Genomic DNA, 51,990 nt, shown 5'->3' on the forward strand with positions numbered 1-51,990 from the left:
CGCCGTCCAGCCCGGCGCCGGCCGGCCCAGCCAGGCGGCCAGCAGCAGGCGGTTGGCCGCCAGCCCCAGCGCATGCTCGCGTGCCTCCAGCCCAGGCACATAAGCCAGCGCGCTCTCGTCCAGGCTGTCGTCGCCCAGGCGCGAGCCGATCACATGGGCCCACAGTCCCCACCACTCATGGGCGCTGGGCTTGCGTGTGCCCGATTCGGCAATGCAGAACTTGCGCGCCGTCTCCCAGGCCTGCGGCTGGTCCTGGGCCAGCAGGCTCAGCACATAAAGCCGGCCGTGATCGCTCCCCAGCACGCCGCGGCGTACCCCCGTGGCCTGGCGCAGCGGCTTCAAAGCCGCCTCGTAAGCCTGCGCCGCGCCAGCCCAGTCGCCCTTCAGCGCCAGCCGGGCCGCATCGAAGATCGGCAGGCTCGCTCCTTGCAAACCGGCCAGCAGCGCATCCACCCGGTCGAGCTGCAGCGCATGCAGCGCGGCCTCGGCCAGCCGGCTGCGCAGCAGCGGCGAGAGCTCGGCGGGGGCCAGCTCGAAACGCTGCAGCAGCCACTCGTGCAGGCGCTGTGTCTCGGCGACTCCGGGCGGCGCGATCTCGATCAATTGACTCAGCAGCGCCTGGCGCAGCGGCGGCGCCATCGCCAGCACCGCCTCGGGCAGCCAGGGTTGCAGCAGGGCCTCGAACAGCAGGCCCTCGGAGCGTAGTTCCAGCAGCGCGCCATCCAATAGGCGCTCGAACTCGGCCAACGGCAGACCGCCAAAAGCCAGCAAACGCAGCAGGATGACCATGTCATCGGCACCGCGAAAGCTGATCCAGCCCAGCGGCCGGTCCACCTCGCCATGACCGCCGCCCAGCACCCAGGCGAACAGACGCCAGTAGCGCTTGGCTTCGGGGCGCAGCAAGAGCGCCTGCAGCCGCTCGGCGTGCGCCGCCAGGTCTAGCGCATAGCCCCGGCCGGTGCCCGGCTGGTTGACCTGGCCGGCACGCAGCAGGGCCTGCAGGTGCTGGGTGACATCCACCGGATGGAAGGGTTTGCCGTTGGCCTTGAGCTGCTTGGCAGCCTGCAGGAACAGACAAAGACCGGCCGCGCCGCGCGAGCCACCGATCAGCAGCAGGGCATCAAAGACATGCTGGCGGTCGGCGGTATCGATGGGGTCGGGTTTGGCCCCGCCATCGCGCTCGCTGAGGCTGCGCTTGAGCTCGCGCGCCTGGTCCAGCATCTGCTCCTTGGTCAGCGCGGGCGCGCCGCCAAGCGTGGTGAAGACAAGGGATCCTGAGCCCGGGTTCTTGGATTTGGCCATGCAGCATTTTCGTCGCAATGCCGCTTAGAACCGCCACAGTAGCTGGGCGCTGAACATATCGCCACGGCGGCCATAGGTCTGGCCCCACAGATAGCTGAGCTGCAGGTCGGCCTCGCCCAGACCCAGGCGCAAGCTGGGGCCGGCACGGTGCGACTGGCGCTCGGACCAGCGGTTCCAGCGACCCAGCTCACCAAAGCCCTGCACGCCCAGGCGCAATCCAGGCCGCAGCCGGTACAACCACTGCCCCTGGTACTTGAGCTGGGTGCCGCGATCAGAAGCCCAGTCATGCTCGAAGATCAGGTTGAAATTCATCTGGCTGCGCCCCCATTCGGTCTGCAGCACCGGGCCCAGCTCCAGAACATTGCCCTCGCCGCGCTCGTGGATCAACTGGGCGTGAACGCCCAGATCGACGGCGTACTGTCCCTGGGTCAGTAGCAGCAGGTTCTGCCAGTTCAGGGAGCTGAGTTTCTGCGTACCCCAGGTGTCGCCGATATAGCTGGCGAACAGCCCGGTGGTCCAGCGATTGTTGACGCCGTAGCGCAGGCCCAGCTCGGGCCACAGCCTGGCCTTCTCGCCGGGCTTCTTGACAGTCCAGTAGCGCAGGTCCACGGCGCGCAGGCCCGGCTCGCCATAGGGCGTGACGAGGTAGTAGCCAGGGTCGGCCAGCGCCGGGGCCGAAGCCAGGCAAAGCCAGCAAAGCGTTTTCAAAGGCGGGTCCGGGGTGGGCCGTCAGGGCGGGCGACCCGAGCATAGCGGCTACGCCTCCATCAGGCCATCACGCCATACCGGGATTGCCTGCCGCGCCGACCAGGGTCGGGTTGTTGAGCCGGCGTGCAGCAATATGGGCCGGGCCGCTACCCTTGGCCTGGCTCTTGAACCATTGCTCGACCAGATCCCAGACCGGCTTGGTCCCGGCCTTGGCCGCCTCTTCGCCAACCGGCGCCCAGCCGGCGACCTTGTAGGTCTTGTCGGCCTCTATCGCCTTGCCGCCCAGCCGCATCTCGCTGATGCGCGCGCCCATGCCGGCCTCGGGCGTGCAGCTGTAGCTCAGGCCGCCGACCCGCACCATATCGCCGCCCTGCTGGTAGTAGGGGTCGGGGTTGAAGAGGTTGTCGGCCACGTCCTCCAGCACCGTCTTGATCATCGCGCCGCTCATCTCGGTCAGCGTGGTGTGCGGATAGGTGATGGCGGTCTGGTCCATCAGGAACTCGCGCGTGATGGTCTGGCCCGGCAGCAGGCTGGTGCCCCAGCGGAAGCCCGGCGAGAAGGCGATCTCGGCCCCCTGCACCTCCATCAGTGCATCGCACAGCAGCTGGTCCCAGCTGCCGTTGAAATTGCCGCGCCTGTACAGCAGGCCGTCGGTGATGGCCAAGGGTTCGGCCAGGCGGGCCTCGAAGGGCGCGCGCACCTTCTTGATGAGCGCCGCCATCTCGGCATCGGCCGGCAGCAGATTCGCGAACACCGGCAGCAGCTGGTACTTGAGCTCGGCGGCGCGGCCATCCTTGACACGGATGTCCAGCACGCCGAGGAACTTGCCATTGCTGCCGGCATTGGTCACCAGGGTCTGGCCGCCGCGGTTCTTCACCGCCACCGGCACCGGCACGCCGTCATGGGTGTGGCCGCCGAGGATGGCGTCCAGGCCCGAAACGCGCGAGGCCAGCTTCAGGTCCACATCCATGCCGTTGTGGCTCAAGAGCACGACGACCTGCGCGCCCTTGGCGCGCACCGTGTCGACGAGCTTCTGCAGCTCCTCGTCGCGGATGCCGAAGCTCCAGTCCGCCACCAGATAGCGCGGGTTGGCGATCGGTGTGTAGGGGAAGGCCTGGCCGATGATGGCCACCGGCACGCCGTTGATTTCCTTCAGCGTGTAGGGCGCGAACACATCGTCGCCGAAGTCCTGGGTCTTGACGTTCTGGGCAACGAAATCGATCTTGCCCTTGAAGTCCTTCTCGACGATCTCCTGCACCCGCTGCTGGCCATAGGTGAACTCCCAGTGGCCGGTCATCACGTCGACGCCCAGCAGCTTGCAGGCATCGACCATGTCCTGCGCGTTGGTCCATAGCGAGGTCGCCGAGCCTTGCCAGGTGTCGCCGCCGTCCAGCAGCAGGGCGCCGGGCCGGCCGGCGCGCAGGCGCTTGACCAGCGTGGACAGATGGGCGAAGCCACCGACCTTGCCGTAGCGGCGCGCGGCACGCTCGAAGTCCAGGTAGGTGAAAGCATGGGCCTCGCGCGTGCCGGGCCGCAGGCCGGCGGCCTTCAGCAAGTGTTCGCCGACCAGATGCGGCAGCCGCCCCTTCAAAGCCCCGAAGCCGAGGTTGACGCTGGGCTCGCGAAAATGGATGGGCAGCAGCTGGGCATGGCAGTCGGTCATGTGCAGCAGCGAGACCGCACCGGGACCCTTGAAGGGCGCCGGCGCATCGTAGGGCGTGGCCGCCTGGGCCTGGCGCACGAAGCCGAAGCCGGCCACCGAGGCTGCACCCAGGACATTGAGCAGATCGCGTTTGCTGAGATTCATGGCGGCTCCATCAGGGGCGTGACAGCGCCTTCCCAAGCGGCGCTCGGGGATCCGGCTCTGCCGGGCCCACGAGCGCGCCCCCTCGCGGGGGCGGCCGCAGGCCGGCGGGGGTGGGCTCTTGATTCACGGGGGACTTGGGGTCCAGCAGCAGGGCCATGATGTCGCGCATCTGGCCCTCGTTCAGCACGCCGGCATGGCCGAAGCGCGGCATGCCCGAGCAGGCGCTGTAGGCCTTGGCGTTCCACAGCTTGCCCCAGGTGTATTGCACGATGGCCGCCGTCTCCGGTGCCGCCGGGTTGCTGACGCCGCGCAGCTTGCCGTACTGGTAGAGGCTGGGGCCTATGGTGCCGAAGCTGATCTCGGCCTTGCTGATCTGGTGGCAGTTGTAGCAATTGCCGCCGCTTGGTGCGCCGGCCGCATCGGTCCAGGTCATGCCCCGGCCGTTTTGCGCCAGCTTCTCGCCCTCGCGCCAGTCGCCCAGATACTGGCCATTGGCCGGCCACTTGATCGAGGCCAGCGCCTCGGCCTCGATGCGCTTGGTGGTTGCCTCGTCGGGCTGCTTGTCACTGGAGCAGGCTTTCTGTGCCAGGTCTTGCTCGATGCGGTCCAGCTTGGCGATGCCCTGCTCGCGGAAGGAGCTCTTCACCATCGCCAGCGCCTCCGCGTCCAGCTCGGCGGCGCTGGGCAGGCTGGCACAGCCGACCAGCACCAGGCCCGCAGCGGCCAGGCCGCCCCAGAGAATTGCATTCTTCTTGTTCATGATGCGCGGCTCCTTCAACGCTTGATCGACGGGGCGATCGAGACCGCGCCCTTGCTGTTGATGCCCATATAGCTGGCCAGCGCCACCGTCACGTCCGAGCCATAGCCGGGGAAGGGGAAGCGCTGCTGGCGGAAGCAGTCGTTCAGGCGCCGCTGCATGCCCCACAGCTCGCCGCTGGAGACGCGATAGGCCGGCCAGGCCGCGAAGCCGATGCCGTCGCCGGGGTTTTTGGTCAGGTCGGGCAGGTCCTGCAGGCGGATGCGCTTGCCGGTCTCGCTATGGCAGGAGGCGCAGGCAAAGTCATAGGGGCCGCCGCGGAAGAAGAACAGGCGCTTGCCGACCTCGTACATCTTCTGCTCCTGCGCATGGGCCACCGGCAGATTGAACTTGAGGCCGCGCGACTCGGCGGCGATCCAGGCCACCAGGCCTTCGAGGTTCTTCTGCTCGTCTCGGCCGAAGCCGGTGGCGGCGATCTTCTTCGCGTCCAGGCCCTGCAGCGACTCCATGCAGCTCAGCAGCCGCGATTCCAGATCCTGCACCCGGCCGGTGTCGGCGAAATAGCGCGGCAGCTCGACAAAGGCGCCCTTGACGACGCCCGGGCCCTTGCCCAGATCGCAGCGCTCCATAGAGGCATTCTTGGGGCCACGCTTTTGCTTCCAGAGCTCCTCGCCCCTGGCCTCGAACAACTCGGCCGGGTTGCCGTCGGCCCGCATCGCGCGGTACTGCGCGATCGCGTCGGCCGACGAGGGCTGGGCCTGGGCACAGGCGGCAGCGAGCATGCAGCCCAGGGCCCATGCCGACTTACGCATCGTCATCATGCTTGTCTCCTTTTGTTGTTCGGACCCGGCGCAGCCTATCAGGCCACCGTCGCTTCGTCGCTGCGCTTGTCGCCCTTGTTGTCGACCCAGTTCACGGTGATCTTGTCACCGGCCTTGGCACCCTTGACGGTGAACTGCAGGAACGGGTTCTTCGACACTGCCGGGCCCCATTGCGCGGTCAGCACGGTCTTGCCGTTCAGCGCGGCCGTCACCTCGTTGATGTACCAGGCCGGGATGGTCTTGCCGGCGGCGTCCTTGCGCTGGCCGGTTTCCATCTCGTGACTCATCAGCACACGCACCACGGCGTTGCCACCTTGCGCCTGGGCGCGAATTCGCATCGGATCTGCCATCTTGGTCTCCTATTCTGATCAGCCGCCGCAGCCGCCAAGTGTTACTTTCACTTCCTTCTGGGCGAACAGCACCTTGTTGTCGCCGGTGATCGCCACGGCGAACACATTGGAGGTCTGGCCCATCTTGACGCGCGTGCTCATGCTGGCCTCGACCGCATCGCTGACGTCGAAGGAGGCGGCCAGGATGTTGGGATTCTTCTCGACCAGCAGCAGCAGGCGCTTGACGCCGGCCGCCGAGCTGGCGACGCCCAGCGGCACGACGGCGCCGTTCTCGGCGATATCGGGGCCGGTCAGCGTGACCTCCTTGCTCTCGGTCGGCTTGCCCAGGCCCAGGGCCTTGAGCATCTCGTCCATGGACTTGGCGTCAAAGGCGGCGCGGTTGAAGGCGGCCTGCGCCTGCGCACTCAGCGGCAGGGCGGCGGCCAGCAGGCCGGCCACCAGGGCGCTGTGTTTCATCATCTCTCGGCGGGTTTGCATGGAGTCTCCTTATCGGGGGGTGAGCGGTATTGTCAGGTGTCGGCGGGGGACTTGCAGGGCAGGCTTGTGCGAGCTACGGCCTGGCACCGGCCGCCAGCCAGGCGGCGATGGTGGCCAGATCGGCCTCCGGCAGGGTCTGCGGCGGCATCGGCACCGCACCCCAGATGCCGGCGCTGCCGCTCTTGAGCTTGGCCGCGTAGTACTCGCGCGCATCGCTGCGGTCCTTGTACTTGGCCACCACCTCGCGGAACGAGGGCCCGACCACCTTGCTGTCGATCTGATGGCAGGCCATGCAGGCATGCTGCTGCAGCAAGGCGCTGACCGGCTTGGCGGCGGCGGCCTGTACCGGCGGTGCCTTGGGCTGGGTGTCGATACCGCGCTGCGGTCCGACCAGGCGCTGCTGCTGGGCCAGATTGCCATGGGCGTCGCGGGCGAAATCGGGCAGATAGGACGCGACCTTGGCCTCGGGCGCACAGTTCTTCACACAGGCCGAGCCCTGCACATCGGGCTTGGCACCGGCCGCGAATTCGGCGCCGGGCCACAAGGCATGGCGGGTCGATTTGCCGTTGCGGTTGGGCAGGCGCTGTTGCACCTCGGCGATGTTCTTGTCCGAGAGTTCGCCGTCTGCGGGCAGCACATCGGCCAGCGACAACATATAGGCCGTCACCGCATAGACCTCGTCGGGTTTGAGGGACTTGGGCGCGGTCCAGGGCATCGCGCGGTTGATGTAGTCCCACAGGCTGGAGAGCTGGGAGACCTTCATCATCGTCGTGCGGCCCGGGAAGCTGTTGTCGCGCAGGCTGGCGACACGGCCGGTCTTGATGTCCTCCTTGGTGGTGCCGCCGATCAGCGGGCTGAACACCTCATTGGACTCACCGAAGACGCCGTGGCAGCCGGCGCACTTGGCCTCCCAAAGCTCCTGGCCCTGGGCCACGGTGCCGCGCCCGGGCGGCAGGCCCTTGAAGTCGGGCCGCACATCGATGTCCCAGGCCTTGATCTCGGGCTGGGTGGCGCTGCGGCCTATGCCCTCAAACTTGGGCGCCTGGGCCGAGGCAAGACCTGTCACCAGCGCCAGCGCGACGCTCAACGCTTTAAGAGAGCTGGACATTCTTGACCTCGCCGCTCTCCTGCACCAGCCAGGTCTGGATCGCATTGTTGTGATAAATCGAGCGCCGGCCGCGCACCGCGCGCAGCTGGGCGTAGTTGGGCTGCACATGACCGGTGTCATCGGTGGCCCGGCTCATCACCAGGGTCGCCTGGCCGGCCCAGACCCAGTCGAGATTGAAGCGGGTCAGGCAGCGGTCCAGCACCGGGGTCTCCAGCCGGGCCGCTCGCCAGTTGCGGCCGCCATCGACCGAGACATCGACCTTGGCAATCTTGCCGCGGCCCGACCAGGCCAGGCCGCTGATGTTGTAGAAGCCCTTGTCAAGCAAGACCTGCCCCCCGCTGGGCGTCGTGATCACGCTCTTGACCTCCTGGATCGAGGTGTACTGGCGGTGCAGGCCGTCGGGCATCAGGTCGATGTAGTGGATGTTCTCGTCCTTGCTGGCCCAGGGCTGGTCGCCGACCTCGATGCGGCGCAGGTATTTGACCCAGCTGACGCCCTGCACCCCGGGCACCACCAGGCGCAGCGGATAGCCGTTCTCGGGCCGCAGCATCTCGCCGTTCTGGCCATAGGCCAGCAGCACCTGGCCGCTCCTGACCAGCTCCATCGGGATGGTGCGTGTCATTGCCGAGCCATCGGCGCCCTCGGCCAGCACGAAGCGGGCGCGCCTCAGGTCGACGCCGCACATCTCCAGCACATCGATCAGGCGCACGCCGGTGAACTCGCTGCAGCTGAGCATGCCGTGGCTGTACTGCACGGTGGGCACGGCCACATTGCCCCACTCCATGCCGGTATTGGCGCCGCACTCGATGAAATGAAAGCGCGAGACGCTGGGCAGGCGCATCAGCTCGTCCATCGTGAACACCATCGCCCGCTTGAGCATCTTCTCGTCCGAACCATTGACCATCAGCCGGTGCGTGCTGGGGTCGATGTCCCACCAGCCCTGGTGATGGCGCTCGAAATGCAGGCCGCTGGGCGTGACGATGCCAAACAGGCCCTGCAGCGGCGCGAAGGACACCGAGGCCTGGCGGGTCTGCGTCAGTCCCGGGCTTTGGCGACGCTGCAGATTGCTCTCGTACTTGGACGGCTTGCCATAGCCCTCCAGCGCCACCGGCTGGCCCAGGCTCAGCGCATGCGGCGGCAGGTTCAGGATCTGGGGGTCGCCGCCCTCGGCTGGCACCGGGTTGGCCTGGGCACGCAGCGCACCGGTGGCCAGCGCCGCACTGGCCGCCGCGAAGGCGCCGCGCAGGAAACGGCGTCGCTCGGCGGGTGCCTGCTGCTGCATCAGGGCCAGGTCTTGCCGGCTCAGGAAGCCCTCGGGTGCCCGCCGCAACCGGCCGGTCTTCTCGTTCATCGTCTTGTCTCCTTCAGGCCCGGGCCATCAGCAGCCGCTCGGCGGGCTCGACCGCCTGCGGGTCATCCATCTCGATCGCAATCTGCGTGCAGACCGCGCGGCTCAGCGCGACGGCGCGCTCGTTGCTGACCCGGTCGAACATCTGCACCCCATCGCGGCGCCGCGCCCGGATGCCGGCGCGGTAGAGGTGGCCGAGATGCTGCGACATATTCGGCTGCGTGGTCTCGATCTCGAGCAGCAAATCCGACACACTTTTCTCGCCTCGGCACAGCGCGCTGATGATCTTCAGCCGCAAGGGCGTGGCCATCAGCCCAAAGAGCTCGGCGGCGATCTCGTACACCCGGTCGGCTTCGGCCGGAGGCGGTGCGGCGTGGCTTGTTTGCATGTCAATGCCAAATATCAATATATAAGCAAGCACTAATTTATACCGCTTGAGCCGGCGCAAGCCTGGGATATACCCTGGGCGCTATAGCCACCGCACAGGGCTTGCCCCCATGCACAATTTGACTCACCGCCATTGCCTTGCAGTCCGGCATCGTGAAACTCCCGTTCAGCGCCGCCAAGCAACTCGCCCCCGCCAGCAGCGGGTCGGTGAAGACACGCACGCTGGCCGTGCTGGTCCTGGTCGGCCTGCTGGGCGTGGCCCTGGCGGCCTGGCTGCGCGCCGGCCACGAGGCCAGGCTGGCCACCGAGCATGTGCTGGGCATGGCGCTGCAGGACCTGCTGCTGGTGCTGGCCCTGGGTCTGGCCAGCGTGCTGATGCTGGAGCGCCTGCTGCTGCGGCCGCTACGTCGCCTGGCCGAGCGCGCCCACAGCTTCGATCCCAGCCTGCCGCCGAGCTCGCTGTCCTGGCCCGACACGCAGGGCGGTCCGCGCGAGCTGCAGCAGATCAACAAGGCCTTCGAGCGGGTGCACCAGAGCCTGGGGGCCCAGCTGCAGCAGGAACAGTCGGAGGCCGCGCGTCTGCGCAGCGAGGTCGAGCAGCACGGCCAAGTGCTGGCGCAGACGCAACAGGCGCTGGACGCCGCCCGGCGCGAGTTGGCGGCGCTGAGCCGCTGCGATACGCTGACCGGCCTGGCCAACCGCCGCGAGTTCGATGATGCCTTGCGCCGCGAGTTCAAGCGCGCCCAGCGCCAGCACAGCCGGCTGGCCCTGGCGGTGATGGACCTGGACAGCTTCCGGGCCTACAACGAGCAGCAGGGCCGGGCCGCCGGCGATGCGGCGCTGCAGGCTTTTGCCAGGCTGCTGGGCGAGCGCTTCAAGCGCGACACCGATGTGGTCGCGCGCTTGGGTGGCGAGGAGTTCGTCGCGCTGCTGCCCGGTTTCGATATGGAGATGGCCCAGGGCCTGATGGAGCAGCTGCGCGAGGACTGGCGTGCGCTGGCGCTCGCCCATCCGGCCAGCCTGACGGCCGACAAGATTCTGACTGTCAGCATCGGCCTGGCGGCCTACAGCGCCAGCCACCCCTATCTGAGCCCGCAGGCGCTGTTGCAGGCGGCCGACGAGGCACTCTATATTGCCAAGCACGCCGGTCGTGACCGGCTCAGCCTCGCGGCTTGACGGCCCACCCCCGACGGCGCTACGCGCCACCCCCTCCAGGGGGCAGAGCCCGATGGACGGGCAAAGCCGGATCCATGGGCTCAGCTCGGTCGAACCAAGCTCCCGCCGCGTGACGACGGGTTCAGCGTCCTCTGGACTGCGCTTCGTTGAGCTGCTCGCTGACGCGGCGCGCGGCGCGCAGCACCAGGGTCTCGTCGAGCTGGGCCTGGGGCGCGATCGCGTGGGCGACCTCTTCCAGATCCGCCGGCTTGTTCATCAGCACCCAGGCGATTGCCGAGATCGCGCAGATGCTGCGGCGCTGAGCCGCCTCGGGGATCAGCAGGCCGTCCTGGATCTGCACATGGTGGCGCACGCTGGTGGCCGCCGCCGGCGCCAGACCCCAGCTCTCGCACAAGGCCGCACCCAGCGCGTCATGGCTGACGCCGAAGGCCGTGTGCTCCAACTGCACCAGCTCGGCATCGGTCTGCGCGGCGCGCAGCATGGCCGGGTAATGGGCCGAGGCATGGCGGTAGAGCACCGCCTTGCCGCATTCCTCGAACAGCCCGGCCGAATGCGAGGCCCAGGGATCCACACCCAGCATCTGGCCCATGCGACCCATCAAGAGGCCGCGCTGCGAGGCACGGGTCCAGACCGGCTCCAGCTCGGCGGCCGGCGGAAACGCGGCCCGCAGCCCCATCTCGAAGGTGATGGCCGCGACCTCGCGCATGCCCAGATAAGTCAGCGCCTGGTGCACGGTCTGCACCCGGCCCTGCAGGCCATAGAGCGAGGAATTGACCGCCTTCAGCACGGCGGCGGCCAGCGCCATATCGGTCTCGACCAGGCCCGAAATCGCCGGCAGGTCCACATCTTCCGCCGCCATCAGCAGCGACAGCTTGACCAACACCTCGGGCTGGGTGGGGATCTCGATGTCCAGGGTACGAAGTTGTGGATCGACAGGCATTTTTTCGCTTCACCAGAAGTATTTCCGCATCTTAGCGGCACAGCGCCGTTACGGACACCATGCCTTGATCGCGGGGGACCGGCCCATCGCCTGGCGATGGGCCGGTCGGCCTCAGACCGAACCGTAGTGCAGCACCACCGTGCGCACCTGGTCAAGTCCGATGCCGGCATCGCGCTTGAGCGCGCTGAGGGCATAGGCACTCAGGACCTCGTGCCCCAGAGCCGCCACCGCCGCTGGCACCTCCACCCGCAGACCACCGGCTGCGTCGAAGCTCAGGCGCAGCACGCCGGTTTGCCGGGCCGACAGCAGCAGCATCGCCTCGCCGCTGTAACGAAGGCCGGCCGCCTGCTCCGGCAGCGGCGTCGGCGCCTGCGAGCCCGGCAGCACCGCCAGGCTGTCGCCCAGGTCGGTCAGCAGATAGCGGCCCAGCGACTCGGGCTGAGCCGCAGCGCGCTGCGAGAACACCGGCACATCGGCACGCAGCGGCTGCTCCAGCGCCGGAGCGTCGACGGCGATGCTGTACTGGCCCGCACCGTACAAGGCCTGTTCGGTGTTGAAGCCGGCGTTGGTGCCGCCGCTCACCAGCTCGCCCACGACACCAGCATCAGCGCCGCTCGGGCCGGCAGCGGCCGTCACAGCGCTTGACGCGGCCTGGGTACCGTTGCCGTGCTGCGGCTTGACCAGCACCGAAGTCCTGGCATCGCTGGCCGGCGGTGCGTCGATGCTGGCCTGCGTACGGAGTCCGCTGCTGTCGATGCGGTAGTTGGCAGCGTCGGCACCGCTGAGCTGCACGGCGCTGATCGACACCGGCTTGTCGCGACCCGCGGACGGGTCGGCAAAGCGCCCCTGTGCGGCCACCAGCAGCTGATCGCCGGGCAGCACGCCAGCAACACGGATCTCGCGCACCTCGGCCTCGCTATTACCGTCATAGACCTTGCCGGCGACGGCGATGTGCTCGGCAGTGAGCAGGCGCTGCGTGATGTCGCCCTTGGCGGTGCGGCTGCCGGCGTCCAGCTGGTAGTTGCCTGCATCGGCGCCGTTCAGGGCCAGCTTCACGGCCACGTCCTTGGCCAGACCGGCGTTCTTGTCGGCAAACTCGCCGCTCAAGCTCATCGTCACCTGGTCACCCGCCACCAGGCCCTGCAGCGCGCCGCCGCTGACCGTGGCACTCTTGCTGCCGTCATAGACCTTGGCGGCCACACTGACCGCATCGGCACTGATGACCTTGCGGCTGATGTCGCCCTTGGCGATCTGGCTGCCGGTGTCGAGCTGGTAGTTGCCGGCGTCGGCGCCGTTCAGGGCCAGCTTCACGGCCACGTCCTTGCCCACCCCGGCGTTCTTGTCGGCAAACTCGCCGCTCAAGCTCGTCGTCACCTGGTCACCCGCCACCAGGCCCTGCAGTGCGCCGCCGATGACCGTAGCGCTTGTGTTGCCGTCGTAGACCTTGCCCGCCACGCTGACCGCATCGGCGCTGATGACCTTGCGGCTGATGTCGCCCTTGGCGATCTGGCTGCCAGTATCGAGCTGGTAGTTGCCGGCATCGGCGCCGTTCAGCGCCAGTTTCACGGCCACGTCCTTGCCCACCCCGGCGTTCTTGTCGGCAAACTCGCCGCTCAAGCTCGTTGCCACTTGGTCACCCTCCACCAGGCCTTGCAGCGCGCCGCCACCGAGCGTGGCGGCGGTCGTGCCGTCATAGACCTTGCCGGCCACCGTCACCGCCTCGGCGCTGATCTGCTTGCGGCTGATGTCGCCCTTGGCGGCCTGGCTGCTGCGGTCGAGCTGGTAGTTGCCGGCATCGGCGCCCTTGAGCGCCAAGGTCACGGCCACATCCTTGGCCGAGCCGACGTTCTTGTCGGCGAACTGGCCGCTCAGATCCGTCGCCACCGTGTCACCCGCGACCAGGCCCTCGAGCGCACCGCCGCCGACGCTGGCGACGGTGTTGCCGTCATAGACCTTGCCGGCCACGCTGACCGCGCCGGCGCTGATGCTCTTGCGGCTGATGTCGCCCTTGGCGATCTGGCTGCCGGCGGCGAGCTGGTAGTTGCCCGCATCGGCACCGCTCAGGGCCAGCGTCACGGCCACGTCCTTGCCCGAGCCGGCGTTCTTGTCGACGAACTCGCCGCTGAGCGTGCCGCTGACGGTATCGCCGGCCAGCAGGCCCTGCAGGGTTCCGCCGCTGATCGTCGCGCTGCGGCTGCCGTCATAGACCTTGCCGGCCACGGTCACGGCCCCCGCCGTGATCTGCCGGGGTGTGATGTCGGCCTTCAGGCTCAGCGTCTGGGTATCGAGCTGATAGTTGCCGGCATCGGTCCCGGTCAGCGCCAGGCTGGCCAGAACGGTCTTGCCGACGCCGACATTCTTGTCGGCGAAGGAGCCGCTGAAGTTGGCGCCGACAGCATCGCTGCCGACCAGGCCCGTCAGCGCGGCGCTGCCATTGACGGTGGCCGTGCGGTTGCCGTCATACACCTTGGACGCCGCCGTCACGCCACCGCCGCTGACCGAAATGGTCTTGCGGCTGATGTCGCCGGCCCAGGACTCGGCGACCATCTCGTAGCCATAGACCTGCACGGCGCCATTGCGCGCGGTGATCGTGGCGGTCTTCACATGGACCGCCTTGTTGCCCACGTTCTTGTCGGCGAACTCGGCCACGCCGTCCTTGACGCTGACGATGTCGCCATCAATGCCGGCGCTGACGCTCATCTGCTCGTCGCGCAGCGTCAGCGAGGTATTGCCGTCATAGACCTTGCTGATCGCGCCCGACAGGCCCACCACCACCTGGGCGGTCTTGCTGTAGAGCAGGCCATTGCCCGTGCCCAGCACAGCGTCGCCGGCCCTGGCCTTGTACTGCTTGAAGTCGGGACTCAGGCCGCCGACCGTGTCCAGCCCAGGGTCGGCCGAATAGACCTCCCAGCTGCCGCCGCCGGCGCTCAGCGCGGCGCTGCCGGCGCGGTTGTGGAAATTGCCCCCGGCGGCCAGCAGCAGCGGCCTGGCCGCATTGCCGGCATTGCCGGCACGAACCGCCTGGTCCAGCACCAGATCGGCGCCGGCACCGCGGAGGCGGATGTCCACGGTCTTGGAAGCCGTCACGCCCGCCAGACCGTCCGCCGTGCCGACGGTCAGCGCCCGCCCGTTCGTCAGCTTCAGATCGGCCACCTCGGCAGCCAGCTCGCCCAGCTGATGGCTGCTCGTGTTCAGCGCGGCGTCGCCGTTGCTGCGCAGCGCCAGCTTGGCTGCCGTCAGCACGCCGCTCGCGCTGATGGCCTGGCCGCCGCCGGTACTCAGCGCCAGCGTGCTGCCGGTGGCCGTCACGGCGCCCTTCAGGGCCAGCGCGCTGTTCTGGGCATGCAGACGGACATGGCCCTGGTTGGCGATGGCATGGTCGGTGCGCAGCTCGCGGCCGCGAATCTCCAGCTCACCGACGGCCAGGCTCAGGTCCCCCATCGCTTCCAGCGTGTTGCGGTCACTGCCGATCACCAGCTTCTTGACGCCATTGAAGCGGGCCAGCGAACTCTGGCTCAGGCCGCCGCCACCGAAGAAGATCAGCGAGTTGGCATCCGGCGTGTCGTAGCTGATGGTCGCGGCAGCCTGCCCCGACAGCTGAGTGCTGGCGTCGGCGGCGTTCAGCTGAGCGCCGCGCAGGTTCAGCGTCGCGGCGCTGTTGTTGAACTTGATCGGCGCGTTGACGCCGAGGGTCTGCTGGGCCCTCAGGTTCACCGTTGGCGCGCTGCCGGCCATGATCTCCAAACCGGCCAGGCCGTCCACCGTGCCCAGGCCGAAGCTGCCGATGCGGTTCGGCGCAATCGTGGTGTCGCCGCCGACCTTGAGCGCCAGCTTGTTGAAGTCAAAGCTGGCGTTGCTGATCTCGGCGCCGCCGCCGGCCGTGATGGCCAGATTGGCAGCCGCCACGCCGCCGTTGATGCCCTCGACCCGCGCGCTGCTCATCAGATGCACCGAGCTGGCGGTGGTGCTGATGTCGCCGTCGAAGACCAGATTGCCGCCATCGACACGGCCTATCGCCAAGGTCGCGGCATTGATCTGACCGGTCGCGGCGCTGTCCAGGCCCGTGCCCAGGTGCAGCTCGTTGGCTGCCTTCATCTGGCGTATCGTCACCTTGCCGGTGCCACCGTTGGCCGTCACGGCCTTGCTGATATGGACCGTATCGCCGGTCAGCGTGAGACCGCCGCCGGTATTGGTCAGGGTGCCGGCCGTGATGTCCACGGTCTTGTTGACCATCTCGAAATGGCCGCTGGCATTGAAGCTGAAGTCGCCGGCCACGCTGATGGTGCCGGTGCCGTCCTCACGGCCTATGATCAGGTTCTTGACGCCGGGCAGCTTCGCCAGGGTGGCGGCCGAGGCAAAGCCGCCGGCATCGCCCAGCACCATATTGGTGGCCTTGTCATGGGGCTCCAGACGCAGCGAAGCGGTGCTGAGGTTGTTCAGCGTGGCGCCGCCCCAGTCGATGCCGCTGGCACGCAGGGTCAGGGTGCCGGTACCGGTGTCCAGGCTCACGCCCACATTGCCGAAGCGGATGATGCCGTCGGTGTAGATGCTGGCGCCGCCCTTCATCGTGAAGGCGGTGTTGACATCCAGGTCGCCGCTGGCATGGATCTCACCCGCCAGGGTCTTGGGGCCGTTCGGACCTCTGCCACCCGGGTAGGTGCCGGTCTCGCGATCAAAGAAGACACGTCCGCTGTCAACATCGATCCGCCCGTTCATCGTGATGCCGCCGTGGCCGGACGCCAGATAGACATTGCCACCCGCAGAGCTGATCGGTGCATTCAGAGTGAAGGCGCCGCCCGTGCCAGAATCGGCATCGGCCCACAGCCGCACATAACCGCCCTGGGTGGAGACGCTGCCGCCGATGGTGATGCCATTCGCGCCGAAAACCGTGATGGTGCCGGCATCGACGCTGCCCGGGGTCGCGCTGCCCAGGTCGTAGTTCCGCAATGCGCCAGCAGGGTTGCTGCCGGCACCGCTCGCGACCAGGTGGGGCACATTGATCACCGAGGCACTGCCGCCATTGATGCTGTCGGCCCCGCCAGAATTCCAGTTCGACGCGATCAGCAGGATGCCGGCATTGCCGTTCACGCGCAGGGTGTCGTTCTTCTGCTCGAAGCGGATGACGCCGATCTTGTCCCCCGGGTCCGCGCTCATCCGCCCACCGCGCCCGGCGACGGCCGTGAAGCTGACACCGTCGGCCAGGTCCAGCACGCCGTCCGTGCTGCCGGTGGCACGAAGATCCTTGAAGGTGATGTTGTTGGTCGCCTCCAGCACGATATTGGCCGTCTGCGCCTCCAGGTCCTTCTCGTAGACCACGGAGCCCCCGATGGCGCCGGAACCGCTGCCACCACCACGGATCTCCAGCGAGGCCGGGTCCAGCAGCAGATCACCGGTGCGACCCTTGGCGGCCCGGGCATCGGTACGGCCGCTGTAGTTCAAGGTCTGCTTGCCCGACACCTCGGCGCGGCCGCCGTCACCGCCCTGGCTGCCACCCTTCACCTCGATCGTGCCGGCGAAGCGGGTCGCGTCGTCCGACCAGAACACCACCTCGCCGCCCTGGCCCTGCCGGCCCGCATTGGCGCGCGCCGTCACGCCCGCCTCGGCCGTCACCGTCGTGGCATTGCGCTGGCTGGCGTCCTTGCCCTGCCAGCCGCCGCCCACATGGATCTGCCCGCCACCGGCCGCGCCGCTAGCGTCCAGCGTCGCGCCACCGTCCAGCCGGATGTGCTCGCCGGTTACCTGGATACGTCCGCCCTGGCCACCGCTGGCGTCCAGCCGGCCGCCGACATGAACCTCGCCCTGCGCGCCGCCGTCCAGCACGATACGCCCGCCCTGCTGGCTCAGGCCCTGGGCCTCGATCACTCCCTCGTTGTTCACCACGCTGGCACGCACCGCACCGGCCGCCGCCGCGCTGAGCTGCACCAGGCCGGCACTGAGCCTGCCGCTATTGGCCACATGGGCGTCCAGCGCGGCGCGCTCCACCGTCAGGCTGAGCAGACCGTCGCCGGCAAAGTCCAGGCTGACCGCGGCGCCCGCGCCCAGCAGCGCGCTGCCGCCCGGGGCCTGGATGCTGCCGCTGTTCTCCACCTGGGGCGCGATCAGCGCCACCACGCCGCCCTCGGCCGCACGCAGCCCGCCCTCGTTGCGCACCGCGCCCGCCACCGTACCGGCCTCGAAGCGGCTGCGGCCGGCCAGGAAGTCGGCATCGCTGATCGCCAGCGAGCTGGCCACCAGGCCACCCACATCGACGCTGGCGCCGCGCCCGAACACCACCCCGTTGGGATTGACCAGCCAGACCTGGCCATTGGCCTGCAGCTTGCCGAAGATGGCGCTGGCGGCCCCGCCGGTGACGCGGTTCAGCGCCACGCTGTCGCTGCCGGGCTGGACAAACTTCACCTCGGCCTGGCTGCCGATGTCGAAGCTGCTCCAGTTCATCACCAGCTTGTGGCTGGCTTGGTCGATCTTCAGCTGGCTGCCGTTCTGGCTCAGCTGGGCCTGGCCGGCGACCACGCTGCCGCCGCTGGGCAGGGCCGCCGGGCTCTGGGCGGCCACGCCGCCACAGGCCAGCAGGCCGGCCAGCAGCAGCGCGCCCGAGGCGCGCTTGCCGCGGCCGGCGGTGGTCTCGGCCACGGCCACATAGGCCTGGGTCCGCTCGTTCCAGATCAGTCGATAGGTGTGATTCAGCGATGAGTTCATGGGAATTCCTGGTGTTGTGGGGGTTGCGCTCAGTAGTTCAGGCTGGCCTGCAGCCACAGGCGCGAGCGCGCGCTGCGGCCATCGGCGTCCAGGCCATTGGCCTGGCGGCCGGCATTGCCGCCCACGGCACGGGCCCAGGCGGCGCGCATCTGCCAGCGCTCGGCATAGAGATTCAGGCCCAGACCGACACCGCCGAGCTGGTAGCCATTGGGTTTGCCCGCCGCCAGGGCTCCGGCCCAGGGCGAGGCATGCAGGCTGACGCGGCCGCCGTCGACAAAGGCCAGGGCCTGGCCGCGCAGCCGCTCGCCGGCACGGAACTCGCGCCGCAGCTCGACGCTGCCCAGCCAGCCGGCGTCGCCGCTGCCCTCGCCGACCGCATAGGCCCGCACACCGCCGGGGCCGCCCAGGCCGAACTTCTCCGAGGAGTCCAGATTGCCGCCGGCCAGCTGCGCGCTCAGCGAGCCATAGACCGCCCAGTCGCCGGCCGCATCCAGCGCCTGCGTGCGGGCCAGCCGCAGCGAGGCCTTGCTGTAGCCGCCCTGGGTGCGGGCCGTCAGGCCGTCGACGGTCTGGTCCAGCGCATTGCCGGCCAGATTGAGCTTGCCGGCGCTGCCGCCCAGCGACCACTCGGTCGAGCCGCCGGCGCCCAGCTCGTCCCAGCGGTTGCCGAACAGCGCGAACTGCAGGCGCTGCAGGCGCCGCTCGCGCAGATTGCCGCTGGCACTGTCGTCGCTGAGCTGCTTGGCCTCGATGTCGAGCTGGGCCCAGACATTGCCGGCCCGGCTGCGCTGCAGCGGGTAGCTCAGCCCGGCGCCGACGCTGCGCGCCTGGCCATGCAGGTCCAGCGCCTTCAGCTCGGCGCCGATCTTGTAGGCCAGCAGCGAGGCGCCCAGGCTCAGGCGCAGGCCCTGGGGCGTCAGCGGCAGCAGATAGCTGGCGCTGGCCGCCTTGTTGCCGGTGCTGGCGCTCAGCGACAGGCCCAGACTGTCGCCGCGCTGCAGCGGGTTGGCCAGGCTCAGCAGCGCGCTGGCGCGGGCCGCGCCGGTGTAGCGGTTGCTGAAGTTGTCGAGGCTGACATTGCCGCGCAGCGCCGCGGTCGGCTCGGCCTTGATCAGCAGCCGGCTGCTGCCGGGCTCGCTGCCGCGCTCCAGGCTGGAGCGGGCGCTGACGCCGGCCAGATCGTTGATCAGCAGCAGGGCGCGCTCCAGGTCCTCACCGCGCACCGGGCCGGCCGGCAGGGCCGCCTGGGCGATGGCATGGAGCTGGGCATCGGCCACCGGGCTGCGATTGCCCAGCTGCACCCGCTGCGGCCCGGACTCCAGACGCCCGGCCAGCACCGCGATCTCCAGCTCGCCCTCGCTGAGGTCCTGGCGCGGCAGATAGGCCCGGGCCAACATGAAGCCCTTGGCCTGCAGCCGGCTCGTCACCCGGCCGGCCAGCGCCTGCAGCTCGGCATGGCTGAGGCGCTGGCCCAGCGCGCCGGCCACCCAGGCCTGCAGTTCGGCCGCATCGGCCAGACCCTCGGCGCCGCTGAAGCGCACCCGGCTGATCAAGGCCTTGAAGCCGGCGTTCCGGTCCAGCGCCGTGGCCGGCGCCTCCGCGGGACGCTGCAGGGTCGGACGGCCCGGGCCGCTGTTCAGGCGCTGCTGTTCATTGAGCAGCTGGCCGGCATCGGGCGCCGCCGCCAGGGCCATCGGGATCAGGGCCATGCCGGCCAGAACGAACTTCTTTTTCTTGGACGCCATCAAAGCCTCCGCTGTTACACATGGCGGCTTTATCGGGCGGCGGCAAGAGGGCGGGGTTTGCCAAAAACACCGCCTTCTTTGCTGAAACAGATAAGCGGGGCGGGCGGCGGGTTTATCGGCGCTTCGGCCGTGCGATAGGCGACACAGCCACTCACTCGGGGGGCTGAGGCCGGTCACGCCGGCTCAACGACAATCGTGAACTATGTCTCAATTTGTATCTGATGCTGCCAGCGCCGAGCCGCCCCTGATCCTGCTGATCGACGACGTGCCCGAGGAGCTGCGCTGGCTGACCCAGCTGCTGCGTGCGGACTACCGGCTGGCGCTGGCGCCCAGCGCCCAGGCCGGCCTGCAGCGCGCCCAGGCGCTGCGGCCCGATCTGATACTGCTGGACATCACGCTGCCCGATATGGACGGGCTGGCCCTGTGCCGCCTGCTGAAGGCCGACCCGCTGACCGCCGCCATCCCGGTGCTGTTCCTGAGCGCGCACAGCGCCCCGGACTTCCGCACCCAGTGCCTGAGGCTGGGCGCCGTCGACTACATCTGCAAGCCCTTCCACCCGGAGGAGGTGCTGGCGCGGGTCTGCGTCCATCTGCAGCTCGCCGCGCAGATCCGCCAGGGTCGCGGTGATGCCGCCGACACCAGCGCGCCGCGCCATCCCGAACAGCCGCTGCTGCAGACCGCCATCCGCTATATCCGCGACCACCTGGCCGAGCTGCAGAGCGTCAGCCTGGTGGCCCAGCAGGTGGGCATGAGCGAGAAACGGCTGCTGGCCCTGTTCCGCAACCACCTGGGGCAGACCGTCTCGGGCTTCATCAGCGACGAGCGGGTGCGCGTCGGCCAGCGCCTGCTGGCCGACACCTTGATGAGCGTGCAGGACATCGCCTTCAGCGTCGGCTACAGCAACCCGGGCAATTTCGCCACCGCCTTCCGTGAACGGCACGGCTGCAGCCCGCAGAACTACCGGGAATCGCTGCGCAAACCCAGCCTGATCGCCTGATGCGCGGAAAGTTCCAGGCTTGGCGCTGCGGCGCGGCCTTGCTGTGGCTGCTGCTGTGCGGCCCAGCCCTGAGCGCCCCGCAGCCCTGGCTGGCGCTGGCCGAGGCCGGCGCGGGGCCGCAGGCCCTGAACTCGGCGCTGCGCCTGCATGTCGACCGTGACGCCAGCCAGGGGCCGGCGGCCATCCAAGCCCTGCCCGAATCGGCCTGGATGGCGGTCGATGAGCGCCGCCTGACCCCCGGCTACAGCTCAGCGGCCTACTGGCTGCGGCTGCAGCTGCACAACCCCGGCAGCGAGCCCCAGCTGCGCTGGCTGCTGCTGCGCCCGGCTAGGCTGGAAAGCGTCAGCCTGTACCAGGCCGGTCCCGCATCGGACGGCCTGCTGCCGCGCCGGGCCGGCACCGACCAGCCCTTTGCCGCGCGCGAGCTGCCGCTGCGTGAAAGCGCCTTCGTGCTGGCGCTGGCGCCGGGCGAGCGCCAGACCCTGTGGCTGCGCGTGGCCAGCCGCAGCGCCATCGCGCTGGACCTGAGCCTGTGGCCGCGCGAGGCCTTGCTGCACCATGAGCAGACCCGGCTGTGGCTGGACGGCATGGTGATCGGCTTCGCGCTGCTGCTGATGGTGGCCACCCTGCTGATGGGCCTGGCCCAGCGCGAGCGGGCTTACGCCTATGTGGCGCTCTATCTGGGCGCCTTCGTGTTCTACGAGAGCGGCATGCGCGGCACCGCCTTCATGCTGTTCTGGCCGCAGGCCACCGACTGGGCCGTGCGGGCGCTGGGCAGCTTCGGGGTGCTGGCCCATCTGTTCGAGCTGGCCGCGCTGACCCGGCTGCTCGACACGGCCCGGTTCCAGCCGCGCTGGCATCGCGGCATGCAGGCGCTGGCCCTGCTGGACCTGCTGGCCCTGGGCCTGTGCTTCTGGGGCGACTACCGCCTGGGCACCACCCTGGCCAGCCTGCTCAATGGCGGCCTCGGCCTGCTGATGGCGGTGGCCTGCGTGCGTGCGGTGCGGCAGCGCCGCCCGCTGGCCTGGGCCTGGGGGGCGGCGGTGGCCCTGCACCTGATCGGGCTGCTGCCACGGGTGTTCAGCCTGCTGGGCTGGCAGCCCCATTCCAGCCTGGTCGACTACGCGCCGCCCTTTGTCGGCCTGCTGGGCTGCCTGGTGGTGCTGCTGGCCATGCTGCAGCGCGTGCGGCGCCAGCGCCTGCAGCATGAGGTGGCGCTGGAGAGCGCCGTGCAGCTGCGCACCCGCGAGCTGCTGGCCGCCAGCGCCCGCGCCCAGGCCAGCGATGCCGCCAAGGGCCGGCTGCTGGGCTATCTGGGCCATGATCTGCGCGCGCCGCTGGCCTCGGTGGTGCAGCTGGCCCGGCGGCTGCAACCCGACGCCGGCTTCGAGCAGGACCGGCGTGCCATCGAGCATGGCAGCCAGCTGCTGCTGGAGATGATCGACGAGCTGCAGCGCTTTGCCCGCGCGCCGACGGCCAGCGCCGCCCCCGAGGTGCTGGCGGCGCCCTGCTATCTGCACGGCCTGCTGCTGGAGCTGCACCAGCAGGCCCAGGGCCTGGCACGCAGCAATGGCAACCGGCTGCGCCTGCGGCTGGCGCCGGAACTGCCCAGCGTGCTCGAGCTAGACGCCAAGCGGCTGCGCCAGGCCCTGTTCAATCTGCTCTCCAATGCGGCCAAGTTCACCCGCGATGGCCAGATCACGCTGGGCGCCGACTATCGCGAGGGCCGGCTGTGCCTGACGGTCGCGGACACCGGGCCCGGCATCGCCGCTGCCGACCAGGCCCTGCTGTTTGAGCCCTTTGTACGTCCGGCCTCCAGCAACGGCATTCCCGGCCTGGGTCTAGGCCTGAGCATCGCGCGCCAGACGGTGCTCGCGATGGGCGGCAGCCTCGAGCTGCACAGCCGGCCCGGCGAGGGCTGCCGTTTCGAGCTCAGCATGCCCGCGCCGAGCGCCGAGGAGGCCCAGGTCGACTGGCCGGCACTGCGTGGCCTGAGCGCCGCGCCGCTGCTGGACCAGGGCCTGGCCCTGGTGCTCGACGCCTGCGACAGCGCCCGGCAGGCCCTCAGCGAGCGCCTGAGCCTGAGCGGCTATGACTGCCTGCAGGCCGCGTCACTGGCCGAGGCCATGGCGCTCGACACCTTTGGCGTCGAACCCGCGCTATTGATCGTCGAGCCGGCCAGCCTGCCCCGGGGCGATCTGCAAAGCCTGGCGGCGCTGCGCCGGCGCCATCCCGGCATGCGGCTGATCTGCTGCAGCGCACGGCCGGCGCCGGACGCCCTGCTCTACAAGCCGGCGCCCGAACACGCCTGGTGGGCCGCGATGCAAAGCCTCAGCGCAGGAAGGCATCCCAGCCCGTCTTCAATATCAGCGCACTGACGACGACGACAAACATCCCGCGCACAAAGCCCGCGCCATGCTTCAAGGCCATGCGCGTGCCCAGGAGGCTGCCCAGCACATTGGTGACGGCCATCACCGCTGCGATATGCCACCAGACATGGCCTTTCATCGCGAACAGCAGCAGGGCCGAGGCATTGGTGGCTGTGTTCAGCAGCTTGGCACTGGCCGAGGCGTGCAAGAAGTCGAAGCCCAGGAAGCGCACGAACAGGAAGACGAAGAAGCTGCCGGTGCCAGGGCCGAAGAAGCCGTCGTAGAAACCGATCACCAGCCCGATGGCGCTGGCCAGCCAGGCCTCGGTGGCGCCGCTGTGGCGCGGTGCGTGTTCGCGCCCCAGATCCTTCTTGGCCAGCGTGTAGATCAGCACCGCCAGCAAAATCAACGGCAGCGCCTTGCGCAAACCGCTGGGGTCGACCAGGGTGACGGACCAGGCGCCGGCAAAACTGCCCAGCAACGCGGCACCGGCGGCCGGCAGCAAGGCATGCCAGGGCAGGGTGACACGGCGCGCGAACTGCGCCGTGGCCCAGGCCGTGCCCCAGATCGCGCCGCCCTTGTTGGTGCCGAACAGCGTGGCCGGCGCGGCGCTCGGAAAGACGCTGAACAGCGCCGGCACCAGCACCAGCCCGCCGCCGCCCACCACGGCATCGACAAAACCGGCCAGCAGGGAGGCCAGGGCGACGGTGACAAGCTCAAGCATGCGACGTGATTCCGGACGGCAACAATAAAACGGGCACCATCAAGGTGCCCGCGAATGGTGACAGTGTCACTGAAATCGTTCGAATTGCTTTGAATTGCTTGCTTTGTTTGTCTCCTCAGCCCCGCCTAGCAGCCGCTGTTCGCACAACGACTGCATCGAGTGAGATGGAATGTAGGGATTCAAAGCCATGCACGCACTTGGGGTTTTCACTTGTGACAAAGCTCTTTTTTGGTGCGTGAGCAGGCGCTCACTGTTCCGATCAATGCCTTCAAGCATGAAGATGTCATTTTTCTGACACGCACCCATCGCGACGATCCCGGCGGGGATCGCGCAAATTTGCGGCGCTCGGCGTGGTGTGGATGCCGACAAGCGCGGTCGCCGGAATGGGTTTTTTCCGGGCTTGGCCGGCGGCGGCGCATGGAAAGATCGCTGCATGCGTTTTTCACCGATCATGGCCCTGACCCTGCTGCTGGCCGGCTGCGGCGGTGGCAGCTCCGGCGGCGATACCGCCCCCCCTGTGGCCGCACCGCCCGTGCCGACGCTGAGCCTGCCCAGCACCGCGCTGAGCGCGGCCGAGCTGGCGGTGCTGGTCGCCGAGGGCGATACCTTGTCCGAGGCCATCGCCAGCCACTACCAGACGGCACGCGGCCTGGCGGCGAGCCAGCTGATACGGCTGCGGCTGCCGAGCCGCTCCGATGTCATCTCGGCGGCCGACTTCGCGCTGCTGAAGGCCGAGATCGACGCCAGGCTGCCCGGCAGCGCGCAAGCGAGCTTGCTGACCTGGACCGCCCCTTCGCGGGTGGCCGGCCCCAGCTGCTCGATGAGCATCACCAGCGCTTTGGCCCTGGGCTTCGATGAGCGCTACTGCTCGAACCGCTGCGGCGCCACCGCCGCCTCGCCGCTGTATGACTCGGAGTCGCGCCGGCCCTGGAGCGATCACCGCATCCGGCCGGCCATGATGCTGGGCGCCCGCACGCTGGAGGCCGCCCAGGCCCTGATCGCTCGCGGCCTGGCCGCCGACGCCAGCCAGCCCGGCGGCGACGGCTATCTGCTGCGCAGCAGCGACGCGGCCCGCAGCGTGCGCTACCCCGACTATCTGGCGCTGCCCGCCGCCTGGGCCGGCCGCTTGCGGCTGGAGTATCTCGACAATGCGGCCGACAGCGGCAGCGACAGCCTCGACGGCCGCAGCAATGTGCTGTTCTACTTCACCGGCCTGAGCCGGGTGCCGGGTCTTGCCGGCAACGGCTTCCGCCCTGGCGCGGTGGCCGACCATCTGACCTCCTTCGGCGGCCATCTGCCCGACGGCAGGGGTCAGATGCCGGTCACCGCCTGGCTCGATGCGGGTGCGACGGCCAGCTACGGCACGGTCGAGGAGCCCTGCAACTTCACGCAAAAGTTCTCGCGCGCCTCGGTGCTGATCGACCATTACTACCGTGGCGCCAGCCTGATCGAGGCCTACTGGAAGTCGGTGCAATGGCCGGGCCAGGGCCTGTTCGTCGGCGAGCCGCTGGCCCGCCCCTTTGCCGACGCGCCTTCGTTCACGATAGACGGCGGCCAGTACCTGATCAGCACCCGCGCGCTGCGCCCGGGCAGCGCCTACGCGCTGGAATACCAGGACAGCGCCGGCGCCTGGATCGCGCTGGCCGGCCTGACGCCGGAACGCGCCCAGATGCAGACCCTGCGCGCGCCGTTGCCGCCGGGCGGCACCACCCGGCTGCGCTGGGTCGGCCCCTGCCCCACCGACAGCGCGCAGCGCTGCACGCTGGCGAGCAGCGGCTGAGCCGGCGCACGGCGACTCAGTCCAGGCTGATGCCGGCCTTCTTGACCAGCTTGGCGTAGCGCTCCTGCTCGCTGCGGAAGAAGCTGGCGGCCGCTTCCGGCGTCGTCGGGTTGATCACATTGCCCTGCCTGGCCATCGCCTCGCGGACCTCGGGCGCGGCCAAGGCCGCCGTGAACGCCGCGTGGAAGCGCTTGACCTGGGCCGGCGGCAGCCGGGCCGGGCCGACCACCGCGAACCAGCCCTCGATCGCATAGTTCGGCAGGCCCTGCTCGGCCACGGTGGCAATCTCGGGCGCGGCCGGCACCCGCGCGGCGCTGCCGATGCCGATGGCGCGCAAGGCCCCGCTCTTCAGATGACCCTGGATCGAGGGCAGTGACAGCACGCCCAGGTCGACCTGGCCGCCGATCAGGTCGGCCACCATGGGGCCGACGCCCTTGTAGGGAATATGGCGCATCACGACGCCGGCCTCGTCGACAAACATCTCGGCGCCCAGATGCAGGATGGTGCCGTTGCCGGAGGAGGCATAGTTGTAGACATCGGGCTTGGCCTTCAGCAAGGCCACCAGTTCCTTGACGTTGGTGGCCGGCAGCTTGGATGGATTGACGACCAGCACAAAAGGCGTCGCGCCCACCACCATGATGGGCGTGATGTCGTTCAGCGCATCGAAGGGCATCTTCTTGTAGACGCTGGGGCTGACCACATGGTTGTTCGAGACCACGCCCAGGGTCAGGCCATCGGGCACGGCCTTGACCAGGGCGGCGGTGCCGGTGATGCCGCCGGCCCCCGGCAGGTTCTCGATCACCACCGCCTGGCCGCCCAGCGCCTTGGACAGCGCCGGCGTGACGGCGCGGATGATGGTGTCCACGCCCGAGCCGGCACCGACCGGCAGGATCAGGCGCAGCGGTTTGTCGGTGGCGCCGTCGGCATGGGCGCCGCCGACAGCGAGGAGGGCAGCGAGCGCCACCAGGGCGCGGCGGTTGAGCAAGCTCATGGTTTTTGTCTCCGGTTGTTGTTGTGTCGGGCGAGCGTCAGGTGATCGGTGCTTTCAGGCGGGCAAGAATCTCGTCGGTATGCTGGCCGATGCCGGGCAGCGGCATGCGCACCCCCGGCCGGCGCCCGCCCATCAGCAGCGGCAGCAGCACGACATCGGTGGAACCGCCATCCTCCGTCTGCATCGGCGCCAGCCCGCCGCTGGCGCGCAGATGCGGGTCGTCCAGCAGCTGCTCGGGCCGCATGATGGGGGCATAGGGCAGGCCCACGGCCTCCAGCGCGGCGCTGAGCTCGCCGATCTCGCGCGTCTTCAGGCTCTCGCCGAGTTGTTCCAGCAGCTGCGGGCGCACAGCGACGCGCTGGGCATTGGTCTGCAGTGCCGGATCGGCGGCCAGGTCGGGGCGCTCCAGCAGACGGCACAGGGTCAGGTATTGCTTGTCGCTGACCGCGCCGATGAAGAGCTGCTCGCCGTCCTTCAGGCCGAAGACGTCGTAGACGCTCCAGGCCGAGACCCGCGAGGGCATGGGCGGCGGCGGCTCGCCGGTCATCGAGAACTGCTGCATATGCTGGGCCGACAGGAACACACAGTTCTCGAACAGCGCGCTCTGCACCTCCTGGCCGCGGCCGGTGGCCTCGCGCTCGCGCAGCGCGGCCAGCACGCCGATCGCGCCGAACATGCCGCCCATGATGTCGTTGACCGAGGTGCCGGCCCGCAGCGGCCTTCCCTTCGGGCCGGTCATATAGGACAGACCGCCCATCATCTGCACCACCTCGTCGAGCGCGGTGCGGTGCTCGTAGGGCCCGGGCAGAAAGCCCTTGTGCGAGACATAGATCAGGCCCGGCTGGGTGGTGGACAGGCTTGCGTAGTCCAGGCCCAGGCCGCTCATCAGCCCGGGGCGGAAGTTTTCCAGCACCACATCGCTGGCGGCGATCAGTTCCTTCGCGGCGGCGCGGCCGGCCTCGCTCTGGATGTCCAGCACGACACTTTTCTTGTTGCGGTTGAAGCTGCGAAAGAAGCCGATGCCCAGGCCCGGCAGGCGCCGCGTCTTGTCGCCGCCGGGCGGCTCGATCTTGATGACCTCGGCGCCGAGATCGGCCAGGATCATGCCGCAGGTCGGGCCCATCACCATATGGGTGAACTCGAGCACGCGGATGCCGGCCAGCGGCAGCGGTCGTTGATCTTCTTCGGTCATGCGCTTCTCACATCCATGGTCTTGGGCAGGCCGGCGCGCCAGACGCTGCCGTGCAGCGGCTCGCCCTCCAGCCAGCCGGCGACGCGCCGGCGCAGGGCCAGCAAGGCGTTCAGGTCGACACCGGTCTCGCAGCCCATGCTGGCCAGCATGAAGGCCAGGTCCTCGGTCGCGGCATTGCCGCTGGCGCCGGGCGCATGGGGGCAGCCGCCGATGCCGGCCAGCGAGGCGTCGAAACGGGTCACGCCGGCCTGCAGCGCCGCACAGACATTGGCCAGCGCGAGGCCGCGGGTGTCGTGGAAATGGCCGCAGCAAAAGCGCTCGCCGGCGATCTTGCGCGCGGCCTCGCAGAGCTCGCGCACCGCGCGCGGATCGGCAAAGCCCACCGTGTCGGCCAGGCTGACACGGTCAGCGCCGGCGTCCAGCAAGGCCTGCATCAGGCGCAGCACCTCGGCCGGCTCGACCCGGCCCTGCAGGGTGCAGCCAAAGGCCGTGCCGACGCCGCCTTCGATCAGCGTCCGGCTGCCGGCCGCGTCGCGGGCGGCGCGGATGCGGGCCAGCTCGGCAACCACCTCGTCAGGGCTCTTGCGCAGATTGGCCTGGCTGTGCAGCGCGCTGGCCGACAAGGGCAGGATCATCAGGTCGGCGCCGCCGGCGATCGCCGCCTCCGCGCCGCGCAGATTGGGCACCAGCACCGAGGCGAACAGGCCGGGCAGCTCGCGCTTGGCATAGTCGAGCAGCGCGCCGGTATCGGCCAGCTGCGGCAGCAGCCGCGCCGGCACGAAGGAACCGAGCTCGATCTCGCGCACGCCGGCCGCGTATTCGGCGCGCAGCCACTCGATCTTCTGTGCGGTGGGCAGCACGCGCTGGATGCTTTGCAGGCCGTCGCGCAGGCCGACCTCGCGGATCTGCACCGTCTGGGTTGTCATCGGTTTTGTCTCCTTGATGCCCGGACTCTAGAGATTCCCAGCAGCTTCACAAGTGGTATGTTGTCAGCCCTGAAGTGCCGAATCGGAATTCCAGACATGCGCGACCTCGACCTGAAAACCCTGCGCCTGCTGGTGGCCGTCTGTGAACACCAGAACATCAAGCAGGCCGCGCTGCAGGAACACATCGAGCCCTCGGCGATCAGCAAGCGCATTGCCGCGCTGGAGGCCGATCTGGGCACGCCGCTGCTGCTGCGGGGTCGGCGCGGCGTGCTGCCGACGCCGGCCGGCCAGGCCCTGCTGGAACATGCGCGCAGCATGCTGTTCACGATGGAGCAGGTCGAGCAGGACATGGCCGCCTTCAGCGCCGGCACGCAAGGCCATGTGCGCCTGGTCGCCAGCGCCTCGGCGATTGCCGAGCGCCTGCTGGACGATGTCGCCGCCTTCATGCGGGCGCCCCAGAACCGGCTGATCAAGGTCGATATCGAGGAGCGCTTCTCGCGCGACCTGGTGCGCATCGTGCGCGACGGCAGCGCGGCACTGGGCGTCTGCTGGGACAGCATCGCCTTCGAAGGCCTGGCCACCCGGCCATACCGACGCGACGAGCTGGCGCTGGCCGTGCATGCGGAGCACCCGCTGGCGCGCCACAAGAAGCTGGCCTTCGCCGACACGCTGGCGCACGAGCATGTGGGCCTGCAGCCGGCCACCGCGGTGCACATGATGCTCAGGCGCGCCGCAGCCCAGGCCGGCGGCAGCCTGCATTACCGCGTCATCGTCTCCAATTTCGATGCGGCCTTTCGCGTCGTCGCGGCCAATCTAGGCATCGCGGTCGTGCCGCGCCAGGTCGGCGGTGCCTATCTCGAACGGGGCGTGCGTCTGATCGCGCTCAGCGACGCTTGGGCGCAGCGGCGCTTCGCGGTCTGCTTCCGGCCCGGCGGGCTGTCGGCGGCGGGTGAGCGCATGTGCGAGTACCTGGCCAGCATGGCCGAGCGCTGAAAGCGCCTAAAAGCCGGCTTTTTCCACGGCTGCCCCGGGCGGCGATCCACTACGCTGGATCGCTTGTCAGCACGCCACCCCGTTTCGGAGAAGCCTTCATGCAAGACATGACCCCATCGCCAGCGAGTTCGCTGGGTCGCCACAGCGTGGCTTTTCGCCTCTGGGCCTCGGTGATCGCGGTCATCGTCGCGCTGATCGCGGTGATCACTTTCGCGGCGGTACGCAGCGGCAAGGTGCAGGAGCAGACCACCGCCGTGGCCGCCGCGATGGACGCCAAGGTCGACGCCGCCAGGCGCTGGGCCGGCCTGACCACCACCAATGTCGTGCGGGTGCAAGCCACGGCCGCCAGCACCGACCCGGCCGTCGATGCCTTGTTCAAGGAGGTGATTCCCGCCACCATCGGCGAGATCAGCAAGGTCCAGAAAGCCATCGAGGCGATGGAGCTGAGCGACAAAGACAAGGCCTTGATGGACAAGGTCGCGGCTGAGCGCAAGACCGTGCTGGAATCACTGGCCAAGATCCGCAGCATCAAGGCCACCGATCCGGCCGCCGCCGCCCAGGAGTTGAGCGCGCGCTTCAATCCGGCGGTCGATGTGTATCTGAAATCACTCAACGAGTTCGCCGAGGAGCAGGTCCGCGCCAAGGCCGAGATCCTGGCGGAGCTGGCCGAGCAGCGCAAGAGCACGGTGCGCATCGCCGGCGTGTTGATCGCGCTGGTCGTGATCGGCCTGATCGCCGGTGCGGTCTGGCTGGTGCGCTCGATCCAGCAGCCGCTGGCTCAGGCCATGCAGGCGGCCGACCAGATCGCCGGCGGCGACCTGACGACCTCGGTGCATGTGAGCCGGCGCGACGAGTTCGGCCTGCTGCTCGGCTCGATGGAGCGCATGGTGGCTCAGCTGCGCAGCGTGGTCGGCGAGGTGCGCCAGGGCATCGAGTCGGTGTCCACCGCCTCCAGCGAGATCGCCACCGGCAACCATGACCTGAGCGCCCGCACCGAGCAGACAGCCTCCAGCCTGCAAGAGACCGCCAGCTCGATGGAAGAGCTGACGGCCACGGTCGGCCACTCGGCCGACACCGCCCGCCAGGCCAACCAGCTGGCCGGCTCGGCCGCCGAGGCTGCGGTGCGCGGCGGCCAGGTGGTCGAGCAGGTGGTCAGCAATATGGCCCAGATCACCGAGAGCTCGCGCAAGATCGGCGACATCATCGGCACCATCGATGGCATTGCCTTCCAGACCAATATCCTGGCGCTGAACGCGGCGGTGGAAGCCGCGCGCGCCGGCGAGCAGGGCCGGGGCTTCGCGGTGGTGGCCGCCGAGGTGCGCTCGCTGGCCCAGCGCTCGGCCGAGGCCGCCAAGGAGATCAAGACCCTGATCGGCGCCTCGGTGGAGCGGGTCGAATCGGGCGCGCAGCTGGTCGAGCAGACCGGCACCGCGATGCAGGACATCGTCACCAGCGTCAAGCGCGTGACCGACCTGATCGGCGAGATCGCCTCGGCCGCCACCGAGCAGCGCGACGGCATCGCGCAGGTCAATGTGGCCGTCACCAACCTCGATCACATGACGCAGCAAAACGCCGCGCTGGTGGAGGAATCGGCGGCCGCCGCGCAGTCGCTGCGTGAGCAGTCGGCACGGCTGGCCGAGGTGGTGTCGGTCTTCAAGGTCGATCAGCAGTTCCAGGCCAGGGCCGCCATCACGGCGCCGTCGCCGAAGCCGATCACCAAGAGCGCGCCGCGTCCCGCGCCGGTGGCGGCGAGGAAGCCGGCACCACCGAAGCCGGTCGCCCGTCCTGCGCCGGTTCCCGCGCCCAAGGCCAGCCCGGCGCCGACCACCGACGAGTGGGAATCGTTCTGATCAGTCCCAGCTCGGCGCCAGGCCCTCTGGATTGACCAGGCGCCCGCCGCGTTCCAGGCCCGCGATCTGCGCCATCTCGTCCGGGCTCAGCACCAGCTGCTGCGCCCGCAGATTGCTGGCCAGGTTCTCACGCTTCGTCGAAGACGGGATCACCGCATAGCCCTGCTGCAGCGCCCAGGCCAGCACGACCTGGGCCGGCGTGGCGCGGTGCGCTGCGGCGATGCGGATGATCAGCTCGTCCTTCAGCACCGCACCATAGGCCAGGGTCATATAGGACGTGATGGGCACGCCCTGGCTGCGCGCGAACTCGACGACGCTGCGGTTCTGCAAGTAGGGATGCAGCTCGATCTGATTGGTGGCGATGGGCTCGGCGCCGACCACGGCCATCGCCTGCTTCATCAGATCCACCGTGAAGTTCGAGACGCCGATCTGGCGTGTCAGGCCTTGCGCCTTGGCTTCCATCAAGGCCGCCAAGGTCTCGGCCAGCGGCACGGCGCCGCCCGGCGAGGGCCAGTGGATCAGGGTCAGATCGAGGTAGTCGGTGCGCAGCTTGGCCAGGCTGTCCTTGAGGCTTGGGATCAGCCGGTCGCCGGCCAGCTGCTCGGTCCAGATCTTGGTCGTCAGGAAGAGTTGCTCGCGCGGCACGCCGCTCTCGGCGATGGCCTGGCCGACCTCGGCCTCGTTGCCATAGATCTGGGCCGTGTCGATGGCCCGGTAGCCAAGTGCCAGCGCGGTGGTGACCGAGTCGATCACGACCTGACCCTTCAGGCGGAAGGTGCCGAGGCCGAAGGAAGGAAGGGTTTTGTTCATGGTTGTTCCTTGATTCATGTCAGTGGCCGACCGCTGCCGCCCCGCCGCGCGACGGGCTGGCAAAGCCGCTGCGCCTGTCCAAGGCGCCGCTCCAGGCCGTCAGGCCCAGCGCGCCCAGCACCACCAGGGCCCCGATCCAGGGCGTGTTCAGAACGCCCCAGCGCGCGACGATCTCGCCGCCCAGCAGCGCGCCGCCGGCGATGCCCAGATTGAAGGCCGCGATATTCAAGCCCGAGGCCACATCGATGGCGCGCGGCGCGTGGATCTCGGCCTGCTGCACCACATAGACCTGCAGCCCGGCCACATTGCCGAAGGCCACCGCGCCCCACAGCAGCACGGTCAGCACCACCAGCGGCTTGGATGCAGCGGTGAAGGCCAGCAGCAGCAAGACCGCGGCCAGCAGCGCGAAGATGATCTTCAGCGCGCCGATGGGCCCGCGCTGGTCGGCCAGCTTGCCACCCCAGAGATTGCCCACTGCGACCGACACACCGTAGGCCAGCATCACCAGGCCGACGGCGCTGGCATCGAAACCGGCGACGTCCTGCAGGATGGGCGCCAGATAGGTGAAGGCCACAAACGAGCCGCCGTAGCCGACCGCCGTCATCGCATAGACCAGCAGCAGACGCGGCTCGCGCAGCACGGCCGCCTGTTGCAGCAGCGAGGCCGGCTTGCTGTGCGCGATGTTCCTGGGCACGAAGACCAGGCTGCCGACAAAGGCAATCAGGCCCAGCGCGGCGACCGCCAGAAAGGTCGCGCGCCAGCCGAAGTGCTGGCCGATGAAGGTGCCGAGCGGCACGCCGGTCACCAGGGCCACGGTCAGGCCGGTGAACATGGTCGCGATCGCGCTGGCGGCCTTGTGCTTGGGCACCAGGCCGGTGGCGATGGTCGAGCCGATCGAGAAGAACACGCCGTGCGCCAGGCCGGTGACGATGCGGGCGGCGATCAGGCTCTCATAGCCCGGTGCCTGCCAGGCCAGCAGATTGCCGGCGGTGAACAGCAGCATCAGACCCAGCAGCAAGGCCTTGCGCGGCACGCGGCCGGTCAGCGCGGTCAGCACCGGCGCACCGATGGCCACGCCCATCGCATAGAGGCTGACCAAGAGGCCGGCCGAAGGCACGCTGACGCCGAGGTCGGCGGCCAGCGTCGGGATCAGGCCGACGATGACGAACTCGGTCGTCCCGATGGCAAAGGCGCTGAGGGTCAGCGCCCAGAGGGCAAGAGGCATGATGAGGAACTCCGGGATGCTTGAAAGAAAGTGGCCGCAGTGTGGCCGCGCCGCCTTTGCAGATAAACCCCAGATCCGGCGATAGATTCTTGAATAAACTTCAAGAATGAAGACCACACTCGATGAATTGCAGACCTTGGTCGCCGTGGTCGACGGCGGCTCGATCACCGCCGCCGCCGAGCGCCTGGGCCAGACCGTCTCGGCCGTCAGCCGCTCGCTGGCGCGGCTGGAGGAGAAGCTGGACACCAGCCTCTTGAGCCGCACGACGCGGCGGCTCGCGCTGACCGAGGAGGGCCAGGTCTTGCTGAGCCGGGCACGCAAGATCCTCGACTCGGTCGAGGAGGCCGAGGACCAGCTGGCCCAGCGCCGCCAGAAGCCGGCCGGGCGGCTGCGTGTCAATGCGGCCTCGCCCTTCATGCTGCATGTGCTGGTGCCGCTGCTGGGTGACTTGCGTGCGCGCTATCCCGAGCTGGAGCTGGAGCTCAACAGCGATGAGCTGAACATCGACCTGCTGGAGCAGCGCACCGATGTGGCTTTCCGGATCGGCGCGCTGCGCGACTCCACGCTGCACGCGCGGCCGCTGGGCAGCAGCCGGCTGCGCGTGCTGGCCAGCCCGGCCTATCTGAAGGCGGTGGGGCGGCCGCGAACGGTGGCCGACCTGGCCGGCCTGAGCCTGCTGGGCTTTGCGCAACCGGAGAGCCTGAACGACTGGCCGCTGCGCCACCCGCAGGGCGATGCGCTGCGCATCACGCCCAGCCTGCAGGCCTCCAGCGGCGAAACCCTGCGCCAGCTGGCGCTGGCCGGCCAGGGCCTCGTCTGCCTGGCCGACTTCATGACCCAGGCCGATCGCGAGCGCGGCGATCTGGTGCAGGTGCTGATCAAGGACACGGTGGAGGTGCTGCAGCCGATCAACGCCGTCTATTACCGCAACACCCAGCTGGCGGCCCGCATCGCCTGCTTTCTCGACCATGTGGCCGAGCGCATCGCCGGCTGCGCCTGGGTGCTGCGTTAGCGCCCGCCACGCCGCTCAGCCCTGCGGCGGCGACAACAGGCGGCGTTCGCCGAGCAGCGCCGCCAGCAGCACACCGGCGGTCATCGCCAGGCCGCTCAGCAGCCCCCACAGCAAGGGCATCAGGATGACCTGCAGCCATTCGCCGGAGGGCAGGTCCGGCTCGGGCGGGTCTCCGGCCAGGATCGCGGCGCCGCACAGCAGCCAGATCAGCCAGGCCAGGCCCACGCCATAGAGGCAGCAGGCCGTGCTGCGGCGCCGGCTGCGCCGGTGCGAGCGCAGCGTCAGATAGCTCCAGCCCAGCGCCAGCAGGAACAGCAGCAAGGCAAAGACGGCCGCCTCGGCCAGCAGGTCCGGCAGGCTGCCACGACCGATGGGCCTGGGGCCGCGCGTCAGCAGCACGCTCAGCAGCCCGCCGACGCTGCACAGGGCCAGTCCCGAGATGAAAGCACCGAGAGTCCGCAAAGACTGCATAGTGTCGAAGCCCCCCTGCTCAGCGAGAGCCCGTCTGATAGCAAGAAGCCGGCCATCGAGCCGCCCCGGGGCAGCGAGGGTGGATCGGAGGAAAAACCGCACCAGGGCCGCGAGCCCGCGACACAGATCGGTGCACCGGCGCCCCGCTCAGCGGCGCCGCGTCAGGCCTTGCAGCAGGACATGGCGCCGGGCCAGCACGCCCGCCACCAGCACCCCGACCAGCACCGCCAGCCCGTTGAGCAGCCCCCATAGCGGCGGCACCTGTGGCGACAGCAGCAAGGTGCTCAGCGGCATGGCGACCAGGGATGTCGTCTCGGCCGCGCAGACCACGCCGTACAACAACCAGGCCAGCCAGGCCAGGCCCAGGCCGCCCAGACACCAGGCGGTGGCGGGCCAGCGGCCGCGCCGGTAGGGCCGCAGCGTCACATAGCTCCAGCTCAGGGCCAGCGCAAAGATGGGCAGGGCATAGACGGTGGCCTCGGCCAGCAGCTGCGGCAGGCTTTCCGAATGCCCCCACAGCGCGGTCAGCCCCAGCGGCAGACGCAGACCGGCCAGCGAGCCGCCCAGCATCACCGCGGTGCTGTAGAGGGCCAGCCCGGAGGCGAAGGCAGCGATGCGCCGCGAGTGTTTCATGAGGCCCGACAAACTAGGGATGGACGTTGCCCAATTCTGATGGATAGCGCCGCGGCGAAGCGGGTCCACCCCCCCCATCTCAAGGGCCGGTCTTACCCCTGCGGCGCGCCCAAGCCGTCCAGCAGTCGCTGGAAGGCCAGCCACAGCGGCGGCTGCTCCCGGGCCTCCAGCTGCTCCAGGGCCAGGGCCGCCGCCTCCAGGGTTGAGAGCTGATGTGCGCGCTGGGCCTTGCGGACCGCGTAGCGCGAGGCCGGCGGCTGCTCCCAGCTCAGCCGCGGCAGGGTCTGCAGCAGCGGGTTCAGCGCCAGCATCTTGCGGCTCTTGCGCCAGGTGCCGTCCAGCACGATCAGCCGGCTCGGCGCGGCCGGCAGCGGCGGCCCGGGCCGCGCCGGGTCTTGCGGATAGAGCAGCACCGCGCCGTCCAGCAACGGCGCCAGCTCGGCCGGCTCGAAGACCTCGCCGACCAGCAGCCGGCTGCGTGCCAGGCACAGATGCAGCAGCCGCGCCGTGCCCTTGGCCTGGCGCTCCTCCAGCGGGTGCTGCAGGATCAGCAGCTCCAGCGCGTTGTCCACCGGCGCGGCCAGCGCGCAGATGCAATGGCTTTGCGGGCGCAGGCAGCGCGTGCAGCGGGCACGGGTCATGGTCGCCGTGGCGCTCAGGCCGGACCGAGGCTGTCGAGCAGGCTCAGGAAACGCGCCACATCCAGCGGCTTGGTCAGATAGTCGTCGAAGCCCGCCGCCCGGCCGCGCGCCAGATCCTCCGGCTTGGCATTGGCGCTGACCGCGACCACCGGGATGCTGCGGGTGGCCGGGTCGGCGCGAAGGCGCTGCAGCACCGCATAGCCGTCGAGCTCGGGCAGATTGATGTCCAGCAATATCAGCGCCGGCCGCTGCTCGGCCGCCAGCGCCAGGCCGCCGTGCGCGCCCAGCGCCTTCAGCAGCTCGATGCCGGGCCGCATCGCGACGATGCTCTCGACCAGATGCAGATTGGCCGCGTTGTCTTCGATGCACAGCAGCCGCCAGCTCGGCGCGCTGTCGGGCGGCAGGGCCGGCGCCGGTGCCAATGCGGGCAGGGGCAGTGCCTGCGAGCCCTGCGCCAGCGGCAGCTCGATCCAGAACTCGCTGCCCACACCGGGCCGGCTCTCGACCCCGATGCGGCCCTCCATCAACTCGACCAGGCGCTTGGCAATGGCCAGGCCGATACCCGTGCCCTCGATCGCGGCCTGGTCGGCCGCCAGCCGCTCGAAGGGCACGAACAGCCGCGCGCGCTGCTCCGCGCTGAGGCCGACGCCGCTGTCGGCCACCGTCAGCCGCAAGCGCCCGCCCAGCGTCCGGCTGCCTATCGTGACCCAGCCCTCGCGCCGGTTGTATTTGATCGCGTTGGACAGCAGGTTCAGCAGCACCTGCTTGAGCCGCACCGGATCGGCCCAGACCAGCAGCGCCTCGGCGCCGGGCTCGGCCTGCATGCGGATGGCGCGCGCCTGGGCCTGCGGGCGCAGCAGCGACAGGCAGTCGGCCAGCAGCGGCGCCAGCGCCACCGACTCGGGCGCCACCGCGAACTTGCCGGACTCGATGCGCGCCAGGTCCAGCACCTCGTTGATCAGGTCCAGCAGATGCTCGCCGGCCTTCAGGATCTCGCGCAGATAGTCGGTCTGCCCGGGCTCGCGCAGCTGCAGCTCGAGCAGCTGGCCGAAGCCCAGGATGGCGTTCAGCGGCGTGCGCAGCTCATGGCTCATGCGCGAGAGGAAGTCGCTCTTCGCGGCATTGGCCCGCTCGGCCTCCTGCTTGGCCTGCAGCAGCTCGGCGGTGCGGTCCAGCACGCGCTGCTCCAGCTCCTCGTTGAGCTGCTGCAGCGCCCGCTCGGCCTGCTTGCGCGCGGTGATGTCGGTGATGCTGCCGCGAATCAGGCGCTGGCCGGCCGCCGGCATGCGCACCAGCCGCACCTCGCAGGCCACGTCGCGGCCGCTGCTGTGTCTGTGCGTCCATTCGAACACCGGGCTGCCGCCGTCCAGGGCCTGGCGCATCCAGCCCTGGGCCGCCGCCAGGCTGGGCCGGCCGTCGGGCTGGGTCGGCGGGCTCAGCTGGCCCGGGCTGCAGCCCATCAGCTGATCGCGCGGCAGGCCGAACAGGCGCACCGCGTTCTCGTTGACCTCGCAGTAGCAGCCGGCATCGGCGTCGAACATCATGATGGCCTCGGGCGCCAGCTCGATCTGCAGACGGAAGCGCTGCTCGCTGTCGGCCAGGGCCTGGGCGGCGCGGCGCCGCTCGGTCACGTCCATGGTGGTGCCGAACAGGCGCAGGGGCTGCCCGGCCGCGTCATGCTGAACCCGGCCTATCTCCTCCAGCACCCGCTCGCCGTCGGGGCGCAGCACGCGAAACTCGATGCGGTAGGACGGCGTCTGGCCCGGCAACAGCGGCCGCTCGACGGTGGCGCGCAGGCGCTCGCGGTCGTCCGGATGCACGACCTGCAGCGCCAGGTCCAGGCTGGGCCGCACCAGGCCGGGCGTGAAGCCGAACAGGCGGAACTCCTCGTCCGACCAAGTCGACTGGCCGCTGATGACGTCGTAGTTCCAGTTGCCCAGATGGGCCATGGTCTGGGCCTCGGCCAGCAAGGCCTCGCTGCGCGCCAGCTGATCGCGCGCCAGCCGCTTCTCGGTGACATCGCGCAGCACCGCCAGCAGGCATTGCTGGTCCTGCAGGGTCACCAGCATCGGGCTGACATCGGCGTAGAAGACCTCGCCGCTCTTGCGCCGGAACGCCAGCTCCTGGGCCAGGCTGAAGTCGCCCCGCTCGATGCGCGCCATCACCTGGCGCATCCGCGGTATCGCATTGGGCGGATGCAGCTCGGGCGGCGTCAGCGCCAGCATCTCGGCCTCGGTATAGCCCAGCATGCGGCAGCAGGCCGGATTGGCCATCAGCAGCCGGCCGTCGGCCACCCGGGCCACCAGAATGCCTTCCTGCGCCTTGTCGTAGATGGCACGCAGCGTGGCCTCGCTGTCCTTGAGCCGGCGCTCCAGCTCGCGCTGCTCACCGACCTCCCAGAAGATGCCGCAGACCCCGACCGCCCGGCCCTGGGCGTCGAAGATGGGCGTCTTGATCGTGTGGACCGTGCTGTCCATGCCTTCGTGCACATCCTGCTCGTCGAAGGCCTCGACCTCGCCGCGCGCCATCACCCGGGCATCGTCGGCGCGGTATTTGTCGGCCCATTCACGTGGATGCAGCGCGTAGTCGTCGCGGCCGATGATCTCGGCCGGCGTGCGGCCGAAGCGCATCGCGTAATGCTTGTTGACGGCCTGGTAGATGCCTTGCGCATCCTTGATGAAGACGCTTTGCGGGATGTGGTCGATCAGCGCGGCATAGCTGGCGCGCTCGTCGCCCAGCGGGTGGGGCGCCTCGGGGGCGGGGTCGGGACGCGCGGCAGACGACATACGCTAGGCCTGGGTTCTATGCTTGTTTGCCGGGCAGTATCGGGGACGGGACTTGCCTAGGGCAACAAGGGCTTGTCATCCAAAAGCGCCTCTATCCTGGCCATCATCGCGCGGTAGGCCGGCGCCTCGGGGCCGCCGTACTGCTTGCGGAACTCGGCGGCGCTGAGGAATTCGGGCAGATCGGAGACATCGGGCAGCAGCTCGGCCTCGCTGAGGCCGGCGGCCAGGCGCTGCTGCAGCGCTTGCGGGCGCTGCACGGCCAGCAGCCCCAGCCGGCTGCCGGCCCGGTCGGCGGCGATGTCGTTGAAGCTGAAGCCGCTGCCGCCGCGGACATCGGCCTGCTCCTTGTAGATGCCCACGGCATCGGCCAGCGGCCCGCCGCCTTCGGCCGCCAGCACCGCCGAGATCAGCAGATGCAGCGGGAAATCGGGCCGGCCATAGAGCTGCACCTCCAGCGGCCGGGGCTGCGGCCAGCCGCGCGCGGCCGGCACCAGCCGGCCCAGGCCCTGGCCGCTGGCATAGGCGGCCAGGCTCAGCAGCGCGGCGCGGTTCTCGGACGCCGCGTCCTGGCCGGCGGCCGTGCGCTCGGCGGCCAGCTGGAACAGCGGCGTCAGCAGCGCGACCACCGACACCGGGCCCGGCTGCTTGGCGGCGAGCTGCACCAGCCGGTCCGAATAGACGCGCAGCCGCGCCTGATCGGCGGCCGGCAACAGCGAGTCCAGCATGCGGCGGTAGCTGTCGGCATGCCATTCATAGGCCAGCTGCACCCGGCCGTGCTCCAGCGCCACATGCTTGATCATCTGGCGCAGCAGCCGCGCCTCCTCGAAGGCCGCGACGCGCGCCAGTGCCCGCTCGCGCAGCAGCGCGGTCAGCCAGTCAGGCAGCGGCAGCCGGCCCAGGCGCAGGTCCACGATGCGCGGCAGGCCGCCGTTGGGCACCAGGCGCGCGCTGGCATTGAGCCAGAACGGTCCGCCCAGCGCCAGGCTGGCGCGGGCCAGCGCATGGCCGTCCTGCAGGCTCAGCCGGGCCGCCAGCTGCGGGTGGCGGCTGGACAGATAGTTCAGCAACAGCGCCAGCTCGGCCTCCGACACCTGGACCGAGCGCAGCGCGCCCGGCGGCCCGAGGCGCGGGTCGTTGCGGCGCAGAAAGTTGCGGGCCTTGGCCACATCGGCGGCCGAGATCGCCGGCGGCTGGGGCACGGCCGGCGCGGTCTGCAGCGCCAGCGCCACGGCCAGCAAGGCCGTCAGCGACAGCGCGCACAAAATGTAGAGAGAACAGCGCAAAAGCAATTTCATTGCCGCGCAGTCTGCCAGCTTTGCGAGTCAGGCCCGGCCTTCAGTCGAACACTAGAATGCCTCGGCACGCCCGCGTGCCTTCTCGCCAACCCGGAATCTCCTGCCATGCGTTTGTTCACCTCCTCGCTGATTGCCCTCGGTCTGGGCACCGCTCTGATGGCCTCGGCCTCGGCCCAGGTCACCATCAAGGAAGCCTGGGTGCGCGCCACCGTGCCGCAGCAGAAAGCCACCGGCGCCTTCATGCAGCTGAGCGCCGCCAAGGACAGCCGCCTGGTCTCGGTCAGCTCCAGCGCCGTGCCCATCGTCGAGCTGCATGAGATGGCGATGGACAACAACGTGATGAGGATGCGCCAGATCCCGGCACTGGAACTGCCGGCCGGCAAGAGCGTCGAGCTCAAGCCCGGCGGCTATCACATCATGCTGATGGACCTGAAGCAGCAGGTGAAGGTCGGCGACACGCTGCCGCTGACCCTGGTGTTCGAGGACAAGGCCGGCAAGCGCGAGACGGTCGAGGTCAAGGCCCAGGTGCGCGCGCTGGGTGCGGCGGCCGCCAAGCACGACGGCCATAGCGACCACAAGCACTGAGCCCGCAGCCGCCGGGCGGCGTCGCATCGCGCTCCATGCCCGAATCTTCGATCATCGCCCTGCCCGAGCGCCGCCTCGATGTGCGCCACGCCGTGTCCGTCTGCGTCGGCATGGTGATCGGCGCCGGCATCTTCAAGACCTCGCCGATGGTGGCCGGCGCGCTGGCCAGCGATGCGCAGCTCTACCTGGCCTGGGCCTTCGGCGGCCTGCTGTCCCTGGTGGGCGCGCTGTGCTTTGCCGAGATGGCCGCGGCCTTTCCCGATGCCGGTGGCGACTATCACTTTCTGCGCCGCGCCTATGGCCAGCGCCTGGGCTTTCTGTTCGCCTGGTCGCGCTTCGCGGTGATACACACCGGCTCGATGGCCTTGCTGGCCTTTGTGTTCGGCGACTATCTGGCCCAGGCGATCGACCTCAGCCCCTGGCTCGGGCCCCATGCCAATGCGGTGCTGGCCGCCGGCCTGATCGCGCTGCTGACCGCGCTGAACCTGGCCGGCGTGCGGGTCGGCCTGGGCACCCAGCTGGGCCTGATGAGCGTGGTGCTGGGCGGGCTGGCGCTGCTGGGCGCGGCCGGGCTGTCGCTGGGCGTGCCGCCGCCAACGCCACTACAACTGCCGCTGAGCACGCCCGGTGCCTCGCCCGATTGGGGTACGGCCATGATCTTCGTCTTCCTGGCCTACGGCGGCTGGAGCGATGCGGCCACCTTGTCGGCCGAGATGCGCGACGCCAGGCACGGCATCGTCAAGGCCTTGCTGATCGGCCTGACCCTGGTGATGGGCCTCTACCTGCTGGCCAACTGGGCCTATCTGCAGGGCCTGGGCCTGGCCGGCCTGGCCGCCAGCGCCGCCCCGGCCGCCGATCTGATGCGCGCGGCCTTCGGGCGCGGTGGCGAGCTATTGATCGTGGGCATCGTCACCTTGACCGCGCTGTCGGTGATGAACGCGATCCTGATCGCCGGGCCGCGCACCACCTATGCGGCGGCGCGGGACCTGGCGCGCGAACTCCACCTCGGCAAATGGAACGCCAAGCGCGGCACGCCGACGGCGGCGGTGCTGGCCACCAGCGGCGTCGCGCTGGCCCTGGTGGCCTTCGGCGCGGTCACGCGCGGCGGCTTCTCGACCATGGTCGACTACCTGTCACCGGTCTACTGGTTCTTTTTATGCCTCAGCGGCGCCGCTGTCATCGTGCTGCGCCGCCGCGAGCCGGATGCGTCGCGGCCCTTCAAGGTGCCGCTGTACCCGCTGCTGCCGCTGCTCTTTGTCGCCTGCTGCGCCTATCTGCTGTATGCGAGCCTGGTGTATGTGAAGGCGGGGGCGTTGGTGGGGGTGGCGGTGCTGGGGGTGGGGGCGGTGGTGTTGGGGCCGTTGACGCGGGGGGGGCGATAGTGGGTGGCCTATCTATGCCCGACCATCGGCGAAGCCGGGATGAGTGGATCGGAATTAGGTGCGTGGTGGGCGAGGTTGCACTCTGTCTTTCAGACCTGAGAGCCGAAAAACGGATCTCAGTCAAACCTGACGGACGCCATTACTTGCGACGATGGTGTCTATCAGCCGCTCGACGCTATTTTCGACTGGTAGGCCGATGTGCGGACGCTGCTGATCGCCACGGTCGATTTCGATGAAGGGGAGGCGGCGCTCCTCCAAAAGCGACGCGTGCTGTTCAAAGGGCCCCGGGACGGGCCCGCTCGGATGACACACCCGCACTACTCAAATCGATCACGCTCCTCGTTGATTTCCTCTCTTTGTATTTGCCGGTCAAGCCGTTCGATCTCAGGCTCTATCCATTGGACGACTTGGAAATCGAATCCTGCGGCGAGCCATCGCCGCAGGATTTCTCGCTTGCGCTTCAAATACTGGCTCGTAGGGCCAGTCCATGAACCGGAATGGAACGACGCGCTGATCCCTGAGCGTACGCCCTCGATATGCCCATACCGCGTCAACAGTTGCCTCGTCAGTCCGCCGCCGCCTGCGTCATCGAGCGTAGGAAGCGCCGCATGAGCGATCAGGGCAGCTCGCCCGCTGGGATCAGACTCGATCCAACTCAATATGCTGCTTTCCGGCAAGTCCGATATGGGACCACGCGGCACTCCCTCGCCAAACGAACGGATGCCACCCTTCAGCCAGTTGTAAACGTCGCTTCGCCATCTCGGCAAAGTGGCCTCGAAGTGCTTTGCAGTGACCTGCCAGGCGCGTTCAGGATCGATACCGACCAACTCCTTGCTCAATGCCTCGATATCGTGGTCATAGCTCAGCCGGTATTCCTTTCCCATGGCTGTGAGGATTGCGTCAAGCAAGGGAGCGGCGAATTCGGTATTGGACTTCACCAGCGTTGAGCAAACGCGCTTCCAATGGAACCCGAAGGACTGCCCTGGATGCCGTGAACCAGGGATCGCCTGGAGCGCGACAGCAAAGGCGAAGTCTGACCCGCAGGGCCGCGGGCGGTCAGACGAGATGGAATTTATTAACCCGATCAGCAACTCCATCGCTTCCGGTGTATCGCGCTCTCGAATTAAACGGAACAGGCGCTCTGCCTGCGCTGTAGGCACTGAATCAAACGCCCTGCCGAACTGCAATGCTCCAAATAGCGCAGGCTCTATCCATTTCGCCTCAAGTGCATCGAGACAGCGGTTGAAAGCATTTTCGGAGTAGGTGGATCGCAGTGTCATCTCCGCCCCCAGACCCGCCGTATCGCTACGGCTCAACATCTCCATCAGCCATGACTCGAACCGCTCCGGAGATTTAGCCTTTAAACCAGTCAAATAGCCGTGCAGACAAGTGCCGTGGGTGGATTTCCTGGCGATGCCTGTGAGCAAAGGAAGCAGGATTCTCTCGTCATCGGCTACAGCCAACTGCTCCCCGAAAGACCAAATAGCCGGCGTGTGATTCTCTGGCGCAAGAAGGTGCGAGATCTCAGCGAGGCGATGCGGGCTCGCAGCAATTCGCCGTGCGAGCGCTGCGACCAATGCTTTCGCATGCGAAGGTGGCCGGTCCCGTTGATCGCGGTACTCCTCCTCCCACTCAAGCCAATCTACGTCAAGGACGTATCGCTGGAATCGGCTGGTCAGATCGCGGCGCGCATATCGCCGGGCAAGTCGCCTGAGGCGAATCGCCAGGTCACGGTGCTGTTCATCCTCTCGGTACTCCTGCCAGTGCCAGAAAAACTTGTTCAGCTTGCTCGGAGACATGGCGCTGTCGGAAGTCAGCTTCTCCAGTTCCTGGAATGCGAGCTCAGTGCATGGCGGCATGCGTATCTGATGTTCGACTGCGTCGAGCAGCGCTGAGCAGACTTGAGGCCGCAATGCCGCAGGCCAAGTCGAGGTCTCGTCGATCAGGGTTTGAAAATACAAAAGATGGGCCTGCCACCAATCACCGTAAGTTGCGGGAGTCCACAGCTTTGCTCGCTCCTGAAGCCCCTGGTACTCCGGCCCCACGGTCCGGAAGCCCATGCCGTGCGTGTCCAAGGCCGAGGCCATTGCCTTCAGCCCCAACAGACGTTCGGCATCGGTGCTTGCTCTCAGTAGCCCAAGCAAGGCTGGCAACCTCTGCGCCGGGCTGGCCTCGGTCGCAGCGGCTTCTGGGCCGATGCGAAACAGGCCAACGAATGTGCCGGTCGAGTTATTCGAAAAGTCGGCATTCTCATTGACTGCAAGTCGAGCCAGGATGTTCAAGCCGCGCACGGTAAGCAGAGGCCAAACAGCAATTTTTTCGAGCGCCCAGACTATGTTCTGGCGATCAGTCTTGAACTCGACAAGTTCGGCGTCTGACCATTTGCCGAGCGAGCTCTCAAGCAAGCGCAAGACTGCAGCGGAGTTGGCCTCTGCGAGCGTCGACAGAAATTGCGATCCGGTCGACGACGTCAGCATGTCGCGACTGGAAAAGACGCCATCGGGCTTCAGAATCTCTTCGACAACGAATGCCGTGTCCTGTCCGCCAGCAAATCTGAACTTGTTCAGGAACCAGGCGTGAAGCGACCGGGGCATGGTTTCAAAGGTCGACACGAAGTCGAAACCGCGCCCATAGCGTGTCCAGAACTGCTTCCAAAGATAGATGTGAAGCGCCTTGGGAACGAAGAACAGCGTCCGGCTGCCTTGCAGAACGCGTCGGGCCCGGAGGCTCTGAACAATCTCTTGGAAGCGGGCCCAGCCGATCGTTGGATCAACCTTGTGAATCAGTTGTGAGACGTAGGTGGCCTCGTCAGACACAGGATCTTCAAATCCGAATCGGCTGAACAAGGCGAGGTGGTGTGCCACGCAGTCAACTTGCCGTGAAGCTGCATCCTCCTGTACGACGTACCCGTGCAAAAAACGAGTCCACAGGGGAACCGTCGCCGGCGGTCGCAACAGATCGCCCGGGTTTGCATGAAGATTCTCGGCAACGGCATGTGCAACTCTTGGCGAGCCTTCACAAATAGCGACCCAACGGTCAAGTTCCCGCGACTCCCCGACGCGTTCTGCCAGGATGCTCCTGATGGTTGCGTCTGGAAGGCGGGGGGCCTTGAGACGGAGAATTTCACCGTCATGACCTTCATCGTGACCATGATCCAGAGTGATCAGCTTCATCGCGCCGCAGCGTGTCTTCAAGTGCCGCCAGATGTCGGACATCTCAGATTCGGATAGGTCGTCGAGCACCAGAACGAGCGGCTTCGTCCAGCCGGCCCGCAGCAGTTGCCTAAATAGCGCCGTCTGGCCGAACTTGGAGCCGTAACGCAGATAGAGGACCGAGGGTGCGATATGCGGCGCTCTCAGGGCCTCCAGGGCCATGCGCGTCTTGCCCAAGCCAGGTTCGCCCAGCACGCGAATGTGCTTCGCGTCGCCTTCGATACCTGCTCGAATCTGCTCGATGAGCTCAGCCTGAGCCGGCGCCGGCTGGAATGAATTGGCCATGTGCGCATCGCGATCCCATTCGTCGAGTACCCAGGCCTCATGGATGGTGTCAAAGGTCAGTAGTGCCGCAATGCCGGGATACCGCTCGGCAAAGTTTGAAAGCTGACTGGCACCCAATACATCTACCATGCCGCCGTAGTTCGGCACGCCAGCAGACTCAAGTACGCNCGGGATACCGCTCGGCAAAGTTTGAAAGCTGACTGGCACCCAATACATCTACCATGCCGCCGTAGTTCGGCACGCCAGCAGACTCAAGTACGCCGACGATGCACTCACATGCGTCATTCCGTTGCTGAGGAGTGAGGTCGTGGCCCGTGCAGACGACAACGTAGCGGCCCCTTCTTTCGGTCAGCCGCGCCACCTCCGGGAACAACTTCCCAGCCTTGTTGATCAGTTCTCCGCAGATTGAGCTCTGAGTCCAAGGCTTGAAGGAGGTGCCTGACTTCAACTGAATTCCGGTCAGACCAGCTGCAAAAAAACAGTCTGCAGGGACCTGCGCATCCGGCGGCACATCGATTTGGGCGTCAATGCCGCCGTCCGCTACGGTCAGCCGGCTCGAAATCGTGACGACTGCCGGATTGAGCTTGGCGTATGCCGACTCGGCCTTCAAGATTCCCGTCATCACCTCCACCGCCCGCTCGGCAGTGAGTGCCACTACTGTTGATACGGGGACACTGATCAATGGGCTCATGCAGAGGATCGCAGTGGGATTGGTCTTTGCATTCTCGAACAGTCTTGCGACGGCATGGAATCCGGCGTAGCCGAACGATGCGCACTGCGCTCGCGGCGAAATTAAGCCTTGCCCCAAAGACAGAAACTTGGCGCTGAACCGGCTGGCCAGACCGAACCTGCTAACGACTGGTCAGCTGGTTGAGAACGCTTGCCCACTCGCTCGAAACCGGCGTGAGACCGCCGCTGCAATGCCGACCTGAAACTGTGCAATCGGCAGTGGGAGTGGCGATATCTGTTTCGTCGGTTCGTCATCCTGCTCTCGACCACAGGAAGCTCCCGCGCCCCCAACTGATCACCGGTCGCTTGCTTGCAGCCCCGCGCCCGATCCCGCCCCATCCCATTTCATCCCGCCCGCCCGGAGACAATCACCGCCGCCATGTCCTCCGCCCCCCCGCCGTCCACGCTCACCCCCCGCCTCTGGCCCCCCGACGAAGCCACGCTGCGCACCCTGTTCGAGCGCGGGCGGCTCAAGCGCGGCGCTGAGCTGCAGCACCAGCTGAGCGATATCCGGCAGGACGCCCATGGCGCCAGCGCGCGCTTCCCCGGCCCGCGCGGCCAGGTCTACGAGCTGGCGCTGCAGGGTGTGGCGGGGCGCGGAGAAGATGGCCGGCCGCACTACAGCGCGCTCTGCAGCTGCCGCACGGCGCGTTTTTGCGAGCATGCGGCGGCGCTGATGGTGAAACTGCAGACCGAGGCCGATGCGCCGCTGCGCGCGCAGCTGCTGCACACCTGGGTCGAGGCGCTGCGCCGCAAGGCCGGCCGTGCCGAGCTGCAGCAGCTGCCGCGCCTGCCCGAGGCCGATGCGGCGAAGCTGATGGACTTGCTGCTGGGCGATGCATTGCCGCCGCCGCCCGCGCCCTTGCCGCAAGCGGTGGCGCCTGAACCCGCCGGTGAGTCCGCCCAGTTCCGCCCGCGCCTGACCCTGAAGACCCTGGGCCGTGGCGACGGTCTGCTGGGCCTGAGCCCAAGCGGCGGAAAACTGGGTCCGCGCAGCGATGTCGTCACGGTCGCCCAGGTCGACTGGACCTACCGGCTGGCCGATGGCCTGCTGTGGACCACGCCGGCGCCGCGCTCGCTGCTGAACAGCCGGCCGGGCGCGACGCAGACGCTGGACGGCGGGCGCAGGCTTCAGCGCGATCTCGGCGCCGAGGCCGAGGCGCGCGACCAGCTCTGGGCCCTGGGCCTGTTGCCGCTGGACCCGGCCGCACTGCAGTGGCGCAGCCCGGCGGCCGTAGCCGGGCATGAGAACCTCTGGACCCTGCTGCAGGAGGAATTCTTCGGCGAGTTCTGGACCGAGCGGGTGCCCGAGCTGCAGAAGCTGGGCTGGGCGGTCGAGGCGCGGCCCGGCTTCGCGCACCGCGCGGTGGCCGGCGAGGCCTGGCGCATCCGCATTGATCCGCTCAGCCTGCCGGCCCGCGAGGGCGCCTGGCTGCTGAGCCTGGGCGTCGAGATTGAGGGCGAGAGCCTGGATCTGGCGCCGATGATTGCCGACCTCTTGCGCCGCGATGCGCGCTGGTTCGATGCCGAGCAGATCGCGGCCATCGACGACCTGTCCATCATCCTGCTGCACGCGCCGGGCGGGCGGCGCATCGAAGCGCCAGCTTCCATCCTGAAGCCCATCCTCGGCGCGATGGTGGACCTGCTGGCCGACCCCAAGCGCGCCGAGGGCCCGCTGCAGCTCAGCGACTGGGACGCCGGCCGGCTGGAGCTGCTGGACCAGGGCCGCGCCGGCTGGCAGATCCAGGGCGACGCCGGCCTGCGCCAGATGGCCAACAAGCTGCGCGCGGCCGGCTCGCCGCGGCCGGTAGCGCCGCCCGAGGGCCTGGGCCTGACGCTGCGCGGCTACCAGCTGGCCGGCCTGGCCTGGCTGCAATACCTGCGCGAGCAGGGCCTGGCCGGCATCCTGGCCGACGATATGGGTCTGGGCAAGACGGCCCAGGCCCTGGCCCATCTGCTGCTCGAGAAACAGGCCGGCCGCATGGCCGATCGGCCGGCGCTGGCCGTGCTGCCGACCTCGCTGCTGTTCAACTGGCTGGCCGAGGCGCGGCGCATCGCGCCCCAACTGCGCGTGCTGCTTCTGCACGGGCCCGAGCGCCATGCGCACTTCCCGCGCCTGGCCGATTACGACCTGGTGCTGTCGACCTATCCGCTGCTGTGGCGCGATATCGAGGCGCTGGCGGCGCAGCCCTGGCATCTGCTGATACTGGACGAGGCGCAGACGGTCAAGAACGCCGGCAGCCGCGCGGCCAAGGCGGTGCGGCGCCTGCGCGCGCGCCACCGGCTGGCGCTGACCGGCACGCCGCTGGAGAACCATCTGGGCGAGCTGTGGGCGCAGTTCGACTTCCTGATGCCGGGTTTTCTGGGCGACGAGCGCAGCTTCTTTCGGCTCTGGCGCAAGCCCATCGAGGTCAATGGCGAGAGCCTGCGCGCCCAGCTGCTGAGCGCGCGCGTGCGGCCCTTCATCCTGCGCCGGCGCAAGGAGGAGGTGGCCACCGAGCTGCCGCCGCTGACCGAGGTGACGCGCCGGGTGCGGCTCTACGGCCAGCAGCGCGATCTGTATGAGAGCGTGCGGGTGGCGGCCGATACCCAGGTGCGGCGCGTGCTGCAGCGGCGCGGCTTCGGGGCCTCGCAGATCACCGTGCTGGACGCCTTGCTGAAGCTGCGCCAGGTCTGCTGCGACCCGCTGCTGCTGAAGGATGTGGAACAGATCAAGCCCGACACCGAGCGCGCCAAGCTGGAGCTGCTGGCCGAGATGCTGCCGGAGCTGCTGGCCGAGGGGCGGCGGGTGCTGGTGTTCTCGCAGTTTGCCGAGATGCTGGGGCTGATCGCCGGGCAATTAAGGCAGCAGGAGCAGGATTTCCTGGTGCTGACCGGTGCGACGCCGGTGGCTCAGCGCGGCGAGATCGTGCGGCGCTTCCAGGCCGAGGAATACCCCCTGATGCTGATCAGCCTGAAGGCCGGTGGCGTCGGCCTGAACCTGACGGCGGCCGACACGGTGATCCATGTCGACCCCTGGTGGAACCCGGCCGTCGAGGCCCAGGCCAGCGCACGGGCGCACCGCATCGGCCAGGACAAGCCGGTGTTTGTCTACAAACTGGTGGTGGAAGGCAGCATCGAGGAACGGATGCTGGAGCTGCAGGCCCGCAAGCTGGCGCTGGCCGAGGGCGTGCTGGGCAGTGACGGGGCCGATGCGGCCAAGTTCACCGAGCAGGATTTAGAGCGGCTGCTGGCGCCGCTGGCTTGAAAAATGCACCTTGGCGGTGCATTTCCGGTTCAGCGCTTGCGGTCGAAACGCAGGGCGCGGGCCAGGCTGCGGCGGTCGCTGCCCAGGCTGCCGGGCTCGAAAGCCTCGTGCTTGCGGCCCTTGTCGGTATTCAGCTCCGCCATTGCCAGGGGGCGGACTTGAGATTCGTTGCGTTGCTGTTGGTGCTGCTGACTTTTCATGGCTGATGCCTTCTTCTCCAGCCCGACTTGGTGCAATTACCTGCGGGTACGGGCACAACGCCGTCCAAACTGGGGCGGTTGACAGCGACTTGCAACAAATCTTTGCCGCTTTCTCGCTACAGTGCAGCGCCATGCCGCCCAACGCCCCCGCCGCCCTGCCCGCCACCACCCTGGTCGCCTGCCTGTGCGCCGGCTGGTGCCGGGTCTGCGACGACTATCACGCGGTCTTTGCCGCGCTGCGCGAGCAGCACCCGGGCTACCGCTTCGTCTGGGTCGATATCGAGGACGATGCCGAGCTGGTCGGCGATCTGGAGGTCGAGACCTTCCCGACCCTGCTGGTCGGCCAGGGCCAGCAGCTGCGCTTCATCGGCCCGGTGACGCCCCAGCTGGCCACCGCCCAGCGCCTGCTGGCCGCACTGGACCAGGGGCCGGCCGTGGCGCCCAGCCCGGCCGCCCAGGCCCTGCTGTCCCGGCTGCAACAAAGCTGCTGAGCCGCATGCGGGAGAATGGGCGACCTGCTCAACCCCATCAGCCATGACGGTTCAACTCAAAAAGTCTGCTCCCGCCAGCGCCATCGCCATCACCGTGGTCGACCGCGCCGCCTTCCAGGCCCTTGCTCCGAAACTCCCCGCGCCGACCCGCCACTGGCTGGCGACGCTGGGCTTTGTCGGCGCAGCCGACAGCCTGGCCCTGGTGCCGGGGCCGGACGGCAAGCTGGGCCGGGTGTTCGCCGGCGTGGCCCACGCCCATGCGCCGTTCGCGCTGTCCGCGCTGCCGCAAGCCCTGCCGGAAGGCGTCTACGCCCTGGCCGAGGACGGCCTGGCGATGGACGCCGAGGCGGCCGCGCTGTCCTGGGAACTGGGCGGCTATCAGTTCGACCTCTACAAGCCGCGCCGCCGCCCGCCGGCGGTGCTGGCACTGACGAACAGCCCGGCGGCCCAGCGCGGCCTGGCGCTGGCCACCGCGATGGCCGCGACCCGCGACCTGGTCAATACCCCGGCCGAGCATATGGGCCCGGAGGAGCTGGCCAAGGCCGCCCAGCTGGTGGCCAAGCAGCACGGCGCCAGCTTCAAGCAGATCGTCGGCGACGCGCTGCTGAAGCAGAACTTCCCGGCCATCCATGCGGTGGGCCGCGCCAGCCACCGGGCACCGCGCCTGATCGAGCTGAACTGGGGCTCGCCCAAGGCACCGCGCTTAAGCATCGTCGGCAAGGGCGTCTGCTTCGACACCGGCGGTCTGAACATCAAGGGCGGCGAAGGCATGCGCCAGATGAAGAAGGACATGGGCGGCGCCGCCAATGCGCTGGGCCTGGCCAGCTTGATCATGGCCTTGAAGCTGCCGCTGCGCCTGCAGGTGCTGATCCCGGCGGTCGAGAACGCGATCTCGGGCAATGCCTACCGCCCCGGCGACATCGTGCCGACCCGCAAGGGCCTGCATATCGAGGTCGGCAACACCGATGCCGAGGGCCGCGTGATCCTCAGCGACGCGCTGGCCTATGCCTCGGAGCACAAGCCCGAGCTGATCATCGACCTGGCGACGCTGACCGGCGCCGCCCGCGTGGCCCTGGGCGCGCAACTGCCGGCGCTGTTCAGCAAGCATTTCGATACCGCCCGCGACCTGGTCGACCTGGGCCTGAAGCTGGACGACCCGCTGTGGCATATGCCGCTGTGGGCGCCCTACAAGGCCAGCATCGAGAGCACGATCGGCGACATCGTCAACACCGGCAAGACCCCGCTGGCCGGCGCGGTCACCGCCGCGCTGTTCCTCGAGTACTTCGTGCCGGAGAACCAGGACTGGCTGCATATCGACCTGTTCGCCTGGAACGATGTGGCCCGGCCGGGGCGCCCGATCGGCGGCGAGGCGCAGACCATACGCACGCTGCTGGCCTATCTGGAGCAGCGCTTCGCGGCCTGAGCCCGTGGCTTGGCGCCGGGCAGCGGCGTCTCGTCGCAGCACGGTGGCCGACGCCGCCGCGCTGTATCCGTCCGGCCAAGTCATCTTGAAGTCGCCGAGCGCAACAGCAAGGATCGTGT

Annotated in this window: 37 protein-coding genes and 2 pseudogenes; 12 read left to right on the forward strand and 27 right to left on the reverse strand. The window is 68.6% G+C overall.

Features of this window, described 5'->3' with window-relative positions; all coding sequences use genetic code 11:
- From PO768_RS06560 to PO768_RS06605, 10 genes and pseudogenes are all read right to left on the reverse strand, one after another.
- Window positions 1-1,302, reverse strand: a pseudogene (locus PO768_RS06560) (hypothetical protein); the annotation flags it as partial.
- A 24-nt stretch (window positions 1,303-1,326) separates the two neighbouring features.
- On the reverse strand, window positions 1,327-2,010 hold the full coding sequence (locus tag PO768_RS06565; RefSeq protein WP_272645417.1) for a hypothetical protein: 684 nt from the start codon (window positions 2,008-2,010) through the stop codon (window positions 1,327-1,329).
- Window positions 2,011-2,077: 67 nt separating this feature from the next.
- Complete coding sequence (gene soxB, locus PO768_RS06570; RefSeq protein ID WP_272645418.1) at window positions 2,078-3,817, reverse strand: thiosulfohydrolase SoxB; 1,740 nt, start codon at window positions 3,815-3,817, stop codon at window positions 2,078-2,080.
- Window positions 3,818-3,935: 118 nt separating this feature from the next.
- Window positions 3,936-4,577 (reverse strand): annotated as a pseudogene (soxX, locus tag PO768_RS06575) (sulfur oxidation c-type cytochrome SoxX); the annotation flags it as partial.
- Window positions 4,578-4,591: 14 nt separating this feature from the next.
- Window positions 4,592-5,395 carry a sulfur oxidation c-type cytochrome SoxA gene (soxA, locus tag PO768_RS06580; RefSeq protein ID WP_442953188.1) on the reverse strand — a complete coding sequence of 268 codons (804 nt, stop codon included), beginning with the start codon at window positions 5,393-5,395 and terminating at the stop codon, window positions 4,592-4,594.
- Window positions 5,396-5,433: 38 nt separating this feature from the next.
- A complete protein-coding gene (gene soxZ / locus PO768_RS06585) occupies window positions 5,434-5,745 on the reverse strand; it encodes a thiosulfate oxidation carrier complex protein SoxZ (protein WP_272645419.1) in 312 nt (103 codons plus the stop codon).
- An 18-nt stretch (window positions 5,746-5,763) separates the two neighbouring features.
- A complete protein-coding gene (gene soxY, locus PO768_RS06590) occupies window positions 5,764-6,222 on the reverse strand; it encodes a thiosulfate oxidation carrier protein SoxY (RefSeq protein WP_272645420.1) in 459 nt (152 codons plus the stop codon).
- 73 nt (window positions 6,223-6,295) lie between these two features.
- The gene (locus PO768_RS06595) at window positions 6,296-7,330 is read right to left on the reverse strand and encodes a c-type cytochrome (RefSeq protein WP_272645421.1); all 1,035 of its coding nucleotides are present in this window, start codon (window positions 7,328-7,330) and stop codon (window positions 6,296-6,298) included.
- A complete protein-coding gene (soxC, locus tag PO768_RS06600) occupies window positions 7,314-8,681 on the reverse strand; it encodes a sulfite dehydrogenase (protein ID WP_272645422.1) in 1,368 nt (455 codons plus the stop codon). Before soxC ends, PO768_RS06595 begins: the two co-directional genes overlap by 17 nt.
- Window positions 8,682-8,694: 13 nt before the next feature.
- On the reverse strand, window positions 8,695-9,066 hold the full coding sequence (locus tag PO768_RS06605) for an ArsR/SmtB family transcription factor (protein WP_272645423.1): 372 nt from the start codon (window positions 9,064-9,066) through the stop codon (window positions 8,695-8,697).
- Between the two features lie 206 nt (window positions 9,067-9,272).
- Here PO768_RS06605 and PO768_RS06610 point away from each other — a divergent pair, with 206 nt between their 5' ends.
- Entirely contained in the window at window positions 9,273-10,241 is a 969-nt protein-coding gene (locus PO768_RS06610; protein WP_272645424.1) for a GGDEF domain-containing protein, read from the forward strand.
- Window positions 10,242-10,362: 121 nt separating this feature from the next.
- Here the strand turns inward: PO768_RS06610 and PO768_RS06615 are convergent, their stop codons facing one another.
- The 3 genes from PO768_RS06615 to PO768_RS06625 all read right to left on the reverse strand — a co-directional run bounded on the left by PO768_RS06615 (window position 10,363) and on the right by PO768_RS06625 (window position 19,622).
- Complete coding sequence (locus tag PO768_RS06615) at window positions 10,363-11,181, reverse strand: HDOD domain-containing protein (RefSeq protein WP_272645425.1); 819 nt, start codon at window positions 11,179-11,181, stop codon at window positions 10,363-10,365.
- 111 nt (window positions 11,182-11,292) lie between these two features.
- Window positions 11,293-17,877: a YDG domain-containing protein gene (locus tag PO768_RS06620; protein WP_272645426.1), complete on the reverse strand. Its 6,585-nt coding sequence runs from the start codon at window positions 17,875-17,877 to the stop codon at window positions 11,293-11,295.
- Window positions 17,878-17,906: 29 nt separating this feature from the next.
- The gene (locus PO768_RS06625) at window positions 17,907-19,622 is read right to left on the reverse strand and encodes a ShlB/FhaC/HecB family hemolysin secretion/activation protein (RefSeq protein WP_272645427.1); all 1,716 of its coding nucleotides are present in this window, start codon (window positions 19,620-19,622) and stop codon (window positions 17,907-17,909) included.
- 202 nt (window positions 19,623-19,824) lie between these two features.
- Here PO768_RS06625 and PO768_RS06630 point away from each other — a divergent pair, with 202 nt between their 5' ends.
- A complete protein-coding gene (locus PO768_RS06630) occupies window positions 19,825-20,619 on the forward strand; it encodes a response regulator transcription factor (protein ID WP_272645428.1) in 795 nt (264 codons plus the stop codon).
- Entirely contained in the window at window positions 20,619-22,997 is a 2,379-nt protein-coding gene (locus PO768_RS06635) for a sensor histidine kinase (RefSeq protein WP_272645429.1), read from the forward strand. Before PO768_RS06630 ends, PO768_RS06635 begins: the two co-directional genes overlap by 1 nt.
- On the opposite strand, the gene PO768_RS06640 is transcribed toward PO768_RS06635, so the two are convergent.
- Window positions 22,951-23,712: a TSUP family transporter gene (locus tag PO768_RS06640; protein ID WP_272645430.1), complete on the reverse strand. Its 762-nt coding sequence runs from the start codon at window positions 23,710-23,712 to the stop codon at window positions 22,951-22,953. The two genes, PO768_RS06635 and PO768_RS06640, sit on opposite strands and share 47 nt — an antisense overlap.
- Window positions 23,713-23,778: 66 nt before the next feature.
- On the reverse strand, window positions 23,779-24,165 hold the full coding sequence (locus tag PO768_RS06645) for a hypothetical protein (protein WP_272645431.1): 387 nt from the start codon (window positions 24,163-24,165) through the stop codon (window positions 23,779-23,781).
- Between PO768_RS06645 and PO768_RS06650 the strand changes: the two genes are divergently transcribed.
- Window positions 24,146-25,492 carry a TIGR03790 family protein gene (locus tag PO768_RS06650; protein ID WP_272645432.1) on the forward strand — a complete coding sequence of 449 codons (1,347 nt, stop codon included), beginning with the start codon at window positions 24,146-24,148 and terminating at the stop codon, window positions 25,490-25,492. The genes PO768_RS06645 and PO768_RS06650 overlap by 20 nt on opposite strands.
- 16 nt (window positions 25,493-25,508) lie before the next feature.
- Here PO768_RS06650 and PO768_RS06655 read toward each other — a convergent pair whose 3' ends face one another.
- From PO768_RS06655 to PO768_RS06665, 3 genes are read right to left on the reverse strand one after another with little or no spacing between them, the layout of a single operon-like run.
- Complete coding sequence (locus PO768_RS06655) at window positions 25,509-26,483, reverse strand: Bug family tripartite tricarboxylate transporter substrate binding protein (RefSeq protein WP_272645433.1); 975 nt, start codon at window positions 26,481-26,483, stop codon at window positions 25,509-25,511.
- 37 nt (window positions 26,484-26,520) lie between these two features.
- The gene (locus tag PO768_RS06660) at window positions 26,521-27,675 is read right to left on the reverse strand and encodes a CaiB/BaiF CoA transferase family protein (protein ID WP_272645434.1); all 1,155 of its coding nucleotides are present in this window, start codon (window positions 27,673-27,675) and stop codon (window positions 26,521-26,523) included.
- A complete protein-coding gene (locus tag PO768_RS06665) occupies window positions 27,672-28,601 on the reverse strand; it encodes a hydroxymethylglutaryl-CoA lyase (protein WP_272645435.1) in 930 nt (309 codons plus the stop codon). The genes PO768_RS06660 and PO768_RS06665 overlap by 4 nt, the downstream gene beginning before the upstream one ends.
- Window positions 28,602-28,697: 96 nt before the next feature.
- Here PO768_RS06665 and PO768_RS06670 point away from each other — a divergent pair, with 96 nt between their 5' ends.
- Both PO768_RS06670 and PO768_RS06675 read left to right on the forward strand, forming a co-directional pair.
- Window positions 28,698-29,594: a LysR family transcriptional regulator gene (locus tag PO768_RS06670; protein ID WP_137945533.1), complete on the forward strand. Its 897-nt coding sequence runs from the start codon at window positions 28,698-28,700 to the stop codon at window positions 29,592-29,594.
- A 98-nt stretch (window positions 29,595-29,692) separates the two neighbouring features.
- Complete coding sequence (locus PO768_RS06675) at window positions 29,693-31,444, forward strand: methyl-accepting chemotaxis protein (RefSeq protein ID WP_272645436.1); 1,752 nt, start codon at window positions 29,693-29,695, stop codon at window positions 31,442-31,444.
- On the opposite strand, the gene dkgB is transcribed toward PO768_RS06675, so the two are convergent.
- Window positions 31,445-32,254, reverse strand: coding sequence for a 2,5-didehydrogluconate reductase DkgB (gene dkgB, locus PO768_RS06680; protein ID WP_272645437.1), 810 nt, complete (start codon window positions 32,252-32,254; stop codon window positions 31,445-31,447).
- A 19-nt stretch (window positions 32,255-32,273) separates the two neighbouring features.
- A complete protein-coding gene (locus PO768_RS06685; RefSeq protein ID WP_272645438.1) occupies window positions 32,274-33,479 on the reverse strand; it encodes an MFS transporter in 1,206 nt (401 codons plus the stop codon).
- Window positions 33,480-33,585: 106 nt separating this feature from the next.
- On the opposite strand from PO768_RS06685, the gene PO768_RS06690 reads away from it, so the two are divergent.
- Complete coding sequence (locus tag PO768_RS06690) at window positions 33,586-34,491, forward strand: LysR substrate-binding domain-containing protein (protein ID WP_137945536.1); 906 nt, start codon at window positions 33,586-33,588, stop codon at window positions 34,489-34,491.
- Window positions 34,492-34,506: 15 nt separating this feature from the next.
- On the opposite strand, the gene PO768_RS06695 is transcribed toward PO768_RS06690, so the two are convergent.
- The 5 genes from PO768_RS06695 to PO768_RS06715 all read right to left on the reverse strand — a co-directional run bounded on the left by PO768_RS06695 (window position 34,507) and on the right by PO768_RS06715 (window position 40,317).
- Complete coding sequence (locus PO768_RS06695; protein WP_272645439.1) at window positions 34,507-34,962, reverse strand: hypothetical protein; 456 nt, start codon at window positions 34,960-34,962, stop codon at window positions 34,507-34,509.
- A 147-nt stretch (window positions 34,963-35,109) separates the two neighbouring features.
- Window positions 35,110-35,595 carry a hypothetical protein gene (locus tag PO768_RS06700; RefSeq protein WP_272645440.1) on the reverse strand — a complete coding sequence of 162 codons (486 nt, stop codon included), beginning with the start codon at window positions 35,593-35,595 and terminating at the stop codon, window positions 35,110-35,112.
- A 92-nt stretch (window positions 35,596-35,687) separates the two neighbouring features.
- Window positions 35,688-36,236, reverse strand: coding sequence for a tRNA-uridine aminocarboxypropyltransferase (locus tag PO768_RS06705; protein WP_272645441.1), 549 nt, complete (start codon window positions 36,234-36,236; stop codon window positions 35,688-35,690).
- Window positions 36,237-36,250: 14 nt separating this feature from the next.
- A complete protein-coding gene (locus tag PO768_RS06710; protein WP_272645442.1) occupies window positions 36,251-39,022 on the reverse strand; it encodes a PAS domain-containing hybrid sensor histidine kinase/response regulator in 2,772 nt (923 codons plus the stop codon).
- Window positions 39,023-39,078: 56 nt separating this feature from the next.
- Window positions 39,079-40,317, reverse strand: a complete 1,239-nt coding sequence (locus PO768_RS06715) for a hypothetical protein (RefSeq protein WP_272645443.1) — start codon at window positions 40,315-40,317, stop codon at window positions 39,079-39,081.
- Window positions 40,318-40,422: 105 nt separating this feature from the next.
- On the opposite strand from PO768_RS06715, the gene PO768_RS06720 reads away from it, so the two are divergent.
- Together PO768_RS06720 and PO768_RS06725 are read left to right on the forward strand one after the other, a co-directional pair.
- Window positions 40,423-40,902 carry a copper chaperone PCu(A)C gene (locus PO768_RS06720; RefSeq protein WP_272645444.1) on the forward strand — a complete coding sequence of 160 codons (480 nt, stop codon included), beginning with the start codon at window positions 40,423-40,425 and terminating at the stop codon, window positions 40,900-40,902.
- Between the two features lie 35 nt (window positions 40,903-40,937).
- The gene (locus PO768_RS06725; RefSeq protein ID WP_272645445.1) at window positions 40,938-42,284 is read left to right on the forward strand and encodes an APC family permease; all 1,347 of its coding nucleotides are present in this window, start codon (window positions 40,938-40,940) and stop codon (window positions 42,282-42,284) included.
- A 317-nt stretch (window positions 42,285-42,601) separates the two neighbouring features.
- Here the strand turns inward: PO768_RS06725 and PO768_RS06730 are convergent, their stop codons facing one another.
- Window positions 42,602-45,928, reverse strand: a complete 3,327-nt coding sequence (locus tag PO768_RS06730; RefSeq protein ID WP_272645446.1) for a hypothetical protein — start codon at window positions 45,926-45,928, stop codon at window positions 42,602-42,604.
- A 1,258-nt stretch (window positions 45,929-47,186) separates the two neighbouring features.
- On the opposite strand from PO768_RS06730, the gene PO768_RS06735 reads away from it, so the two are divergent.
- Window positions 47,187-49,757 (forward strand): DEAD/DEAH box helicase, encoded by a 2,571-nt coding sequence (locus PO768_RS06735; protein WP_272645451.1) that lies wholly within the window; start codon window positions 47,187-47,189, stop codon window positions 49,755-49,757.
- A 29-nt stretch (window positions 49,758-49,786) separates the two neighbouring features.
- Here the strand turns inward: PO768_RS06735 and PO768_RS06740 are convergent, their stop codons facing one another.
- Complete coding sequence (locus PO768_RS06740) at window positions 49,787-49,957, reverse strand: hypothetical protein (protein WP_272645447.1); 171 nt, start codon at window positions 49,955-49,957, stop codon at window positions 49,787-49,789.
- 131 nt (window positions 49,958-50,088) lie between these two features.
- Between PO768_RS06740 and PO768_RS06745 the strand changes: the two genes are divergently transcribed.
- Window positions 50,089-50,448 carry a thioredoxin family protein gene (locus tag PO768_RS06745; protein WP_272645448.1) on the forward strand — a complete coding sequence of 120 codons (360 nt, stop codon included), beginning with the start codon at window positions 50,089-50,091 and terminating at the stop codon, window positions 50,446-50,448.
- A 43-nt stretch (window positions 50,449-50,491) separates the two neighbouring features.
- Window positions 50,492-51,871 (forward strand): leucyl aminopeptidase family protein, encoded by a 1,380-nt coding sequence (locus PO768_RS06750; RefSeq protein WP_272645449.1) that lies wholly within the window; start codon window positions 50,492-50,494, stop codon window positions 51,869-51,871.
- Window positions 51,872-51,990: the final 119 nt, after the last annotated feature.

Source organism: Paucibacter sp. XJ19-41, assembly GCF_028462495.1.
GTDB lineage: Bacteria > Pseudomonadota > Gammaproteobacteria > Burkholderiales > Burkholderiaceae_C > Roseateles_E.

What these genes read in the sequence shown, in the direction of transcription:
- soxB (WP_272645418.1), bottom strand. Translation starts at nt 3,817, where the DNA reads ATGAATCTCAGCAAACGCGATCTGCTCAATGTCCTGGGTGCAGCCTCG.
- soxA (WP_442953188.1), bottom strand. Translation starts at nt 5,395, where the DNA reads ATGATGACGATGCGTAAGTCGGCATGGGCCCTGGGCTGCATGCTCGCT.
- soxZ (WP_272645419.1), bottom strand. Translation starts at nt 5,745, where the DNA reads ATGGCAGATCCGATGCGAATTCGCGCCCAGGCGCAAGGTGGCAACGCC.
- soxY (WP_272645420.1), bottom strand. Translation starts at nt 6,222, where the DNA reads ATGCAAACCCGCCGAGAGATGATGAAACACAGCGCCCTGGTGGCCGGC.
- PO768_RS06595 (WP_272645421.1), bottom strand. Translation starts at nt 7,330, where the DNA reads ATGTCCAGCTCTCTTAAAGCGTTGAGCGTCGCGCTGGCGCTGGTGACA.
- soxC (WP_272645422.1), bottom strand. Translation starts at nt 8,681, where the DNA reads ATGAACGAGAAGACCGGCCGGTTGCGGCGGGCACCCGAGGGCTTCCTG.
- PO768_RS06605 (WP_272645423.1), bottom strand. Translation starts at nt 9,066, where the DNA reads ATGCAAACAAGCCACGCCGCACCGCCTCCGGCCGAAGCCGACCGGGTG.
- PO768_RS06615 (WP_272645425.1), bottom strand. Translation starts at nt 11,181, where the DNA reads ATGCCTGTCGATCCACAACTTCGTACCCTGGACATCGAGATCCCCACC.
- PO768_RS06620 (WP_272645426.1), bottom strand. Translation starts at nt 17,877, where the DNA reads ATGAACTCATCGCTGAATCACACCTATCGACTGATCTGGAACGAGCGG.
- PO768_RS06625 (WP_272645427.1), bottom strand. Translation starts at nt 19,622, where the DNA reads ATGGCGTCCAAGAAAAAGAAGTTCGTTCTGGCCGGCATGGCCCTGATC.
- PO768_RS06630 (WP_272645428.1), top strand. Translation starts at nt 19,825, where the DNA reads ATGTCTCAATTTGTATCTGATGCTGCCAGCGCCGAGCCGCCCCTGATC.
- PO768_RS06635 (WP_272645429.1), top strand. Translation starts at nt 20,619, where the DNA reads ATGCGCGGAAAGTTCCAGGCTTGGCGCTGCGGCGCGGCCTTGCTGTGG.
- PO768_RS06640 (WP_272645430.1), bottom strand. Translation starts at nt 23,712, where the DNA reads ATGCTTGAGCTTGTCACCGTCGCCCTGGCCTCCCTGCTGGCCGGTTTT.
- PO768_RS06650 (WP_272645432.1), top strand. Translation starts at nt 24,146, where the DNA reads ATGCGTTTTTCACCGATCATGGCCCTGACCCTGCTGCTGGCCGGCTGC.
- PO768_RS06645 (WP_272645431.1), bottom strand. Translation starts at nt 24,165, where the DNA reads ATGATCGGTGAAAAACGCATGCAGCGATCTTTCCATGCGCCGCCGCCG.
- PO768_RS06655 (WP_272645433.1), bottom strand. Translation starts at nt 26,483, where the DNA reads ATGAGCTTGCTCAACCGCCGCGCCCTGGTGGCGCTCGCTGCCCTCCTC.
- PO768_RS06660 (WP_272645434.1), bottom strand. Translation starts at nt 27,675, where the DNA reads ATGACCGAAGAAGATCAACGACCGCTGCCGCTGGCCGGCATCCGCGTG.
- PO768_RS06665 (WP_272645435.1), bottom strand. Translation starts at nt 28,601, where the DNA reads ATGACAACCCAGACGGTGCAGATCCGCGAGGTCGGCCTGCGCGACGGC.
- PO768_RS06670 (WP_137945533.1), top strand. Translation starts at nt 28,698, where the DNA reads ATGCGCGACCTCGACCTGAAAACCCTGCGCCTGCTGGTGGCCGTCTGT.
- PO768_RS06675 (WP_272645436.1), top strand. Translation starts at nt 29,693, where the DNA reads ATGCAAGACATGACCCCATCGCCAGCGAGTTCGCTGGGTCGCCACAGC.
- dkgB (WP_272645437.1), bottom strand. Translation starts at nt 32,254, where the DNA reads ATGAACAAAACCCTTCCTTCCTTCGGCCTCGGCACCTTCCGCCTGAAG.
- PO768_RS06685 (WP_272645438.1), bottom strand. Translation starts at nt 33,479, where the DNA reads ATGCCTCTTGCCCTCTGGGCGCTGACCCTCAGCGCCTTTGCCATCGGG.
- PO768_RS06690 (WP_137945536.1), top strand. Translation starts at nt 33,586, where the DNA reads ATGAAGACCACACTCGATGAATTGCAGACCTTGGTCGCCGTGGTCGAC.
- PO768_RS06695 (WP_272645439.1), bottom strand. Translation starts at nt 34,962, where the DNA reads ATGCAGTCTTTGCGGACTCTCGGTGCTTTCATCTCGGGACTGGCCCTG.
- PO768_RS06700 (WP_272645440.1), bottom strand. Translation starts at nt 35,595, where the DNA reads ATGAAACACTCGCGGCGCATCGCTGCCTTCGCCTCCGGGCTGGCCCTC.
- PO768_RS06705 (WP_272645441.1), bottom strand. Translation starts at nt 36,236, where the DNA reads ATGACCCGTGCCCGCTGCACGCGCTGCCTGCGCCCGCAAAGCCATTGC.
- PO768_RS06710 (WP_272645442.1), bottom strand. Translation starts at nt 39,022, where the DNA reads ATGTCGTCTGCCGCGCGTCCCGACCCCGCCCCCGAGGCGCCCCACCCG.
- PO768_RS06715 (WP_272645443.1), bottom strand. Translation starts at nt 40,317, where the DNA reads ATGAAATTGCTTTTGCGCTGTTCTCTCTACATTTTGTGCGCGCTGTCG.
- PO768_RS06720 (WP_272645444.1), top strand. Translation starts at nt 40,423, where the DNA reads ATGCGTTTGTTCACCTCCTCGCTGATTGCCCTCGGTCTGGGCACCGCT.
- PO768_RS06725 (WP_272645445.1), top strand. Translation starts at nt 40,938, where the DNA reads ATGCCCGAATCTTCGATCATCGCCCTGCCCGAGCGCCGCCTCGATGTG.
- PO768_RS06735 (WP_272645451.1), top strand. Translation starts at nt 47,187, where the DNA reads ATGGTGAAACTGCAGACCGAGGCCGATGCGCCGCTGCGCGCGCAGCTG.
- PO768_RS06740 (WP_272645447.1), bottom strand. Translation starts at nt 49,957, where the DNA reads ATGAAAAGTCAGCAGCACCAACAGCAACGCAACGAATCTCAAGTCCGC.
- PO768_RS06745 (WP_272645448.1), top strand. Translation starts at nt 50,089, where the DNA reads ATGCCGCCCAACGCCCCCGCCGCCCTGCCCGCCACCACCCTGGTCGCC.
- PO768_RS06750 (WP_272645449.1), top strand. Translation starts at nt 50,492, where the DNA reads ATGACGGTTCAACTCAAAAAGTCTGCTCCCGCCAGCGCCATCGCCATC.